This window comes from Burkholderia sp. IMCC1007 (assembly GCF_027257875.1).
In the GTDB taxonomy this organism is placed as follows: Bacteria; Pseudomonadota; Gammaproteobacteria; order Burkholderiales; family Burkholderiaceae; genus Burkholderia.
The window spans coordinates 1-56,317 of record NZ_JAPVQY010000047.1; the positions used below are offsets into that span (position 1 = coordinate 1).

The 56,317-nt window shown below is 64.4% G+C and carries 52 protein-coding genes and 1 pseudogene (1 of these 53 cut by a window edge); 27 read left to right on the plus strand and 26 right to left on the minus strand.

Annotation, left to right across the window (positions count from 1 at the left end; genetic code table 11):
- The 10 genes from O1Q03_RS29670 to O1Q03_RS29715 all read right to left on the minus strand — a co-directional run.
- On the minus strand, nt 1-743 hold a 743-nt coding region (locus O1Q03_RS29670; RefSeq protein ID WP_269507611.1), incomplete at its 3' end, for an NAD(P)/FAD-dependent oxidoreductase.
- Nucleotides 744-830: 87 nt separating this feature from the next.
- The gene (locus tag O1Q03_RS29675; RefSeq protein ID WP_269507613.1) at nt 831-2,516 is read right to left on the minus strand and encodes a cation acetate symporter; all 1,686 of its coding nucleotides are present in this window, start codon (nt 2,514-2,516) and stop codon (nt 831-833) included.
- Between the two features lie 3 nt (nt 2,517-2,519).
- A complete protein-coding gene (locus tag O1Q03_RS29680) occupies nt 2,520-2,837 on the minus strand; it encodes a DUF485 domain-containing protein (protein WP_269507615.1) in 318 nt (105 codons plus the stop codon).
- A gap of 159 nt (nt 2,838-2,996) precedes the next feature.
- Nucleotides 2,997-4,046 carry an NAD(P)H-dependent flavin oxidoreductase gene (locus O1Q03_RS29685; RefSeq protein WP_269507617.1) on the minus strand — a complete coding sequence of 350 codons (1,050 nt, stop codon included), beginning with the start codon at nt 4,044-4,046 and terminating at the stop codon, nt 2,997-2,999.
- A 35-nt stretch (nt 4,047-4,081) separates the two neighbouring features.
- The gene (locus tag O1Q03_RS29690; RefSeq protein ID WP_269507619.1) at nt 4,082-5,290 is read right to left on the minus strand and encodes a CaiB/BaiF CoA transferase family protein; all 1,209 of its coding nucleotides are present in this window, start codon (nt 5,288-5,290) and stop codon (nt 4,082-4,084) included.
- Nucleotides 5,291-5,361: 71 nt separating this feature from the next.
- Nucleotides 5,362-6,492: an acyl-CoA dehydrogenase family protein gene (locus O1Q03_RS29695; protein ID WP_269507621.1), complete on the minus strand. Its 1,131-nt coding sequence runs from the start codon at nt 6,490-6,492 to the stop codon at nt 5,362-5,364.
- A gap of 10 nt (nt 6,493-6,502) precedes the next feature.
- Entirely contained in the window at nt 6,503-7,711 is a 1,209-nt protein-coding gene (locus tag O1Q03_RS29700) for an acyl-CoA dehydrogenase family protein (protein WP_269507623.1), read from the minus strand.
- Between the two features lie 12 nt (nt 7,712-7,723).
- The gene (locus O1Q03_RS29705; protein ID WP_269507624.1) at nt 7,724-8,905 is read right to left on the minus strand and encodes an acetyl-CoA C-acyltransferase; all 1,182 of its coding nucleotides are present in this window, start codon (nt 8,903-8,905) and stop codon (nt 7,724-7,726) included.
- 14 nt (nt 8,906-8,919) lie between these two features.
- Nucleotides 8,920-9,072, minus strand: a complete 153-nt coding sequence (locus O1Q03_RS29710) for a hypothetical protein (RefSeq protein WP_269507626.1) — start codon at nt 9,070-9,072, stop codon at nt 8,920-8,922.
- Nucleotides 9,073-10,023: 951 nt separating this feature from the next.
- Complete coding sequence (locus tag O1Q03_RS29715; protein ID WP_269507628.1) at nt 10,024-10,635, minus strand: TetR/AcrR family transcriptional regulator; 612 nt, start codon at nt 10,633-10,635, stop codon at nt 10,024-10,026.
- A gap of 151 nt (nt 10,636-10,786) precedes the next feature.
- Here O1Q03_RS29715 and O1Q03_RS29720 point away from each other — a divergent pair, with 151 nt between their 5' ends.
- From O1Q03_RS29720 to O1Q03_RS29735, 4 genes are all read left to right on the plus strand, one after another.
- Entirely contained in the window at nt 10,787-11,569 is a 783-nt protein-coding gene (locus tag O1Q03_RS29720) for an SDR family oxidoreductase (protein WP_269507630.1), read from the plus strand.
- Nucleotides 11,570-11,628: 59 nt separating this feature from the next.
- Nucleotides 11,629-12,417, plus strand: coding sequence for a crotonase/enoyl-CoA hydratase family protein (locus O1Q03_RS29725; RefSeq protein WP_269507723.1), 789 nt, complete (start codon nt 11,629-11,631; stop codon nt 12,415-12,417).
- 139 nt (nt 12,418-12,556) lie between these two features.
- Nucleotides 12,557-13,537, plus strand: a complete 981-nt coding sequence (locus O1Q03_RS29730; RefSeq protein ID WP_269507631.1) for an NAD(P)H-dependent flavin oxidoreductase — start codon at nt 12,557-12,559, stop codon at nt 13,535-13,537.
- A gap of 370 nt (nt 13,538-13,907) precedes the next feature.
- On the plus strand, nt 13,908-14,684 hold the full coding sequence (locus O1Q03_RS29735) for an enoyl-CoA hydratase-related protein (RefSeq protein ID WP_269507632.1): 777 nt from the start codon (nt 13,908-13,910) through the stop codon (nt 14,682-14,684).
- Between the two features lie 140 nt (nt 14,685-14,824).
- On the opposite strand, the gene O1Q03_RS29740 is transcribed toward O1Q03_RS29735, so the two are convergent.
- The gene (locus O1Q03_RS29740; RefSeq protein ID WP_269507633.1) at nt 14,825-15,736 is read right to left on the minus strand and encodes a LysR family transcriptional regulator; all 912 of its coding nucleotides are present in this window, start codon (nt 15,734-15,736) and stop codon (nt 14,825-14,827) included.
- Nucleotides 15,737-16,261: 525 nt separating this feature from the next.
- On the opposite strand from O1Q03_RS29740, the gene O1Q03_RS29745 reads away from it, so the two are divergent.
- The 14 genes from O1Q03_RS29745 (at nt 16,262) to O1Q03_RS29810 (ending at nt 32,331) form a co-directional block, all read left to right on the plus strand.
- Complete coding sequence (locus tag O1Q03_RS29745; RefSeq protein ID WP_269507634.1) at nt 16,262-17,956, plus strand: 5-guanidino-2-oxopentanoate decarboxylase; 1,695 nt, start codon at nt 16,262-16,264, stop codon at nt 17,954-17,956.
- Nucleotides 17,953-19,425, plus strand: a complete 1,473-nt coding sequence (locus tag O1Q03_RS29750) for an aldehyde dehydrogenase family protein (protein ID WP_269507635.1) — start codon at nt 17,953-17,955, stop codon at nt 19,423-19,425. Before O1Q03_RS29745 ends, O1Q03_RS29750 begins: the two co-directional genes overlap by 4 nt.
- Before the next feature lie 149 nt (nt 19,426-19,574).
- Complete coding sequence (locus tag O1Q03_RS29755; RefSeq protein ID WP_269507636.1) at nt 19,575-20,672, plus strand: ABC transporter substrate-binding protein; 1,098 nt, start codon at nt 19,575-19,577, stop codon at nt 20,670-20,672.
- A 4-nt stretch (nt 20,673-20,676) separates the two neighbouring features.
- Nucleotides 20,677-21,603 (plus strand): ABC transporter permease, encoded by a 927-nt coding sequence (locus tag O1Q03_RS29760; RefSeq protein WP_269507638.1) that lies wholly within the window; start codon nt 20,677-20,679, stop codon nt 21,601-21,603.
- Nucleotides 21,600-22,442, plus strand: coding sequence for an ABC transporter permease (locus O1Q03_RS29765; RefSeq protein WP_269507639.1), 843 nt, complete (start codon nt 21,600-21,602; stop codon nt 22,440-22,442). The genes O1Q03_RS29760 and O1Q03_RS29765 overlap by 4 nt, the downstream gene beginning before the upstream one ends.
- Before the next feature lie 52 nt (nt 22,443-22,494).
- Nucleotides 22,495-23,559, plus strand: coding sequence for an ABC transporter ATP-binding protein (locus O1Q03_RS29770; RefSeq protein WP_269507640.1), 1,065 nt, complete (start codon nt 22,495-22,497; stop codon nt 23,557-23,559).
- 41 nt (nt 23,560-23,600) lie between these two features.
- The gene (locus tag O1Q03_RS29775) at nt 23,601-24,425 is read left to right on the plus strand and encodes a transporter substrate-binding domain-containing protein (protein WP_269507641.1); all 825 of its coding nucleotides are present in this window, start codon (nt 23,601-23,603) and stop codon (nt 24,423-24,425) included.
- Nucleotides 24,426-24,468: 43 nt separating this feature from the next.
- Nucleotides 24,469-25,233 carry an amino acid ABC transporter permease gene (locus O1Q03_RS29780; RefSeq protein WP_269507643.1) on the plus strand — a complete coding sequence of 255 codons (765 nt, stop codon included), beginning with the start codon at nt 24,469-24,471 and terminating at the stop codon, nt 25,231-25,233.
- Nucleotides 25,230-25,886 carry an amino acid ABC transporter permease gene (locus O1Q03_RS29785; RefSeq protein ID WP_269507645.1) on the plus strand — a complete coding sequence of 219 codons (657 nt, stop codon included), beginning with the start codon at nt 25,230-25,232 and terminating at the stop codon, nt 25,884-25,886. Before O1Q03_RS29780 ends, O1Q03_RS29785 begins: the two co-directional genes overlap by 4 nt.
- 40 nt (nt 25,887-25,926) lie before the next feature.
- On the plus strand, nt 25,927-26,652 hold the full coding sequence (locus tag O1Q03_RS29790; RefSeq protein ID WP_269507646.1) for an amino acid ABC transporter ATP-binding protein: 726 nt from the start codon (nt 25,927-25,929) through the stop codon (nt 26,650-26,652).
- Nucleotides 26,653-26,687: 35 nt separating this feature from the next.
- Nucleotides 26,688-27,560: a LysR substrate-binding domain-containing protein gene (locus O1Q03_RS29795; protein ID WP_269507647.1), complete on the plus strand. Its 873-nt coding sequence runs from the start codon at nt 26,688-26,690 to the stop codon at nt 27,558-27,560.
- Between the two features lie 632 nt (nt 27,561-28,192).
- Nucleotides 28,193-30,268: a putative bifunctional diguanylate cyclase/phosphodiesterase gene (locus O1Q03_RS29800; RefSeq protein ID WP_269507649.1), complete on the plus strand. Its 2,076-nt coding sequence runs from the start codon at nt 28,193-28,195 to the stop codon at nt 30,266-30,268.
- A gap of 90 nt (nt 30,269-30,358) precedes the next feature.
- Nucleotides 30,359-31,450, plus strand: a complete 1,092-nt coding sequence (locus O1Q03_RS29805; RefSeq protein ID WP_269507651.1) for an IS630 family transposase — start codon at nt 30,359-30,361, stop codon at nt 31,448-31,450.
- Nucleotides 31,451-31,986: 536 nt separating this feature from the next.
- Entirely contained in the window at nt 31,987-32,331 is a 345-nt protein-coding gene (locus O1Q03_RS29810; protein WP_269507653.1) for a TerB family tellurite resistance protein, read from the plus strand.
- Between the two features lie 25 nt (nt 32,332-32,356).
- On the opposite strand, the gene O1Q03_RS29815 is transcribed toward O1Q03_RS29810, so the two are convergent.
- Nucleotides 32,357-32,500, minus strand: a complete 144-nt coding sequence (locus tag O1Q03_RS29815) for a hypothetical protein (RefSeq protein WP_269507656.1) — start codon at nt 32,498-32,500, stop codon at nt 32,357-32,359.
- Between O1Q03_RS29815 and waaC the strand changes: the two genes are divergently transcribed.
- The 6 genes and pseudogenes from waaC to O1Q03_RS29845 all read left to right on the plus strand — a co-directional run bounded on the left by waaC (nt 32,500) and on the right by O1Q03_RS29845 (nt 40,355).
- Nucleotides 32,500-33,540: a lipopolysaccharide heptosyltransferase I gene (waaC, locus tag O1Q03_RS29820; RefSeq protein WP_269507658.1), complete on the plus strand. Its 1,041-nt coding sequence runs from the start codon at nt 32,500-32,502 to the stop codon at nt 33,538-33,540. The genes O1Q03_RS29815 and waaC overlap by 1 nt on opposite strands.
- 24 nt (nt 33,541-33,564) lie before the next feature.
- Nucleotides 33,565-33,717: pseudogene (locus O1Q03_RS29825) on the plus strand (Tn3 family transposase); the annotation flags it as partial.
- Nucleotides 33,718-34,188: 471 nt separating this feature from the next.
- Nucleotides 34,189-36,786, plus strand: a complete 2,598-nt coding sequence (locus O1Q03_RS29830) for a type VI secretion system Vgr family protein (RefSeq protein ID WP_269507663.1) — start codon at nt 34,189-34,191, stop codon at nt 36,784-36,786.
- Nucleotides 36,787-36,972: 186 nt separating this feature from the next.
- Nucleotides 36,973-38,115 carry a VRR-NUC domain-containing protein gene (locus O1Q03_RS29835; protein ID WP_269507665.1) on the plus strand — a complete coding sequence of 381 codons (1,143 nt, stop codon included), beginning with the start codon at nt 36,973-36,975 and terminating at the stop codon, nt 38,113-38,115.
- A complete protein-coding gene (locus O1Q03_RS29840) occupies nt 38,108-39,286 on the plus strand; it encodes a type VI immunity family protein (RefSeq protein WP_269507668.1) in 1,179 nt (392 codons plus the stop codon). The genes O1Q03_RS29835 and O1Q03_RS29840 overlap by 8 nt, the downstream gene beginning before the upstream one ends.
- Nucleotides 39,287-39,383: 97 nt before the next feature.
- Nucleotides 39,384-40,355: a type VI immunity family protein gene (locus O1Q03_RS29845; protein ID WP_269507671.1), complete on the plus strand. Its 972-nt coding sequence runs from the start codon at nt 39,384-39,386 to the stop codon at nt 40,353-40,355.
- 154 nt (nt 40,356-40,509) lie between these two features.
- Here the strand turns inward: O1Q03_RS29845 and O1Q03_RS29850 are convergent, their stop codons facing one another.
- From O1Q03_RS29850 to O1Q03_RS29880, 7 genes are all read right to left on the minus strand, one after another.
- On the minus strand, nt 40,510-40,791 hold the full coding sequence (locus tag O1Q03_RS29850) for a hypothetical protein (RefSeq protein WP_269507673.1): 282 nt from the start codon (nt 40,789-40,791) through the stop codon (nt 40,510-40,512).
- A gap of 1 nt (nt 40,792) precedes the next feature.
- Nucleotides 40,793-41,725: an electron transfer flavoprotein subunit alpha/FixB family protein gene (locus tag O1Q03_RS29855; protein WP_269507675.1), complete on the minus strand. Its 933-nt coding sequence runs from the start codon at nt 41,723-41,725 to the stop codon at nt 40,793-40,795.
- Nucleotides 41,726-41,741: 16 nt separating this feature from the next.
- Nucleotides 41,742-42,491: an electron transfer flavoprotein subunit beta/FixA family protein gene (locus O1Q03_RS29860; RefSeq protein ID WP_269507676.1), complete on the minus strand. Its 750-nt coding sequence runs from the start codon at nt 42,489-42,491 to the stop codon at nt 41,742-41,744.
- A 278-nt stretch (nt 42,492-42,769) separates the two neighbouring features.
- The gene (locus tag O1Q03_RS29865; RefSeq protein ID WP_269507677.1) at nt 42,770-43,606 is read right to left on the minus strand and encodes a substrate-binding periplasmic protein; all 837 of its coding nucleotides are present in this window, start codon (nt 43,604-43,606) and stop codon (nt 42,770-42,772) included.
- A gap of 80 nt (nt 43,607-43,686) precedes the next feature.
- The gene (locus O1Q03_RS29870; RefSeq protein WP_269507680.1) at nt 43,687-44,349 is read right to left on the minus strand and encodes an amino acid ABC transporter permease; all 663 of its coding nucleotides are present in this window, start codon (nt 44,347-44,349) and stop codon (nt 43,687-43,689) included.
- Nucleotides 44,346-44,987: an amino acid ABC transporter permease gene (locus O1Q03_RS29875; protein ID WP_269507683.1), complete on the minus strand. Its 642-nt coding sequence runs from the start codon at nt 44,985-44,987 to the stop codon at nt 44,346-44,348. Before O1Q03_RS29875 ends, O1Q03_RS29870 begins: the two co-directional genes overlap by 4 nt.
- A complete protein-coding gene (locus O1Q03_RS29880) occupies nt 44,988-45,803 on the minus strand; it encodes an amino acid ABC transporter ATP-binding protein (RefSeq protein ID WP_269507685.1) in 816 nt (271 codons plus the stop codon).
- 126 nt (nt 45,804-45,929) lie between these two features.
- Here O1Q03_RS29880 and O1Q03_RS29885 point away from each other — a divergent pair, with 126 nt between their 5' ends.
- Complete coding sequence (locus O1Q03_RS29885) at nt 45,930-46,076, plus strand: hypothetical protein (RefSeq protein WP_269507688.1); 147 nt, start codon at nt 45,930-45,932, stop codon at nt 46,074-46,076.
- Here the strand turns inward: O1Q03_RS29885 and O1Q03_RS29890 are convergent.
- The 4 genes from O1Q03_RS29890 to O1Q03_RS29905 all read right to left on the minus strand — a co-directional run bounded on the left by O1Q03_RS29890 (nt 46,051) and on the right by O1Q03_RS29905 (nt 51,254).
- Nucleotides 46,051-46,578, minus strand: a complete 528-nt coding sequence (locus O1Q03_RS29890) for a MarR family winged helix-turn-helix transcriptional regulator (RefSeq protein ID WP_269507691.1) — start codon at nt 46,576-46,578, stop codon at nt 46,051-46,053. The genes O1Q03_RS29885 and O1Q03_RS29890 overlap by 26 nt on opposite strands.
- Before the next feature lie 19 nt (nt 46,579-46,597).
- Nucleotides 46,598-47,608 (minus strand): ornithine cyclodeaminase family protein, encoded by a 1,011-nt coding sequence (locus O1Q03_RS29895; protein ID WP_269507694.1) that lies wholly within the window; start codon nt 47,606-47,608, stop codon nt 46,598-46,600.
- A 98-nt stretch (nt 47,609-47,706) separates the two neighbouring features.
- On the minus strand, nt 47,707-48,975 hold the full coding sequence (locus O1Q03_RS29900) for a M24 family metallopeptidase (protein WP_269507697.1): 1,269 nt from the start codon (nt 48,973-48,975) through the stop codon (nt 47,707-47,709).
- A gap of 242 nt (nt 48,976-49,217) precedes the next feature.
- Nucleotides 49,218-51,254 (minus strand): NADH:flavin oxidoreductase, encoded by a 2,037-nt coding sequence (locus O1Q03_RS29905; RefSeq protein WP_269507700.1) that lies wholly within the window; start codon nt 51,252-51,254, stop codon nt 49,218-49,220.
- A 260-nt stretch (nt 51,255-51,514) separates the two neighbouring features.
- Between O1Q03_RS29905 and O1Q03_RS29910 the strand changes: the two genes are divergently transcribed.
- Nucleotides 51,515-52,144, plus strand: coding sequence for a TetR/AcrR family transcriptional regulator (locus O1Q03_RS29910; RefSeq protein ID WP_269507702.1), 630 nt, complete (start codon nt 51,515-51,517; stop codon nt 52,142-52,144).
- Between the two features lie 581 nt (nt 52,145-52,725).
- Complete coding sequence (gene gfa / locus O1Q03_RS29915) at nt 52,726-53,301, plus strand: S-(hydroxymethyl)glutathione synthase (protein WP_269507705.1); 576 nt, start codon at nt 52,726-52,728, stop codon at nt 53,299-53,301.
- A gap of 70 nt (nt 53,302-53,371) precedes the next feature.
- On the opposite strand, the gene O1Q03_RS29920 is transcribed toward gfa, so the two are convergent.
- The 3 genes in view from O1Q03_RS29920 to O1Q03_RS29930 are tightly spaced (at most 34 nt apart) and all read right to left on the minus strand, a layout consistent with a single transcriptional unit that may run on beyond the window.
- Complete coding sequence (locus tag O1Q03_RS29920) at nt 53,372-54,859, minus strand: M81 family metallopeptidase (RefSeq protein ID WP_269507707.1); 1,488 nt, start codon at nt 54,857-54,859, stop codon at nt 53,372-53,374.
- Complete coding sequence (locus tag O1Q03_RS29925) at nt 54,856-56,136, minus strand: Zn-dependent hydrolase (RefSeq protein ID WP_269507710.1); 1,281 nt, start codon at nt 56,134-56,136, stop codon at nt 54,856-54,858. Before O1Q03_RS29925 ends, O1Q03_RS29920 begins: the two co-directional genes overlap by 4 nt.
- Nucleotides 56,137-56,170: 34 nt before the next feature.
- Nucleotides 56,171-56,317, minus strand: partial view of an ABC transporter ATP-binding protein gene (locus O1Q03_RS29930; protein WP_269507712.1) — the final stretch only. Its footprint extends 555 nt past the window's final position; the window shows 147 of its 702 coding nt (coding positions 556-702); its start codon lies off the right edge, out of view — the gene reads right to left on this strand; the stop codon is at nt 56,171-56,173.

Sequence of the window (56,317 nt, forward strand, 5' to 3'; positions counted from 1 at the left end):
GACTTCAGCGGCCAGCCGGCCGTGTGGATCACGAGGCCCGGCTTGTGCTTCGCGGGATCGATTTCCCACAGTTCCTTGATGCCGATCCCGTACGCTTGCGGATCGGCGTTCGCGTCGAGCTTGAACTTCGAGATCAGCTGGCGGCCGAGATGGCCGCGGCAGCCTTCGGCGAACAGCGTGTACTTCGCGTGCAACTCCATGCCGAGCTGGAAGTTCTCGGTCGGCTCGCCGTCCTTGCCGACGCCCATGTTGCCGGTGGCGACGCCTTTGACCGAGCCGTCGTCGTTGTACAGAATCTCCGCGGCCGGGAAGCCCGGGAAGATTTCCACGCCAAGCGCTTCGGCCTGCTGGCCGAGCCAGCGCGTGACGTTGCCCAGCGAGATCACGTAGTTGCCGTGGTTCCGGAAATTGGCCGGCAGTGCCCAGTTGGGCGTCGTGATCGCGCTCTTCTCGGACAGGAACAGGAAACGGTCTTCGGTCACCTCGACGTTCAAAGGTGCGCCCTGTTCCTTCCAGTCGGGGAACAGCTCGGTAATCGCGCGCGAGTCCATCACCGCGCCCGACAGGACGTGCGCGCCGATTTCAGAGCCCTTCTCCAGCACGCACACGCCGATTTCGACACCCTTCTCGGCGGCCAGCTGCTTGAGCCGGATCGCCGCGGACAGCCCGGCGGGGCCGCCTCCGACGATCACGACGTCGTATTCCATCGATTCGCGGGGACCAAATTGTTGATGGCGCAGCATATTACTTTCCGTGTACTTTGATTTCAGGCACCGAGTGGATTTCCCTCGGCTTTGAGCGTTGCGACAACCTAAACTTCCGCGCGTCGTTCAATGATCGACTTGCTTCACCGGCAGGAGGCCCGTCTGCCCATAGAACTCCTGCAGCGCGAAGGCATCCCGCTCTCGCTGCGCACGCGCGCTGCGATCGAGCACCGAGAAGACCCAGATACCCGCGAACGCGAGCGGCACTGAAACGAGAGCGGGATTGTCCAGGAACACCGGGGCATGCGCCTGATGCAGCACATCGACCCATACCGATTTCGACAGCACCGTCATGAGCACCGCGGAAATCAACCCGAGACTGCCGCCCGCCACCGCGCCGCAGGTGGTCATGCCGCGCCAGAAAATCGACACCACAAGCACCGGGAAATTCGCACTGGCCGCGACTGCCCCGACGAGACCGGCCATGAAGGCCACGTTGATGTGCTCGAACAGAATGCCGAGTCCGATCGCGACGACACTTAAGGTGAGTGTCGCAACGCGGGAGATGCGCATCTCGCGGGCTTCGTTTGCTTTGCCGCGGGCGAGCCAGCACGCGTAAAGATCGTGCGAAACCGTGGTTGCTCCGGACAGCGCGAGACCCGCCACCACCGCCAGGATCGTCGCAAAGGTCACGGCCGCGATGAATCCGTAGAACAGATTGCCGCGCACCGCCTGCGCCAGCTTGACCGCGACCATGTTCGAGCCGCCGAGCAAATCTCGCGTGAGATTGAAGTGCCCATCGACCGGGGACTTGAAGAACTCGGGATGCTGGGCGAGCAGTGCGATTGCGGAGAAGCCGATGATGAAGGTCAACAGGTAGAAATACCCGATGAACCCGGTGGCGATGAACGCGGACTTGCGCGCCTCTTTCGCGCTCGACACGGTAAAGAAGCGCATCAGGATATTGGGGAGCCCCGCGGTGCCGAACATCAGCGCGACGCCGAGCGACAGCGCGTTCAAAGGATCCTTCACCAGCTTGCCCGGGCCCATGATGCTGAGTGCGCCGGGGTGGACATCGACGGCGCGTCGAAACATCTCGTCGGGACTGAAGCCGAATTGCGCAAGCGCGGTGACGGCCATGAACGTCGCGCCAAACAGCAGCAGCACGGCCTTGATGATCTGCACCCAGGTGGTCGCCACCATGCCCCCGAAGAACACGTAGGTCACCATCAGCGCGCCGACGATGATTTCGGCCATCCAGTACGGCAATCCGAACAGCATCTGGATCAGCTTGCCCGCACCGACCATCTGCACGACCAGATAGAAGATCACGACGACGAGCGACGTGCTGGCCGTCATCAGGCGAATCGGCGCCTGCTGGAATCGGTAGGCGATCACATCGACGAACGTGAATTTGCCGAGATTGCGCAACGGTTCGGCGAGCAGGAACATCACGAACGGCCAGCCCACGAGAAAGCCGACCGAATAGATCAGGCCATCGAACCCGAACACGAACACCATGCCCGAAAGCCCCAGGAACGAGGCCGCGGACATATAATCCCCGGCGATCGCGAGCCCGTTCTGAAAGCCGCTGATGCCGCCACCGGCACTGTAGAAGTCCCTGGTCGTGCGGGTCTTGCGCGAAGCCCATCGCGTGATGCCTAGCGTGACAAGCACGAACAGCAAGAACATGCCGATTGCAACGGGATTCAGTTCGACATGCGCCGGCACCGGGCCTTCGATGGACGAGGCGTGAGCGAGTGCCGCCATCGGGGCAAGGATCGCGCTGCAAAGGAGGCGAAGGCGTTTCATTGTTTATTCTCCATGCCGGGCGTCGGCGAGAAACGCGCTCATCAACGGATCGAGCGTGCGGTTCGTGCGCATCACGTACCAGCCGCTCATCCCGACCGCGACCAGGATGATGCCCACGCCCGCGACGATCCCAATGCTGGTCGTGGCGCCCGCATACAGCGGACGGGCGAGCACGTGCGGTGCCAGGGCGACGAACAGGATAAATCCGTAGTAGATGACGATCATCAGCGCCGTCAGCGTGAAGCTGAAGCGCCTGCGTGACGCGATGAGCCGCCGGTACGCGGGACTCGCTCCGATTGAATCGATCTGGATCGGCTGCATGGTTTGTCTCCTCGCTGCAATCTGCTGAAGTCGCTTTGACGACGGATGATTTCGACCTTCCGTGATTCGGTATGCCGAGCGGCTGCTTAAGGCAGCTTTTGTTCTGGGCGCGCGCGGAACAGAGCCGGGCGGCGTTTGACCGGCACCAGTACCTTCATCTCAACCTCTCCTTGCATTCATGCCAGACGCCGGCACGACCCACGTAGCGTCCGCAAACCCCGATCGGTGAATCGCCAGCCGCCCCATCGCCTCGCGCATGTCGCTCTCGAAGCGCCTCACGATCTCGGCAAGCGGCTCGATCCGATCGACGAACGCGAGCGACTGCCCCGCCGCGAGCAGGCCCTTCGACCAGTCGCCCGTGACATACGCGTTGCGGCCGATCTTGCCGGCAACCATGGGCATCAGGTCCTGGATGGTCACGTTCGGGTTCTGCGCCTCGATCTCCTTCACGGCGGCCGTCGTCTCGTTGCGCAGCGTACGCACCGTATTGCGCACGGACTGCATGCACAGGTCCGTATCGGTCGGTCCCGCTTCGACCAGCCTGCGCTTGTAGTCGGCATGTGCCCAGATCTCCTCGGCCACGGCGAAGCGCGTACCGACGACCACTCCGGAGGCGCCCATCGCGAGCGCGGCGGCGAGTTGCGAGCCGCGGCCGATGCCGCCGCCGATGAGGTAAGGAATGTCCAGCTGGCTTTCGGCCCACGCGGCATTGACGAACGAGCCCACCATGTCGAGGCCCGGATGCCCGCCGCATTCGGCACCGACGATCGCGACCGCATCAACGCCGATCGCGGCCGCCTTGACGGCAAACCGTACCGCCGGCACCTTGTGGAGCACCTTCACGCCGGCCTGCTTCAGGAGCGGCATGTATGCTTCGGGATTGCGACCCGAGGTTTCAACACACTTCACGCCTTCATCGATGACGAGCTCGAACACTTCCCGCGTCTTTTCGCCGGGGACGAGCTTCGGCAACATCGACACGTTGACGCCGAACGTGCCGCCTTCGCACAGGTCGCGGCAGCGCCGGATCTGGTCGCGCAGGGCCTGCGGCTCAGGAAAGCTCGCCGCCGTGATGAAACCGATGATGCCGGCGCGCGATGCGGCGGCGACATAGTCGGCATCGGCGAGCCACATCAGGCCACCGGCGACGATGGGCAGGCGTGTGCCGAACAGTTCGGTAAAAGCGTTGGAAAAAGCGGTCTTGCTCATTGAATGGTCCTTGGCGCAACAGCGCGCATGCAGCGTCAGATGACGCCTTCAGCCTTCAGCCGCGAAAGTTGTTCCTCTGACAGCCCGAGCAGCGACTGGAGCACCTCGTTCGTGCCTTCCCCGAGTATCGGCGGGGCGCGGCGCACCGGCAGGCGCGCACCGTCGAAGCGGTAAGGCGGAGCCAGCACGTGCGTGCTGCCCGCATCCCGATGCGGTTGCGTCGTCACGAGGCCGCCCTCGATCGCGCGCTTCGAGGTGAGCGCCTCGTGCAGACCAAGGACTTCGCCACAGGGAATGCCGGCCTTTCCGAGACGCTCCAGCAGCACCTGGCGCGTGTGCTTGCCGATCTCGCGCTTAAGCTCGGGCCCGAGCACCGCGCGGTTGGCAGCGCGGTCGAGGTTGGTGCGAAAGCGCTCGTCCTCGACGAGATCGGGACGCTCGATCACGTCGCGGCAGAAACGCTCATACTGCGGATTGGTGCCGACCGTGATGACGACCGGCCCATCCTCCGCGTCGAATACGCCGTACGGCATGATCGACGGATGCGCATTGCCGTAGCGCGGCGGATCATCGCCCTGCGCCAGCGCTTCAAGCCCGTAGTACGAGGTGATCATCAGGCCGCAATCGAACAGTGCCATCTCGATGTGGCGTCCCTTGCCGGTCGTCTGGCGCTCGAAGAGCGCAGCGAGCACCGCCTGGGCGGAGTACATGCCCGTGAAGAGATCGACGGCGGCCACGCCGAACTTGAGCGGCGGCTGGTCGGCCTCGCCATTGAGCGCCATCAGCCCCGCTTCGCCCTGAACCACCAGATCGTAGCCAGGGCGGCCCGCTTCCGGTCCATTGCGGTCGTAACCGGAGATCGAGCAGTAGATGAGATCGTCGTGTCCCGCCTTCAACTGCTCATAGCCGAGGCCGAATTTTTCCGCGCCGCCGAACTTGAAGTTCTGGATCACCACGTCGCTCTGCTGCGCCAGCTCCCGGGCGATCCGCTGGCCCTCGGCGGTTTGCAGGTCGAGGCACACCGAACGCTTGTTGCGATTGACACTGTTGAAATAGGTCGTCTCGGTCACGCCGACTCTCTGGCCCCAGTCGCGCGTGTCGTCACCGCGCCCCGGATGCTCGACCTTGATGACTTCGGCGCCGAGATCGCCGAGCACCATGGCGCACCAGGGTCCGGCAAGCACGCGTGACAGATCGAGAACGCGAACGCCGGCGAGCGGCAGGAAGGAATTCAGGTTCGACATTTCAAATCCCGATGACAAGGGTGGGTGGCAGCGCGCCATCGCGATGCGCGACGATAGCTTCGCTCATGGCATCAGCCCCGGCCGAGTGCGATGTAGCGTTCGAGATGATGGTCTTCGTCACCGAGCTGATGGTCGATCATGACGAGGCGCTTCGCATAGTGAGCAAGCGGAAGTTCCCAGGTCATGCCGATGCCGCCGTGCATCTGGATGCATTCTTCGGCCACGCGGGCGCCGATGCGGCCGATGCTGTACTTCGCCGACGACAGCGCGCGTTCACGCTCGATGCGGCCTTTGCCGAGCGCAGCGGCGGCGTTGATGACCGCCGAGCGCGCCTGCTCGATCTCGAGCAGCAGATCCGCCATGCGGTGCTGGAGAGCCTGGAAGCTGCCGATGACGACGCCGAACTGCTTGCGCGTGCGCAGATACTCGAGCGTGTATTCTTTCGCGACCTCCATCGCGCCCAGTGCCTCCGCGCACAACGCCAGCACGCCGGCGCCGATGCTCTGCTCGAGCGTGCTGAAACCCGCGTCCCGTTCGCCGAGCAACGCGTCGTCACCGACACACACTTCTTTCAGAACGATCTCGGCCGCGCGTCCGCCATCGATCTTCGGGTAGTCGCGTATCGCGACGCCCGCCGTATCGGTCGGCACGACGAAGAGCGAGATGCCGTCCTCGGCATCGACCGCGCCACGCGTGCGCGCCGAGACGAGCAGGAAGTCGGCCTGTGCGCCCTGCTGCACGACCGCCTTGGCACCCGTGAGCACCCAGCCGTTCGAGCCTCGCACGGCGCGCGTCGCGACCTTCGACAATTCATAGTGCGAACCCGGTTCGTCGTGCGCGAGCGCCGCGACGGCACGCGCTGCGACGAGGTTCGCGATAAGCGCTTTCTGCGCATCGCTGCCGGCATGGGCCAGCGCGTGCCCGACGACGAGCGCGCCCAGGAACGGCTCGACCACGAGGCCGCGTCCGAGGCTCTCGAACACGACGGCGATGTCGAAGCCGTCGCCGCCGAAGCCGCCATCGGCCTCGCTGAAGAGCGCGCCCACGACACCGAGTTCGGCAAAGCGGCTCCACAACTCGTGGCTAAAACCCGCGGCGCTGCGCGCGAGCTTGTCACGCACGGCGAACCCATACCGATCGCTAATGAAGCGGTTCAGCGTATCCGCCAGCATGCGGCGGTCGTCGGTGTGCTGGAAATTCATCGCGTTTCCCCTACAGTCCCAGAATCATCTTCGAGATGATGTTCTTCTGGATTTCGTTGGAGCCGCCGAAGATCGACAGCTTGCGGTTGTTGAAGTAGATCGCGGCGGCACTGGCTGCCTCCCGCGGTCCGACGGGCGCTTCGTCGTAGCCCTCGTGCAGCGCTTCGTCGATGAACGGCTGCGCATAAGGCCCCATCGCGCGGCGCATCAGCGCCGAGAGTTCCTGACGAATCTCGGTGCCGCGGATCTTGAGCATCGAGCTTTCCGCACCCGGCACGCCGCCGCCCGCGACCGCGGCGATCATGCGCAGGTTGGTCGTCTTCATGTTTTCCAGATCGATCTCGACGCGCGCGAGGCGTGCCGCGAAGGCGGGATCTTCGGCAAGCGGCCGGCCGTTGCGCGTGACCGTCGCGGCGACCCGGCGCAGGCGCTCCAGCGCCGCGCCCGAGAAGCCGACGCCCGCGATATTCGTGCGCTCGTAGGTCAGCAGATACTTCGCGTAGGTCCAGCCCTTGTTCTCCTCGCCCACCAGATTGGCCGCCGGCACGCGCACGTCGGTGAAGAACACTTCGTTGATCTCATGCTCGCCGTCGAGCGTGATGATCGGACGCACTTCGACGCCGGGCGCCTTCATGTCGACGAGCAGAAAGCTGATGCCTTCCTGCTTGCGCACGTCGTTTGCGGTGCGCACGAGGCAGAAGATCATGTTCGCGTGCTGCCCGAGCGTGGTCCATGTCTTCTGTCCATTGACGATGTAATGCTCGCCCTGAGCGTCGATGCCGCGCACGGCGGTCGTCTTCACCGATGCGAGATCGGAGCCCGCACCCGGCTCCGAATAGCCCTGGCACCACCAGTCGGAGCCATCGAGAATGCGCGGCAGCCAGTAGCGCTTCTGTGCGTCGCTTCCGTACTTGATGAGCACCGGTCCGAGCATGCTCACGCCGAACGGCAGGATGCGCGGCGCCCCCGCGAGCGCGCACTCGTTCTCGAAGATGAACTTCTGCGCGGTGTTCCAGCCGGGGCCGCCGTACTCTTTCGGCCAGTGATTCGCGAGCCAGCCCTGTTCGTTGAGAATGGCATGCCATTCGACCATGTCGTCGCGCGTGAGGCGCACGCCGTTGCGCGCCTTCTCGGCGAGCCGTGCAGGCAGCTTTTCATCCAGAAAACGCACGACGCTCGCGCGAAACGCTTCGTCCTGGGGAGTGAACTTCAGATCCATGAATCGCTTCTCTCAATAGATTTCGAAGAGGCCTGCGGCGCCCATGCCACCGGCCATGCACATGGAGACGACCGCGTATTTGACGCCGCGCCGCCGCCCTTCGATGAGCACGTGCCCAACGAGACGCGCGCCCGTCATGCCGAACGGATGCCCGATGGAGATCGCGCCGCCGTTCACGTTGAGGCGTTCCGACGGAATCTCGAGCTTCTGCTGACAATAGATCGCCTGCGATGCGAACGCCTCGTTGAGCTCCCACAGGCCGATGTCATCGACGGTCAGGCCATGACGCGCGAGCAGCTTCGGCACGGCCAGCACCGGGCCGATGCCCATTTCACTCGGCTCGCAGCCCGCGACCGCGAGCCCGCGAAACGCGCCCAGCGGCGCGATGTTCGCGCGCTCGGCGGTCTTCGCGTCCATCAGCACGCAGGCCGATGCGCCATCGGCGTTCTGCGATGCGTTGCCCGCCGTGATGAACTTGTTCAGCCCTTTCACGGGCATGAGATGCGCGAGCGCTTCATAGGTCGTGCCGGGGCGATTGCAGTGGTCGGCGGAGACCGTCACTTCGCGATAGCTGATCACGCGCGTTTCCTTGTCGGTGACGGACATCGTCGTCGTGACCGGCACGATTTCATCGGCATAGCGGCCCGCGCGCTGCGCTTCGGCCGTGCGGCGCTGGCTCTCCACCGAGAAACGGTCCTGCGCCTCGCGGCTGATGCCGTAGCGTTGCGCGACGATATCGGCGGTATCGATCATCTCCATGTAGAGCGACGGCTTATGCTTGACGATCCACGGATCGAGCCCGCTCACGCCGTCTTCACGGGTGCGGATGCCGGAGATGCTCTCGACGCCGCCCGCGATCATCGCCGGTGCGCCCTCGACGACGATGCGCCCCGCCGCCATGGCGATCGCCTGCAGGCCGGACGCGCAGAAGCGGTTGACGGTGGTGCCCGCGATCGACAGCGGCAAACCCGCGCGGATTACGGCCTGGCGCGCGACGTTGCGGCCGGTGACGCCTTCCGGATAACCGCAGCCGAGGATCGTGTCCTCGATCATTGCCGGATCGATGCCCGAGCGTTCGACGGCCGCGCGCACCGCGAACGATGCGAGCGTCGGACCCGGCGTGATGTTGAATTCGCCGCGATGCGCCTTGGTGAGCGGCGTGCGTGCGGTGGAAACGATGACTGCTTCGCGCATGAGATTCTCCTGCGTCAGGCGGATTGATTGAGGCTCGCGAGCGTGGCGCCGCGTTCGACCCGATCGACGATAAGCGGCGACGGCGTCCGGACCAGCGGATCTTCTTTCCCGAACGTGCGGATATCGGCGAGGACGTTAGCGAGGCCGACGGTATCGGCGTATTTCATCGGGCCGCCGCGATCGTCAGCGGCGAGAACAGAGCGGGTGACTTCTTCGGCGCTCCGGCGCGCGCGGCTTCGAACTCAGGTGTTACCGGGGCCATCTGCGTTGTCTCCGTGTTTGTCTGGTGTAGGACGATTGTGGAAGGCAGCCATTGGCCAGACAAGCCAACTCGCGCTTGACGCGCTGTTAACTGAGACTTGACGCTTGATCGTCGATGGCGTGGGGAACGGCATCGTGTACCCGCGTTTTGTGCGAGCGAAATCATCTCCGGACGCCGGAGATGAGTTGGCTGCAAAGGGACTTCCAGCGGGTACAGTGCAAGCAGCGCGGCGCGCCGTTTGACCGCCCCGGGCGAGCGGCGCGCGACGTAGCAATGCGGCGGATCTCGGGCGCTCCCCAAGAACACATTTGAAAGTCAGGGGTTGCCCGTAAACGACCGATCGCTCGAACGAGGAAACGATCGCCGGGCTCATGCCGGCGCACGCAAGACACGAGTTGTCCGCACGCTACCGAATCCGCGCGATTCGACGAGATCACGCCGTTCGAAATCGGACGAATGGTCGTCGACGGCTTGGGACGAGTTGACACCACGCGTGTATCACATCGCGGTGGTTGAGAAGGTTCATGCGAAGGCCGCCGACTCGCTACGCGAAAACTCGCGTCCCGGCGCTGCCATTCGTTGACTATTTCGTTGTTTGAAAACTGGAAGGATAACCAATCATTCGCGTGCAGCACGATCGGACAAGACTGACTGTCCATTATCCGAATCGTCGATGCGCGACGGACCGACTATCTGCAGGCGCTCGCGCAGCGAATGACGCCCGTACGCGAAGCCGATTGCGTCATCTCGACAGCGCATCGGGCGAGGGGCTTGAATGGACGCGAGTCGGCGTCATGAACGTTGTCGGCTTCATGCTCGTTATGGGTGGACTCACGTTGGACGACGACGAAACGGCTCATTCGCGTTCATGCATTGCAAGCAATTGCCGTTTCGCTGCGGCGAGCACCGCGTCAGACCGCTTTTCGTCGGCCATCACCCGCGATACCACCAGGGCGCCGATCATCGCGCTGACGGCGAATATGGCCTTATCGGGGTCGTCAGAGCCCAGCGCATGGTCGATCCGATCGATGAACTGTTCGATGTGGGTCGACATCGTCTCGCGCACCGGCTCGTCCGCACGCGCCACGTCGCCCGCGAGCGCCGCAATCGCGCAACCGGTCGTGCGTGAATCCCGATGCGGGCGGCTGAGATAGCTGCGCACCGTCTTCTCGTAATCGGGCGTCCCGTTGCCCCGATTCGCCTCGAATGCGGCCTTGCCATCTTCCATCGCGCGTTCGAGCGCGTGCGCCAGCAACTCCGAGCGTGATGCGAAGTGACCATAAAAGCCGCCATGGGTCAGGTTCGCGCTGCGCATCAGTTTCCCAACGCTAACCGATTCGAGTCCGCCATTCCTGATTTGTTCGGCTGCCTGGCTCAAGATGCGTTCCCTGCTGCGCGCCTTGTCCGCCTGTGAGTGTCCCATCGAATATCCCTCATCGCTTGTCTTGACATTCTGAATTTTGCCCATCATTCTCCTGCATGACAAGCATCATCCAGATAGTCGACAGCGGCCATCCCGGGCCCGACGAACGTGATTGATCTGGAGCACGACGAGGTGCCCTTTGCCGGCATCCACTTTCCGCAGGATGCCCGCTATATCTATCGACAAGGAGACTGCAATGACTGCTGTGGCGGAACTTTTCAACCTGAAGGGCCGAACGGCCCTCATCACCGGCGGATCCAGCGGCCTGGGCCTGCAGATCGCCGAGGCGCTGGGCACGCAAGGTGCCCGTGTGGTGATCTCGGCGCGCAAGGCCGATGTGCTCGAGTCGGCACAGGCGCATCTCACCGGCCTGGGCGTGGATGCAAGCTGGATCGCGGCGGACAACGCCCGCGAGGACCATGTCGAGCGCCTTGCCAACGACGCGATGGAACGCCTGGGCCGGATCGACATTCTCGTCAACAACGCTGGCGCCACGTGGGGCGCGGCCACGGCCGACCATCCGCTGTCCGCCTGGGACAAAGTCATGAACTTGAACGTGCGGGCGATCTTCCTGCTCACGCAGCAGATCGGGAAGCTGTCGATGATCCCCAATCGCTATGGCCGCATCATCAATGTCGCATCAATCGCCGGCCTCAAAGGCAACGGCCCCGCGAGCCAGCCGACGATCGCTTACAACACGAGCAAGGGTGCGGTCGTCAATTTCACCCGTGCGCTCGCCGGCGAGTGGGGGCAGTACGGCATCACCGTCAATGCACTCGCGCCGGGCGTGTTCCCGTCGAAGATGACGAGGGGAACGATCGAGAAGGTCGGCATCGAGAAACTGGCGGAGCGCGCGCCCCTGCAGCGCATCGGTGATGACGACGATCTCAAGGGCGCGGCCCTGCTGTTCGCCAGTGACGCGGGCAAGCACATCACCGGCCAGATTCTTGCCGTGGACGGCGGCGTGACTGCCGTCTGATTTCATCCGGCTATGCCCGACCATCCGAAGTGTCAATCCTCCCAAGCGAAGGAAACGCCATGAGCAACGTAGCAACGACACCCGAAGTCCGCATGACGATCGAGGACCATGTCGCGATCATCTCGGTCGACAACGCGGCCAAGAAGAACGCGTTCACCCCGGAGATGATGCAGCAGCTCTCGCAGCGGCTGACCGAGTTCGACGACGACGACAACCTGTGGGTGGCGGTTCTCGACCCCGCCGGCGAACACACCACTGCCGGCCTCGACATGCCCAAGTTCTTCGGCCCGAACGCCACGGCGAAGCCGCTGCCGGACGACCAGATCGATCCGTTCGGACTGGGCAGACGATGCCGCAAGCCGGTGATCTCGGTGGTTCACGGGATAACCTATACGATCGGCCTCGAGCAGATGCTGGCCTCGGACATCGTGATTGCAGCCGACACCGCTCGCTTCTGCCAGATGGAATCGAAGCGCGGCATCGCGCCGCTGGGTGGCGCGCACTTCCGTTACCTGACGCGCACGGGCTGGGGCAATGCGATGTACCACCTGTTCCTGTGTGACGAGTTCTCCGCCGAGGAGGCCTACCGCTGCGGCTTCGTCCAGGAAGTGCATCCATACGGGCGGCACCGCGAGCGTGCGATGGAGATCGCGCGGGCGATTTGCAAGGTCGCGCCGATCGGCTTGCGTGCGACCAAGGCGGCGGCGCTGACCTATATCGAGCACGGCGAGGCGGCTGCGATTGCCGTCATCCCGCAGATTCGAGAGGAAGTCTTCGCATCAGAGGACTTCAAGGAAGGCATTCAGTCCTTTGTCGAGCGTCGGGAGGCCCGCTTCAAGGGGCGGTGATCCCACTGGTTCACACGTGAAATGCCCGCGGATGTCGGTCCTGCGGCAGCGCGTGGAAATGGGCGCGGCGCGATGGTATAGCCCGCCCGGTTTCTGACGGGTATCCCTGCGTACCCTATCCATTCAAGAGAGATTCGCAATGAAGACGCAAATCACGGAATTGTTCGGCATCGAACATCCCATCATCCAAGGCGGCATGCACTACGTAGGATTCGCGGAACTGGCCGCAGCGGTATCCAATGCGGGCGGCCTGGGCCTCATTACGGCGCTGACGCAGCCGAGTCCGGACGCGTTGGCGCGCGAGATCCGGCGCTGCCGCGACATGACCGACAAGCCGTTCGGCGTCAACCTCACGTTCCTTCCGGCACGCACTCCGCCGGATTACCCCGGCTACGTGCGCGCGATCATCGATGGTGGCGTGAAAATCGTCGAGACAGCCGGGAACAATCCGCAGGCGTGGCTGCCGCTGCTCAAGGAAGCCGGCATCAAGGTGATTCACAAATGCACATCGGTGCGGCATGCACTGAAGGCCGAGAGCATCGGCTGCGATGCGGTCAGCGTGGACGGTTTTGAATGCGGCGGCCATCCCGGCGAGGACGATGTGCCCAACTTCATCCTGCTGCCCCGAGCCGCTGACGAGCTGAGCATACCGTTCGTCGCGTCGGGCGGCATGGCCGACGGTCGCTCGCTGGTGGCCGCACTCGCCATGGGCGCGGGCGGTATCAACATGGGCACGCGCTTCGTGGCGACCCACGAAGCGCCCGTCCACCCGAACGTCAAGCAGGCGATCGTCGCGGCAACGGAACTGGATACACGGCTCGTGATGCGCCCGCTGCGCAATACCGAACGCGTGCTGAACAATGCCGGGGTCGAGCGTCTGCTGCAAAAGGAAAGGCGGCTCGGCGCCGACATCGCCTTCGCGGACATCGCGGACGAGGTGGGTGGCGTCTACCCGCGTGTGATGAAGGACGGCCACCTGGACGCCGGCGCCTGGTCGTGCGGCATGGTTGCCGGACTCATTCACGACATTCCGAAGGTCGGCGAGTTGGTCAAACGAATCATGCGCCAGGCCGAAGAAATCGTCGCGAAGCGGCTTCACGGCATGCTTTCTCAAGCGTGAAAATTAGTTCTACAAACCAGGAAATGACATTGCTCGCGTGATTGCGCGATCCGGTCATGGAAGGCCGCGACGCACAGTTCAATGCGCCGGCAACGGGTCCGATCATCGAGTCGTGCCGTGGAGTCGGATGCCCGGCATGGGACCTGTAGCGCTTCGCCTGAAGCGCAGGAACAGGCCTTCGCCGGCTGCGACAGCGACGACGCAACAGCCGGCGGCGCGGTCACGTTGATGTCAAGTTTCAGTTGACAGCCCGTCAACTTTTCGCAGGTGTGTTTCGCGCGCGAACAGCTCTACACTTCGCACGCGAACTTTTATCGCGGCGTTCCAGAGGGGCACCCTCTCGACGCCGCACATTTTAGGAGGCAAGCCAATGACCCCGGAAATCAAAGTTGAGCTATCGAGTAGTGGTGTACTGGCCGTCACGATTGCGCGACCGGACAAGAAGAACGCGCTCACTAACGATATGTATGGCGCACTTGCAGACGCTATTGCGAGAGCGAGTGACGACGAAGTCCGTGTATTGCTGATTCAGGCCGATGGAGACACATTCACGGCCGGCAACGACGTCTCGGAATTTGCAGCACAGTCGACCGGCAATGGGCCGAAGGAACGCAACGTCGTGCGCTTTCTGCGAGGCCTGGCGAACGCCAGCAAGCCGATCATTGCTGCAGTCCAGGGCAAGGCCGTGGGAGTCGGGACGACCATGTTGCTCCATTGCGACTATGTGCTTCTGTCGGAAGAGGCCCAACTGATCACCCCGTTCGTGAATCTGGCGCTCGTTCCCGAAGCTGCGTCGAGCTACTTGCTTCCCTTGCGGATCGGGCATGCCAAGGCATTCGAGATGTTCGCGCTCGGGAAAGCCGTTCCTGCAAGTGATGCCGTTGCATGGGGTATTGCAAACAAGGCGATCGCCAACGCGGAACTCCGTGCCGAGGCGCGCCGTGTCGCCGAGGAAATTGCCGCCAAGCCGATCGGGTCACTGACCGCGATGAAGCGACTGATGCGAGATGCGGAGAAAATGGTAGCCCAGATGGATAGCGAAAGCGCGATCTTCGTCGAGCGCCTTGCAAGCGCCGAAGCGAAGGAAGCCTTCGCGGCGTTTGCCCAGAAACGCCAGCCGGATTTCACGAGAATCGCTCGACAATAAGAAGCGTACGCACCCGGGGGCACCGTCGGTGTCCCCGGGTGCGGGTTCCGGCGGGGCGACTATGCGAGACGTGTGTCGCCTTGACAATCCAACTGGCGATTGACGAAGTCTCAACCGAGACTTGACGCTGGCACTGCACTTCAGGCCCAGGTTTGCGAAAGCGCGATGACCTCGTCCCGCAGAAACTCGATCAGCGCCTGCGTCGCCACCGAAGGATAGCGATTCGGCAGCGTCACGATATAGAGCGTGTTTTGCGGGCCAAGCACGCGGTATGTCGGCAGGATGCGCACGAGCCCCTGGCTCGCGGGCGCGTACTGGATATATGCCGGCAGCAAGCCGATGCCGAGACCTTGTGACACGGCTTCCGTGAGAAACGGATAGTCGGACGACTGCAGCACGGATTGAATCGTGATCTCGTGCTCGTCCTTTTCGTCCTGCCGATGCGTAAGCGTCATCGTCACGCGCCGGTCCGGATGCGGCGATGCCACGAACGTCTGCCCTTGAAGATCGGCGGGTGATCGAACAGGACCGTGCGCGTTCACGTAATCCGGCGACGCGTAAAGACGCCATTCGATCGGACAGATGTTGCGCGCGATGCAGTCGAGCGGCGGCGTGCGCGTGATTCTCAGCGCCACGTCGACTTCGGACGTGATCAGATCCTCGATGCGATTGTTGAACGTGACATCAAGCGTGATGCCGGGATGCGCGCGCGCGAATTCGAGCAGCTTCGATCCAATGAACATTCGGCCGAAGCCCGTTGGCACGCTGATGCGCACGCGGCCGCTCAGGGTTTGCCCGAGACTGTCGATCGACGCGCGTGCCGCGCGCAGGTCGTCCAGCATGCGCTGGCCGCACTCATAGAGCGTGGTCCCGGCTTGCGTCAGCTCGATGCTGCGCGTGGAGCGGCGCAGCAACTGCGCGCCCGTTTCGCGCTCCAGCAGCTTGAGCCGCTGACTGATGTTCGCGCGCGTCATGTCGAGCTTGCGCGCCGCGGCGCTCAGGCTGCGCGATTCGACGATCTCGACGAACAGGCGGATGAGATTCAGGTCCATGAGGCTTCGGCGCGTATCTATCTTTGTCATGTGGCGGACGACGTATCATGCAACGCCGCGCGGAATTTTTGTACTGCGGGAGACCGGTACGTCTGTCGTCGATGGACAGGCCGATGCGGCTTTCGGGCGCTGCCGTCTCGTACGGCGGCGCGATCGGATCGCGGCCCGCATGCGTGTGCACGCATCGGCTCGGTCGCTATTGCGCAAGCGCGGCAAGCCCTCGAACCGGAATTTTGCGGCGAAATCAAAGAGCTCCCCGTCCCTCGATCGAACCGCCGCCTGCACGCGCGCGGATATCGCACGCACCTGCTTCGTCCTCCCGCAAGCGACGCGCCATGATCCAGCCAATGTGCTGATGGTCCGTCTTTCGCGACAGATCGCGGATCGCCCCCGCCATGAACAGCGCTCATGCCGCGCATGAAAACTAATCGATTGTTGGCACCCCGGATCGACGCCGACAATCCACTTCATGCCCCTCGTTTGCGGTACGGGCCACTCCCCCTCCCAATCGGCACATCACGATCCATGAACCATCCAGTCCCCGTCTCCTGCATTGCCGAGGCCCGCACGGCCACGGCGGCACCGTTCCCGGCCCGCCCCCGCACCTGCGGCGAAGCACTCGTCGAGCTCCTCGAACGCCAGGGTGTCGAATGCGTATTCGGCATTCCCGGCGTGCATACCGTCGAGCTCTATCGCGGCCTCGCCGAATCGTCGATCCGTCATGTGACGCCGCGCCACGAACAGGGGGCCGGCTTCATGGCCGACGGTTATGCGCGCGTCACCGGGCGGCCGGGCGTCTGCTTCATCATCACCGGCCCGGGGATGACCAATATCGCGACCGCGATGGCGCAGGCCTACGCGGATTCGATCCCGATGCTGGTGATCTCGAGCGTCAACGCACGACGCGAGCTGGGCAGCGGCGACGGCCGCCTGCACGAGCTGCCGTCGCAGCGCGGCGTGTTCGCGGGGCTCACCGCGTTCTCGCACACGCTGCTCGACGCAGCCGACTTGCCGCAGGTTCTCGCCCGCGCATTCGCGGTCTTTGAAAGTGCGCGCCCACGGCCCGTGCATATCGAGATTCCGCTTGACGTGATCGTGATGCCGGCGCCCGCGCTGCCTGCCGTCCCGCTCGCGCTGCCCGCGCGACCGGCGCCGGATGCACACGCGCTCGCGGCGGCGGCCGACCTGCTCGCGCGCGCGCGCCGGCCGCTGATCCTCGCAGGCGGCGGCGCCATCCACGCGGCGGCGGAACTGCGCGAACTCGCCGAACGCCTGCACGCGCCCGTCGCGCTGACGATCAACGCCAAGGGCCTGCTGCCGCCCGACCATCCATTGCTGATCGGCTCGACCCAGTCACTGCCCGCGACCCGCGCGGCGATCCGCGACGCCGACGTGGTGCTCGCCGTCGGCACCGAGCTGGGCGAAACCGACTACGACGTGATGTTCGACGGCGGCTTCGCGATCGACGGCCGGCTGATCCGCATCGACATCGACGCGCAGCAGCTGATGCGCAACGCTCACGCCGAAATCGCCATCGCCGGCGATTCCCGGCTGGCGCTCGGTGCGCTGTCGACCCGCCTGCACGAAATGCCGGCGCCGACACCCGAGGCCGGCTGGGGCGCGTCGCGGGTAGCCGCCGTGCGCGCCGCGATCGCGTCCGGCCACGACGGCCCCGCGCGTGCGCAGGCACGCCTGATCGACACGATCGTCGCAGCGTTGCCCGGCGCGATCATCGCAGGCGATTCGACGAGCCCCGTCTATGTCGGCAATTTCACGCACGATGCGCCGGCGCCGCGCAGCTGGTTCAACTCGTCGACCGGCTACGGCACGCTCGGCTACGGGCTGCCCGCCGCGATCGGTGCAAAGCTCGCCGCGCCCGCGCGGCCGGTCGTATGCCTGATCGGCGACGGCGGGCTGCAGTTCACGCTGCCGGAGCTCGCGAGCGCGGTCGAGGCGCACGTGCCGGTGATCGTGATCGTCTGGAACAACCGCGGCTACGGCGAGATCCGCAAATACATGATCGCGCGCGACATCACGCCGGTCGGCGTCGATCCGTATACGCCCGATTTCCAGACACTTGCGCGCGGTTTCGGCTGCGCGGCGCAAGCGGCCGCGACGCCGGACGCGCTGTCCGAAGCGCTGCGCGACGCCGCGGCACGCACGATTCCGACCGTGATCGAAATCGACGAGGCAACCTGGTTCGATCAGGTGCCGCGATGAGCACGACGCCCGACCTCGCGTTCGATCCGCCGCTGCGCACGCGCCACTTCATCGACGGTACGTGGCGCACGAGCGTCAGCGGCGCGACGCTGCCCGTCGTCGATCCGTCGACGGAAGCGGTCCTCGCCGACGTCAGCGCAGGCGGCGACGCAGACGTCGAGCACGCGGTGCAAGCCGCATCGCGCGCGTTTGCCGGCTGGAAACGCACGACCGGTGCCGCGCGTGCGGCCGTGCTTCGCGCGATCGCACGCGGTGTCGACGCACGCCGCACGCGGCTCGCAACGCTGCAGTCGCTCAACAATGGCAAACCGTTCGCCGAAGCCGAGATCGACGTCGCGGACGTGATCGCCACCTTCGACTACTACGCAGGCCTCGCGGATCGCCTGGACACCGACGGCGAAACCGAGGTATCGCTGCCCGGCGGCGATCATCGTGCGTGGATCCGGCGTGAACCGGCCGGCGTCGCCGCGCTGATCGTGCCATGGAATTTCCCGATGGTGACGACCGCGTGGAAGCTCGCGCCCGCGCTCGCGGCCGGCTGCACCGTCGTGCTGAAGCCGTCCGAAATCACGCCGCTGCCCGAACTCGAACTCGCGGCGATCGCGGCCGAAGCGGGCCTCCCGCCCGGCGTGCTGAACGTCGTGGTGGGCACCGGTCACGATGTCGGTGCCCGGTTGTGCGCGCATCCGCTCGTCGCGAAGGTGTCGTTTACCGGCAGCACGGCGGTCGGCACACAGGTGATGAAGACGGCCGCGGACACGATCAAGGGCATCGGCCTCGAACTCGGCGGCAAGTCGTCGATCATCGTGTTCGACGACGCCGATCTCGATCACGCGGTCGAACTGATCGCGGGCGGCGGCCTCTTCAACGCCGGGCAGATGTGTTCGGCGACCTCGCGCGTGCTCGTCGCTGCCCCGCTCGCCCAGGAGCTGATCGCGCGCGTCGCGCGGCGGATCGACGCGACCGTGGTCGGCCCGCCGTTCGCCCCCGGCGTGCAGATGGGGCCGCTGACGAACCGCGCGCAATACGAACGCGTGAAGCGCCACATCGCGCAAGGCCGGGCTGACGGCGCGCGGCTCGTGACGGGTGGCGACATGCTCGACGGCCCCGGCTACTTCATCCGGCCCGCACTGTTCGCCGACGTGCCGGCCGACAGCGCCCTATGGTGTGAGGAAATCTTCGGCCCGGTGCTGTGCGTGCGCGCGTTCGACACCGAAGACGACGCGATCGCGGCCGCCAACGATACCGAGTACGGGCTCGTCGCCACCGTCGTCACGCGCGACACGGCACGCGGCAAGCGGGTCGCCGACGCGCTCGAGGCAGGCGTCGTATGGATCAACACGCCGCAGATGATCTATCCGCAAACCTCATGGGGTGGCTACAAGCGCAGCAGCATCGGGCGCGAGCTCGGTCCGTTCGGGCTGGCCGCGTTCCAGGAGGTCAAGCAGGTCATGATGCCGGCCCGCTGAAACCGAGCGGCCCATGCGTTTAAGTCATGGCGCGCATGCGGATATTTCGTTTGTTGCGGAAATTTGACCTCCCTACAGTTCATCCACACCCGTGCCGCCATTCGGCGGCCGGCATCGAACCACACGGCATCGTTCATCAGGAGACGGCCATGCAACACTTCAAGGCGGGCAGAAGGCAGGTGATCAAAACCCTCGGCACGGCACTCGCTGCATCCGCCCTTCCGATGCCGTTCATCAGTACTGCGAAGGCACAGTCGAGCAGCTTCGCCGGCAAGACGCTGCGCCTGCTCACCTGGTCCGACGATACCGGCGCGGCCGCGCTGCGCAACATCGCGGAAACCTTCAGCAAGCAAACAGGTGCGCGCGTGATCGCCGATCGCGCGGACGGCACGTCGGGCATGGTCGCGAAGGTCAAGGCCGCGGGCGAACGCCCGACCTACGATGTCATCACGCTCGCCGGCGTGGGCGCGGCGGGGCTCGCCGATGCAGGCCTGCTCACGAAGCCGGACCTGAACCGGCTGCCGAACCTGAAGGACGTCGCGCCGCAATACCGCACCGGTGCGAACGGCTTCGGCATCGGCTACCTGCTTTGGTCGGACGGGCTGATCTACAACACCGCGACCGTGAAGAGCGCGCCATCGAGCTACGAAGCACTGTGGGATCCGAAGTATGCGGGCCGCCTGTTCCTGCCGCCGCCCGAGTGGGCCGAAGCGGTCGACCTCGCGATCATCGCCGCGAAGCTGGCCGGCGGTTCGCAGCAGAACATCGAGCCGGGATTCCGGAAGCTCGCGCAGTTGAAGGAGCGCGTGATGACGCTCGGTGAAAACCCGAACCAGGTTGCCGACCTGTTCCGCACCGGCTCGCTCGACATCGGCGGCATCTATTCGCCCGCGTTCTTCCCGGACCAGATCCGCAAGCCCGACTACAAGATGGGCGTGACGTACGGGATGAAGGAAGGCTTCGCGACGCAACTGATGTTCACCGTGATCCCGAAGGCGCACCCGGGCGACCTCGACCTGATTCATGCGTTCATCAACCATTCGCTCGACGCAGGCGTGCAGGGCCGGATGGCAGCCGACGTGCTGAACGGCCCCGTGAACGGCAAGGCCGTGATTCCCGCGGAAAGCCGCGCGTTCGTGCCGTCGCCGCAGCAGATCGCGGAGAAGGCCGTGCTGCACGACGACAAGGCGCTCGCGGCCGTCCAGCCCGCGTGGATCAAGCGCTACACGGGCCTCTTCTCGGCATAGCGACATGGCCTCCCTGTCCTCCTCCCGCGATGCAGGGCCGGCCGGCGCCGCAACGGCCGGCGCCGGCCCCGACACCGCCCACGCGCTCGCCGGCGTACCGCCGTGGCTGCTGCTCGCACCGATCCTCGCGTTCCTCGCGGTGCTGGCCGCCGCGACGCTCACGGTGTTGCGAATGAGCGTCGGCGTGTCCGGCGACGAATGGCGGACCTTCACGCTGCAGAACTACGCGGATCTTGCCGATCCGTATTTCACGACGTCGCTGTGGCTTACGCTGCGCCTCGCGTTCCAGAGCATGGTGTGCGCGGTGCTGCTCGCGATTCCCGTCGCGCTCGCGATGGCACGCACCGAATCGCGGCTCGCGCGCCGGCTGCTGCTCGCCGGCGTACTGCTGCCGCTGCTCGTGAACCTGCTGCTGCAAGGGTATGGCTGGCTCGTGATGCTCGGCCCGGCCGGCTTGCTCAACCGCACGCTGCTCGCCACCGGGATGATCGGGCGGCCGCTGCAACTGTTGTACCGCGAGCACGGCGTGCTGCTCGGCCTGATCCAGACCGCGTTCCCGCTCGCCGTGCTGCCGCTGTCGAGCGCGCTGCGCGCGGTGTCCCGCGCGTACGACGAAGCCGCCGCGACGCTCGGCGCGAGCCGCTGGCAGACGCTGTGGCACGTGACGCTGCCGCTCGCGATGCCCGGCCTCGTCTCCGGTGCGCTGCTCGTGTTCGCGTACAACGCCAGCGCGTTCGCGGTGCCGCTGCTGCTCGGCGGCCGGCGTGTGCCGATGCTCGCGGTGCTCGTGCACGACGAGGTCGCACCGCTGCTGAACTGGCCCGCCGCATCGGCATCGGGCGTCGTGCTGATGGGCGCCACGCTCGTCGTGATGGCGGTTTCCCAGCGCCTCGTGCGCACCCTGCAACGCACCGACGAGGTGAACCGATGAATGCCCTGCTCCTGCGCGCGCCGATGCCCGGCCGCCTCGGACGCGCGACCGGCGCGCTCGCGACGCTCGTGCTGTTCCTCGCCGCACTGCCGATCCTGACGATGATCACGATGTCGTTCGGCGCGTCGGGCACGCTCGAATTCCCGCCGCGCGAATTCAGCCTGCACTGGTATCGCGCCGCATGGCAGACGTTCGTGTCGTCCGATGCGGGCAGCGCGCAGTCGATGGGCGCCGCGCTGACGACGAGCCTCGTCGTCGCGGTCGCGACGATGCTGATCGCGACCGCCGTGTCGGTGCCCGCGGCTTACGCACTGTCGCGCTACCGCTTCCGCGGCAAGACGCTCGTCGAGCAGCTCGTCGCGCTGCCGATCGTCTATCCGCTCGTGATGCTCGGCCTCGCGCTGCTGATCGTGTTCAACGCGCTGCCGGTCGAACTCGGCATCGTGCGGCTCGTCGTCGCGCACGTGATCCTGACGCTGCCGTTCACCGTGAAGAACTGCGCGGCCTCGGTCGCAGCGATCGGCCCCGACTTCGAGGAAGCCGCGTGCCTGATGGGCGCGAGCCCGCGCCGCGCGCTCGTCGACGTCGTGCTGCCGCTGATGCGGCCCGGCATTCTCGCCGGGATGCTGTTCGCGTTCATCGTGTCGTTCAACGAATTCACGGTGACGTTCTTCCTGTACAGCATCGACACGATGACGCTGCCGGTCTGGCTCTACAGCCGCACCGTGTCATCGCTCGACCCAACCGTGTTCTGCTTCGCCGTCTTCACGGTCGCGATCGACTTCGCGCTGATCTGGATGCTCGAAAAACTCGTCGGCGACAAGGGCGTCGCGCTCTGACGCCCGCATTCACGCCCGCACTGCCCCGCTCCCGCCCGAGTAAGGAATCCTCATGACCCAGCTCACCCTCCAGAACGTGACGAAGCGCTTCCATCAAGCGTATGCGGTCGATCACGTCGACCTGTCGGTGCCGGACGGCAAGCTCGTCTGCTTTCTCGGCCCGTCCGGCTGCGGCAAGACCACGCTGATGCGGATCATCGCCGGCCTCGAAACGCCGACCTCCGGCACGCTGACGTTCGCCGGTCGCGACCTCACGCAGGTACCCGCCAACCGGCGCGACTTCGGGATGGTGTTTCAGTCGCTCGCGCTGTTTCCGCACATGACCGTCGCGCAGAACATCGCGTATCCGCTGCGGCTGCGCAAGACCGCCAAGGCCGCGCAGGCCCGGCGCGTCGCCGAGCTGCTGGAGCTGATCCAGCTGCCGCACATGGCCGACCGGCTCGTCACGCAACTGTCGGGCGGCCAGCGCCAGCGCGTCGCGATCGCACGCGCGATCGCGTCGTCGCCGCGCCTGCTGCTGCTCGACGAACCGTTGTCGGCGCTCGACGCGAAGCTGCGCGAGGCGATGCAGGTCGAGATCCGGCTACTCCAGCAACGGCTCGGCATCACGACGATCATGGTCACGCACGATCAGCGCGAAGCGATGACGATGGCCGACGAGATCGTCGTGATGGAGAAAGGCCGGATACAGCAGGTGGGCCGGCCGCTCGACATCTATCGCGACCCGGTCAATGAATTCGTCGCCGACTTCATCGGCCTCGGCAACATCCTGCCGGTCTCGTGCGACGGCGACGACGCGATCGTGCTGCCAGGCGGGCAGCGGCTCGCGATCCGGCCTGCACCGCGCACCGCAGATACCGTACGCCTGCTGATCCGTCCCGAGGACGTGTGCGTGCGCACGGCGCCGGCACAACACGCCGAATCGAATACGCTCGCCGGCACGATCACGTTCGTGCGTGACGTCGGCGCGTCGATCGAGGCAACGATCGATTGCCGCGGTTTCACGCTGACGGCCGCGACGACGCCGCGCGAAACGCCCGATCTGCAGGTCGGCATGCCGGTGCGCGCGGAACTGCCGGCCCATGCATGCAAGCTCATCGCCGCACGCGGCGCTTGATGTCCCTTTCCTTTCTCCAGCGCAACAACGAGGATCTCGCCATGAACGCAACGACCCAAGCCATTCGCCACGTGCAGCGCCTGCTCGCCCGCTCCGCCCTTCTCTGCGCCTGTGCCGGCGCCGCGAGCCTCGCCGCCTTCGCGCCGCTCGCGCATGCCGACGCGCTCGACACGATCGCGAAATCGGGCGTCGTGCGCATCGGCGTGTTCGAGGACTATCCGCCGTTCGGTTCGATCGGGCCCGACATGAAGCCGCAAGGCTACGACATCGACATGGCCAACCTGATCGGCAAGGCGCTGAATGCGAAAGTCGAACTCGTGCAGGTCACCGGCGACAACCGGATGGCGTATCTCGCCGACCACAAGACCGACATGCTGCTGTCGGTCGGGCAGACGCCGGAGCGCGCGAAGGTGATCGACTTCTCGAACGCGTACGCGCCGTACTATCTCGCGGTGTTCGGCCCGAAGTCGCTCGCCGTGAAGGGCACCGCCGATCTCGCCGGCAAATCGGTTGCCGTCGCGCGCGGCACGCTCGAGGACCTGAGCGTCAGCAAGGTCGCGCCGCCGAGCGCGACGATCAAGCGCTTCGACGACCCGAACGGCGCGATCGCGGCGTTCCTGTCGGGACAGGCGCAACTGCTGGTGGTCGGCAACGACGTCGGCGCAACCATCATCGCGCGTCATCCGTCGATCGATCCGGAACAGAAGTTCTCGCTGTTCAGCTCGCCCGATCACGTCGGCCTGAACAAGAACGAAGCGCGCCTGATGCAGAAGGTCAACGACGCGATCGCCGGCGCAAAGAAGAGCGGCACGCTGAACACGCTGTCGCAGAAGTGGCTGCACGCGACACTGCCGGCCGACCTGTGATGCGCGCCGCCCCCGCCCCGTATTCACGACGAAAGGCATCGCGATGAGCTACGTGTTCGACTTCAGCGATTTCGGCCTCTACGCCGGCATGCTTGCGCGCAGCATCGGCGTGACGCTCGGCCTCACCGCGGCCGCCACCGCGCTCGGCGGCCTGATCGGCACCGCCGGCGCATGGACCGCGCTCGGCGGCCCGCGCTGGGCGCGCGCACTCGTCGCGGCCTACGTCGAGCTGATTCGCAATACGCCGTTTCTGGTCCAGTTGTTCTTCATCTTCTTCGGACTACCGGCGATCGGCGTACACATCGACGAAGCCCAGGCGGCCGTGCTGGCCATGACGGTCAACCTGGGCGCGTATGCGGTCGAGATCCTGCGCGCCGGCATCGAATCGGTGCCGCACGGGCAAGTGCAGGCCGCGCGGGCGCTCGGGCTGCACGGCCGGCAGGTGTTCGGTCACGTCGTGCTGCCGCAGGCGCTTGCGAACGTGTACCCGGCGCTGCTCGGCCAGGTGCTGATCGTGATGCTCGGCTCGGCGGTCGTCTCGCAGATCTCGGTGCCCGACCTGACCTACGCGGCGAACTTCATCCAGTCGCGCAATTTCCGTGCGTTCGAGATCTACATCGTCGTGACGGTAATCTACCTGCTGCTGTCGATCGCGCTGCGCATGCTGCTCAATCGCGTCGGCCGGCGGTTGTTCTCGGGCCGCACGCCGCACGGCGCGGTCGCCGCACCGCGGCGAACCTGTATCGCCCGCCTGACGTGGCGCGCCCGCACCCCTGAAACCAGCCTGTCGACGGAACGTGCACGATGATCGAATTCACTCTCCAGGATATTGCATGGAACCTGCTGCTCGCCGCGCGCTGGACCGTGCTGCTGTCGCTGATCACGTTCGTCGGCGGCGGCATCGCCGGCTTCGCGCTGCTCGCGATGCGCATCTCGCCGGCGCCGGCGCTGCGCCGCTTCGTGATCCTGTACGTCGAGCTGTTCCAGGGCACGCCGTTGCTGATGCAACTGTTCCTCGGCTTCTTCGGCTTGCCGCTCGTCGGTGTCGACGTGACGCCGTGGGTCGCCGCGTCCGTCGTGCTGACGCTGAACGCCAGCGCCTATCTGGCCGACATCTGGCGCGGCTGCGTCGACGCGGTACCGCGCGGCCAGTGGAGTGCGGCGGCAAGCCTCGGCATGACGTGGATTCAGCAATTGCGCTACGTGGTGTGGCCGCAGGCGTGGAAAATCGCGCTGCCGCCGACCGTCGGTTTCCTCGTGCAGGCGGTGAAGAGCACCGCGCTCACGTCGATCATCGGGCTGACCGAACTGACCAAGACCGGCAACATCATCACGAACGCGGTATTCAAGCCGTTTCCGATCTACGCGATGGTCGCGCTGCTCTACTTCGCGATGTGCTTCCCGCTGACGTGGTACGCCCGCGCGCTCGAACGTCGCTATCGCGTCGCGAAGGCGCGTTGAACCGGCGCCGCGCGCGCCTCATTACGATGCAGGTACTTCCATGATTTCCATCAGCAACGTTTCGAAATGGTACGGCCAGTTTCAGGTCCTTACCGAATGCACGACCGAGGTCAACAAAGGCGAGGTGGTCGTCGTGTGCGGTCCGTCGGGCTCGGGCAAGTCGACGCTGATCAAGACCGTCAACGGCCTCGAGCCGTTCCAGCAAGGCGAGATCCGCGTGAACGGCCAGTCGGTCGGCGACAAGAAGACGAACCTGTCGAAGCTGCGCTCGAAGGTCGGGATGGTGTTCCAGCATTTCGAGTTGTTTCCGCACCTGTCGATCACCGAGAACCTGACGCTCGCGCAGGTCAAGGTGCTCGGCCGCGGCAAGGACGAGGCGAACGAGAAGGGCGTGAAGCTGCTCGATCGCGTCGGCCTGAAGGCGCATGCGCACAAGTATCCGGGCCAGTTGTCGGGCGGTCAGCAGCAGCGTGTCGCGATCGCACGCGCACTGTCGATGGACCCGATCGCGATGCTGTTCGACGAACCGACGTCCGCGCTCGATCCCGAGATGATCAACGAAGTGCTCGACGTGATGGTCGAACTCGCGCAGGAAGGGATGACGATGATGGTCGTCACGCACGAGATGGGCTTCGCGAAGAAGGTCGCGCATCGCGTGATCTTCATGGACAAGGGCGCGATCGTCGAGGACGACCGCAAGGACGATTTCTTCTCGAATCCGAAGTCGGATCGCGCGAAGGACTTCCTCGCGAAGATCCTGCACTGAACCATGCTGCCGCCCTTTCCACATCCGCGCTTCCGATGAAACGACTTCCTTCCCTCAACGCGCTGCAGATCTTCGACATCGTCGCCCGCCACGGCAGCTTTACACGTGCCGCCGAGCAGCTGTGCCTGACGCAGGGTGCCGTGAGCCGGCAGATCCTCGCGCTCGAGGGCTTCTACCAGTTCCCGCTGTTCAAGCGCACGCCGAAAGGCCTGACGCTGACGGCGGAAGGCGAACTGCTGCTGCCGACGGTGCGCGAAAGCTTCGCGCGCATCGAAGAGGTATCGGTGCGCCTGTCGCGCCGGCGCACCGAGCTCGCGCTGAAGGTGCCGACCTGCATGATGCAATGGATGCTGCCGCGGATCATGCGGTTCCAGGCCGAGCACCCCGAACTGCAGGTGCAGATCACGACGACGTGGGGCCATCACGTCGATTTCCGCATGGAGCCGTTCGATGCCGCGGTGATCTACGCGCCCGGCGCCGGCCCCGACATGCATGCGATCCCGCTGTTCGAAGAGCAACTCACGCCCGTATGCGCGCCCGGCTTGCTCGAGCGGCAGCCACTGTCCGATCCCGACGATCTGACCGGCCATACGCTGCTGCATCCGACCCGCGATCACCGGGACTGGAAACGGTGGCTCGACCATGCAGACGTGCCGCACGTCGATTCGACGCGCGGGTTGAGCTTCGAAACGCTGGATCTCGCGACGCAAGCGGCAATCGACGGTTACGGCATCGCAATCGGCGACCGGACGCTGGTGGGCGAAAGCGTGGCGGCGCACCGGCTCGTGATGCCGTTCGACATCTCGCTGTCAACGGGAATGGGTTACTACTTCGTGTACCCGGGCGGGAGCGAACAGCCGCAGAAGAGCCAGTTGTTCGGCGACTGGATTGCGGACGCACGCGCGTGACGTCCGTTCCAGCAGACAGGTCGGCAACGCGGCATTCTCGACATCTTGAATGAACCGGCGCATGCAGTTCGGGTCGGGCCGCCATGAACGGCGGCCGAGGTCAGTGATGAAAGGAACCGTTCGGCTGCGACGAAGGCGAGATAGCGGCCGGCGGCCCTTACAAACACCCAATGCGCAGCCGTTGGATAGCCGGATGATCTCCAGCGACGACTTCCGGCATGACCGTATCTAAAAGCCGTATCCCGCGCGCCAAGCGCGAACATGCAACGACATCCTTGGTTCCGTCGTCCGCAACGATGAATGCTCGGAATCCGGCGCTATTGCCCCCATCCAAGAATTAATCCTGAACGGCTTCGAAACGCAAGCCGACTCAATTCGACGAGCGCATCCGCCCTCGCTTCGCCTGATACTTGCACCGCCTGCGCGGCAATCTGATCTCTGACAAACGGAGCCCGTGCTCGAGGCGGCCGGCGCTTCCCGATAAGTCAGACGAAATCCCGCCCCTCGCCCCATCGAACGAAGCAAATCTCGCTCGGATAACATCAATCACGCCCCGTATAATGCACGCCAAAACAAAACCCAGGCTCGACTGCCACGCACGTTATCGGTAGCGAAAAACAGGAAAATTCATTGTGCACGGTACCTATAACCCTTGGCTTGCCGCGTTATCCCTGGTGGTCGCGACGCTCGCGGCCTACACCGCACTTGACCTCTCCAGCCGGATTGCCCTGCTGAGCCATGAGCGGCACCGTCAGGGGTGGATTGCCGGCGGTGGCATCGCGATGGGTATCGGCATCTGGTCGATGCACTTCATCGGCGTATTGTCATTTTCGCTGCCCATTCCGGTCGGCTACGACTTCGCGATTACGGGCGCGTCGCTCGCTATCGCTGTCGCTGTGTCGTGGTTTGCGTTGTACATCGTGTCGCGCGCGTCTCTGTCGCCTGGACGTCTCGTCGCCAGCGCGATCCTGATGGGACTCGGCATTGCCGGCATGCATTACACCGGCGACGCCGCGATGAAAATGCAGCCGGCCATCACCTACGACGGCGTGCTGGTTGCCGCGTCGATCGGTATCGCGATCGTTGCATCCGGCGCCGCACTCTGGATCACGCAATCCCTCAGCGCCGCAAATCAACGCCAGTTGAATGCCAAGCGAGTCGCAGGCGCATGCGTGATGGGCGTCGCGATAACGGGCATGCACTACACGGCGAATGCCGCCGCGACATTCCTGCCCGGTTCGATCTGCGGCGCGACCAACCAGATCGCCACGCCGTTGCTCGCCACGGCGGTGACGCTGTCCACGCTGGCAATCCTGATCGTGACGCTCATACTCAGCCGCTTCGGCGCACGGACCTCGTTTCTTGCGGGTGTCGTATCGCGGCTTAACGGCGAGATTGTCCGCATGGCGCAGTACGATGAACTGACTGACCTCCCGAACCGCCGCACGCTCACGGAACGCATCGAGTATGCGATCCACACATACCGTCATTACGAGGCCAAGTTCGCGGTGCTGTTCATGGACCTGGACGGTTTCAAGACCATCAACGATTCGCTTGGACACACCGCGGGCGATGAGGTGCTGAAGGCGTTTGCGCTTCGGTTGCAGCAATGCGTGCGCGCCAGCGACACCGTGGCGCGCCTCGGCGGCGACGAATTTGTCGTTCTGCTGGAGAATATTTCGTCCATCGACGATGTCGAGCGTGTGGCGCAAGACGTGCTGAACCGCATGCGCGAGGGCCTCTGGAACGACGCGCAGCCGCTGCAAGTCACGCCGAGTATCGGCATCGCGCTATACCCGCGCGACGGGGAGACCGTGGAACTCCTGCTCAAGCATGCCGACGTGGCGATGTATGAGGCCAAGCGCGCGGGCCGCAGTACGTACCGATTCTTCCAGGACGACATGAACGTGGCGGCCAATCGCACGTTGAAGGTTCAGCGCGCGGTGCACGAAGCCTTGGTCACCGGCTACTTCGAACTCCGTTTTCAGCCAAAATTTCACGGTAGCAGCGGCGCGCTGACAGGCGCCGAAGCACTCTTGCGGCTGAACCACCCGGAACTCGGTACATTGATGCCGGCGGAGTTCATCCCCATCGCGGAACGCACCGGGCAGATCGTGCCAATCGGCAACTGGGTCGTACGGGAAGCGTGCCGCCACTTGAAACGCTGGCGAGCAGACGGATTGCCTGCTCTCCAGGTCGCCATCAATCTGTCGCCTCGACAGATCGCCGAGTCGGATCTGGTGTCGAACTTCCTCGGGATCCTGAATGACGAGGGCGTGAAGCCCGCTCAGCTCATGTTCGAGATTACCGAAACCGTGGCAATGCAGGACGCCGCACACACGGCCGCGATGATCGACGAGTTCCAGGCAAATGGCTTTGAAGTTGCGATCGACGACTTTGGCACGGGTTATTCGAGCCTGAGCTACCTGCAACGGTTTCGTGCGAAGCAGTTGAAGATCGACCGCTTTTTCACCCATGAGCTCGACAAGCACAACCCTGAAGGTAGCGCGATCGTTCGGGCAATCATTGCATTGGCGCACACGCTCAAAATGGATGTGGTCGCGGAGGGTGTTGAAACCGCATCGCAGCTGGAACAACTCAAAATATTGATGTGCGACGAGGTACAGGGATTCTTGCTTGGTCATCCGCGTGAGGCGGACGCATTCGGCAGGCTGCTGCAAAACGGCTCGCACGTCGAAAGCGCTTGATGAACCCGGCAGCGGCTAGTGTCCTGTTCCGTTGTTAACTGAACTATGTTCGCGTAGCATGTTGACGTCGACGGAATGGGAGACGTCAGCATGGCCATGGGACGACCGAAGGTGGAACTGGTGCTGAGCAAAGACGAGCGCTCGGAACTGATGTCGATAGCACGCTCTCGCTCGATTTCTGCAGCGTTGGTCTCGCGGGCGCGCATCGTGCTGGCAGCGGCCGACGGCGAGCCCAATAGCGTGATCGCGCAGCGGCTTCAAGTCACGCGCTCCACGGTGGGCAAATGGCGTCTGCGATTCCTGGAGCATCGTCTCAATGGGCTCTATGACGAGGTACGCCCCGGCAAGCCGCGTACGATCGACGACGAGCGACTGGCTCAACTGATTCATAAGACTCTGCACACCAAACCCACGGATGGCTCCACGCACTGGAGCGTGCGTACAATCGCGGCCGAGACCGCCATCTCGCCGACAAGTGTGCATCGCTACTTCAAGCTGCTGGGCCTGCAACCGCATCGCAGCGAAAGCTTCAAGCTCTCGACCGACCCGTTCTTCATCGAGAAACTGCGCGATGTGGTCGGCCTGTACCTGAGCCCGCCGGAGAACGCCCTCGTGTTGTGCGTAGACGAGAAGAGTCAGTGTCAAGCGCTCGAGCGCACGCAACCCATGTTGCCGATGGGCTTCGGCTACGTCGAAGGCGTTACGCACGATTACGTTCGTCACGGTACCACCACACTGTTTGCCGCTCTGAACGTGCTCAACGGCGCTGTGCTCGCCACTTGCAAGCCGCGTCACCGGCATCAGGAATTTCTGTCGTTCCTGCGTGAAATCGACAAGGCTGTCCCGGCCGAACTCGACGTACATTGCATCGTCGACAACTACAGCAGTCACAAGCATCCGAAGGTCAAGGCGTGGTTGGCCACACGTCCCCGCTGGCACATGCATTTCATTCCCACCTACAGTTCGTGGCTTAATCAGGTCGAACGATTCTTTGCGTTGATCACCGACAAGGCGATCCGTAGAGGCTCGTTCGGCTCGGTCAAACAACTGATCAAGCGTATCGATCAATTCGTTTCCCACTACAACGAAAACTGCAAACCGTTCGTCTGGACCGCGTCAGCCGACTCCATCCTCGAAAAGCTACATCGACTTTGTTCGCGAATCAGCGGAACAGGACACTAGCGGGTTCTCGACACCGCCGTATTCACCGTGACGTACCTACCGTTCCGTACGTAGTCAGGCAGGCGTCGATTCCGAAGAATGCCTTCTATCCGTGCGCGGACGGAAACCGTGCAACGTCCGCGATGTATCGGTCGAGGGGAGCAGCGGGCTTGCGCACGCGACGCGCATGACCGCGCCCCAGGTCGAAGTCGCGCCGTGCCGTATTTCCCGACCAGCAATAATCTGCGGAAGGTCAATGCAGCGCTATCGGTGCTGCACACGCCCTCCGACAGCCGACGCGACTCTCCCGATTTGCTGCGAGTCCGCCGTGCACCAACATCGTGCCTGGCGCCTTCCGATGTCGTCACGACTGCCCGCCCAGCTTCCGAGCTACGCTTGCCATCAAGGTCTGCGCCCCACCTGATCCCGAAGCCGCCCTCCTCACTTCGGTTTTCCCGAAGTCTTATTATTTAATTAACTGGTTTTTCCGATCATCCAAACCATCGAAACTGTTGCCTCTTCAACAACGCGGAATGATCCCGCAAAGGAACAGCAGCATGAGAACCTATCCCCGCAACAGCGCCCAGGCAGCCGCACGCATCGTCGCGCTGGTGCTCATCGCGGACGGCCACGTCGATCCCAGCGAGGAACGGTTCATCGAGAAGCTCGAGACCAGGCACAGGTTCGGAATCGAATCGACCGAGTTTGCGCAGATCGTCCAGACGGTATGTGAGGACCACGCGATCAGCCATGTTTCGTCCAGCACCATTTCCGGCCATCTCGATCACGCAACGCTCGAGACGCTGCTCGCGGACGGTGAAATCAGTGTGCTCGGGACCATTCTCACCGCTTGGACGCCACGAAAGCCGAACTTCGCGTCGGAAGAACGCAGCTGCGCGTGAGCACCAGGCGCAGCCTGCCGCGGATTCAAACAGTCACCGCCGAGGTCAGGAACGTTTCGCGCTCACCTGAACCGCCGAGTTGCAACCGTAGTGACAGCGGTCCGACCTCGCGGATATCCGGTTCAATATATTTGGCGTGTTGTTCAGCAAGCAAAATCAATGATTGCAATGAAGCGCATTTTGATCGTGAAGGTGACGTCGCTAGGCGATGTCGTCCAGACGCTGCCGGTCGTCGCGGATCTCCATCGCGCCTTTCCGGGCGTGACGGTCGATTGGGCCGTGGACGAGTCGTGTGCCGAGGTCGTTCGCTGGCACCCGGGCGTGAGCAATGTGCTCGGCGCGCCGCTGCGGCGGTTCAAGAAAGGCCGAAATATCGGCGATCTGAAGGCGATTTGCGCGTCGATCGGCGCGTTGCGCGCGCACCGCTACGATGCCGTCATCGATCTGCACGGCGTTTACAAGAGCGCGATCATTTCGGCGCTCGCGCGCGCTGCGCGCCGCGTCGGCTATCAGACCCAGGATCTCGGCGAGACCGGCGCGCGTTTCGCGTATTCGCATCGCTTCGGCCCGCGCCCCGACTGCGACGCGTGGCACGGCATGCGGGTGAGCGCCGGCGAGGCGCTGGGCTATGTCCCCGAAGGCATCGCTGAATACGGGATCGTTGCGCCGCCGGACGTGAGCCTGCCGGCCGCGGTGACCGACGGCGCGCCGTTCATGCTGCTGTTTCATGCGACCTCCAATCCGGACAAGAAATGGCCGCAGGATCACTGGGCCGCACTGGCGATGCGGATGATGGCGCGCGGCATGCGCGTGATGTTGCCGTGGGGCTCGGCCGCCGAACATGACGATGCGCAGGACATCGCGGCGCGCGCGCCGGGCGCGGTCGTGCTGCCCGCGATGTCGGTGCGCGAACTGGGCGCGGCGATCGGCCGGGCCGCGCTCGTGGTGGGGGTCGATACCGGATTCGTGCATATGGCGCACGCGCTGCAGCGGCCGACCGTGATGATTTTCGTCGCGACGTCGCGTCACCACTGCGGGATCGGCGGCGCACCGAACGCACTGTCGATCGGTGAACCGGGCGCGATGCCGTCGGTGGACCAGGTGATGGTCGCGCTTGGCAAAGTCGAACGAGCGGACAAGGAATGCGCGCCCCGGGATTCGTGGAAACGTGTCGCCGACCCCTCGCTTCGGACGCCGCGCGTTACGTGAATGGTGTGGCGCTGTTCGATGGCGGCCCGCGCCGTGTTCTTCTATCGCTTGGGGAAATTCGCGACCGCAGTTTCGAGGCGCGGCGCTACCGCGCTAGCGACCTGAATCTGATCACCGCCGCGATCGTGGAATACGGTCTCCGTTGAGCGGGCTGTTCAGACCATGCACAAGCGTGGCGTACCTGGCGCCACCGCGCTCGCGGATTCTTTAGTTTACCGAATTACTTCTCGATACTCAAAACGCCTGCCATTTCCAGATTTACCCAAAGCCCCAGTAAACCTCGATACCCATCTTAAAACAAACCGTGTGACTAACTCCTTGATTGTTAACGGCCCTTCATGCGAAAGCCCTGTAGAAGGGTAATTTCGCAGCGATATTTCGAACTTGTCCAATAGACATTCGGCGCTCCTGCGGCGATTCTCCGGCGTTGGCGTGCCCCGGAGCGTCATGGGCGCTTCCGTCACAAGATCACGTCGTTCGTCGTGGTGTGCGGTTGTTCCAGCAGGTTCTGGAGACGCACGTCGTGTCACACCAGCGCTCGCAGCCCTTGATGTAAGCCATGTGCCGGCTCACGAAGGGTGGAGAGATTTGACGTCAGCCCACAAACGGGTCCCTTGCCCAACCCACAACGACTGGAGGCCAGCAACGATGAACCATCAATCTCAAATGCGCTTCACCTTCTCCGTGGTGGGCGGTGAGGATTTTGAGGTCATCGAGTTCCACCTGACGGAAGCGCTCTCCGAAACCTTCCTCCTCGAACTCGATCTTGCCAGTCACAACCCCGCAATCGGCTTCGACCAGGTCGTGGACAATGCGGCCCGCTTCATCATCTGGAATGGCGAGCAACCGGTGCGTTACGTACACGGCCGCATCAGTTCGTTCTTTCAAGGGGAAACAGGCTTTCGCAGGACGCGCTACCGCGCCCTGGTTGAACCGGCACTGGCCCGCCTCGATCTATGCTCGGACTGGCGCATCTTCCAGCGGCAATCCGTTCCGGAAATTCTGCAAGCGCTGCTCAAGGAACACGGCATATCCCGCTACGAGCAGTGGCTGACCGAAGAACATCTACAGCGCGAATATTGCGTACAGGCCGGCGAGACGGACTTGGACTTCACGCTGCGTCTGGCTGCCGAGGAAGGCCTCTTTCACCGCTTCGCGCATGGTGAAGAAGGTTGCGCACTCATCCACGGCGATCGCCTCTATATCCACGGTGAAGTTCAAGGCGGTCCGGTGCGCTACAACCCTACGCCAGGCGGCGACCAGCCCGAGCCGGGCCTGCGCCGCTTCACCTATGGTGAACACGTACGCACGGCCCGCCAGACCCAGCGCGACTACACCTTCAAGCACCCGCGCTATCAACAGGAGCATTCCCAGCTCGGCGAAGGCATCCGGCATCAAAACCTGGACTACGAGCGTTACGACTATCCTGGACGCTACAAGGAGGACGCCGCCGGCCACCCCTTCACTCGCGACCGTCTGCGTGGCCTGCGTCGCGACGCCCAGTTGGCTGTGGTGGAAGGCGATGATCCGCGGCTGGTACCCGGTGTGGCCTTCAATCTCATTGACCACCCGCGCGACGAGTGGAACCACGGCTGGCGCCCGGTATGGATGAAGCATCACGGTAAGCAGCACACCAGTCAGGCTGAAGAAAGCGCCGACGCCCAATTTGGCACCCACTACAGCTACACGGCGCATATCGTCCCCGACCGCATCGAATGGCGCCCGGAGCCGCGACCTCGTCCGACTATCCCCGGCCCCCAGGAGGCTACCGTGGTCGGCCCCGAGGGTGAGGAGTTCCACGTTGACGAACACGGCCGGGTCAAGGTGCAGTTCCCGTGGGACCGGGAAGGCCAGAACAATGACCGCAGCTCTTGCTGGCTGCGGCCCACCAGCAGTCTGGCGGGCTTGCGGTGGGGTCACATCACCCTGCCGCGTGTCGGCCAGGAGGTTATCGTCGATTTCCTGAATGGCGATATGGACCAGCCATTCATCGCCTCTCGGATGTATCGCGTTACCAACCCGCCTCCTTACGAGCTGCCCAAGTTCCAGACGCTCAGCACACTCAAGACCAAGGAGCACAAAGGGCATCGCGCCAGCGAATTGCGTCTGGACGACACCATGGAAGAAATCAGCGCGGCACTGATGAACGACCACGGCGCCAGCCACCTGCATCTGGGTTTCCTCACTCACCCACGTCCGGGCGGCGGTGCCCCGCGCGGCGAAGGCTTTGAGCTGCGTACCGACTTGCATGGCGCGCTCCGCGCAGCGCAAGGCCTGCTGCTGACCACCGAGGCTCAAGCTGACGCCCAGGGCGGCCAGCTCGACCGCGCCGAAATCGTCGCCGTTCTGGAGGCCGCACTGCACCTGGCGCGCAGTCTGGGCAACTACGCCGAAGAACATCAGGGCATCCCCCATGACCACGAACCACGCCAAGACCTGACCGAATCGGTACGTGACCTGGGCCATGGCGCCAATGACCAGGCCAGCGGCATCGGTGAAGGTGCAGAGCCGGTCATGGCGCTCTCCGCGCCAGCCGGAATCGCCGCCGGCACGCCCCGCTCCATCGCCTTCGGCGCAGGTGAGCATCTGGACGCTGCCGCCCAAAGAAATCTGCAACTGACGGCAGGCGAGCGTGTGGTGGTCAACGCCGGGAATGGCCTCGGTACGTTCGCTCAACGTGGCGACATACGACATATCGCCCATACCGGCCAGCTCCTTCTGCAGGCCCAGCACAACACTATTCAAATCGAAGCGGACAAGAGCGTGGAGGTTCGCGCCAACAACAACCATGTCACGGTGTCCGCGGAGGACCACATCACGCTGCTGTGTGGCGGCGCCTACATCAAGATGGCCGGCGGCAATATCGAGATGGGGATGCCCGGCACCTTCACCGTCAAGGCCGCAAATCACAACTTCAAGGGGCCTGGAACGATGGTGCCCACATTGGGCCAATTCTCCGGCCTGCCTGGCCCCTTCCAGGAGTACTTCGTGTTGCGCGATGCAGGCACGAACGCCGTCCTGCCGAACCATGCCTACGAGATTGTCCGCGCAAGTGGCGACATTCTGCGTGGGCGTACCGACGAACAGGGCCGTACACAAGTCGTCACCAGTGACGAAAGGGAACCCCTCGACGTTTCCGCAATACCGAACCCGGATGACCTCCTGCATCTGAATGCCAGCTATTGGGACAGCGCTGGCGACTATCCGCTGGATTTCCTTCGCAACCCCACCAAGGAGGCAGGCTGAACCATGGCACCCCAAACGTCACGTACCGGAAAAAAGAACCCGGGAGGAGGCACCCGAGGCTCTACCAAATCGGATGCATCAGGCCAAGTGCTACCCGTGACCAACCCCCTTGACCTTTGGTACCTATGCGAAAAGGCGCGCTATGCCAGAGCGAATCCGTACCGGCGCGCTGGCGATGAGGCTCCGATGTATCAACGCACGGTCGCACTGATGATTCGGGTAGATAACGAACTCTTTGAGTATCGATGGCCTTATTGCGCCGAGGTCGGCTACGACATGACAAAGACACCGCCGGCTCCCATCATGAGCAAGAAACAGCCACATAGACCGAGCTCCTTTCCGCTTTCCCAATACAAGCGGATCAGTAGCCGCCAGTTTCCTGAGTACAGCAGTCTTGAGGTTGTGGTGGACATATTAGGTCTGGATGAACTTGAGAACATGATTGAAATGCCATTGCCTTCAAATGTCGAGGACGGGATTTGGCAGGACGTTCAGACGGGGCAGACGGGGCAATTACGGATTCCTGATGTGGTGAGGGTTATAAACCATACGGTCGGAGGCAAACCCCAATACAGTCAGCCCAATCTGGCCAGCGTGATTGAAATGAAGTTTGGCGGGGATTCGCTTTCTGATGAGCAAAAAGCAGCTTATGAAGAGATCGCTGGTAGCAGCGAGAAATTTCGATTGCTGCATACCGACCGATGCGACAAGGCGGACAGGCGCCAGCGCCGGGAATGGATGACTGCCGCTCAGAAAGAACCGGTCTACAAACCCGTGTCGCAAGTACTGTCACTCCCCTTGCGCGCTTCGGCCGATCCGCACGGTCTGGTGGTCGGTCTGGTTGATGCCGAGCATCAGGCCGCCCGGCGAGTTCTGGAAGTCCACCCCTCCCCGTCCGGAACCCCCACGATGAGCGCAAGCCCCGATATGCGAGAGGCCAATGCCCAGGCGGCACGGGCGCGCGCCCAGATTGAGCTCTCCCTGATTGCTCCGTTCGTCGCCGTGGGCGGTGCCGCACTGGGAGCCGGGATAGCCACCGCTGGCGGCGGCGCCACCTCGGGGGCAATGCTGAGCGCCCGGGCAGGCCCCCAGGTTGTCCGCTACAGCCGCCTTATCGACTGGGCGCGCTTGGCTGGCGGGGCCGGTGCGGCGGGGGCCTCGTGGCCTATGCCACGGCGGAGGATGGCAGTTCGGCTCCTGTGCTGTCTCCGGAGCAACAACGCCAGTGGGAGGCCTATCACGAGTGGGAGACCAGCCAACGTTATCAACCACGCATGGAACAACTCTATCTGTTCTGGCAGGATACGCCGGAGACCAAGCAATGACTGATTTTTTTACTGAGTTCGATGCCGAACGCTGGTACTTCACTTTCATGGATGAGGACGACAATACGCTCCCCGTGCAGCAGGTCGGGATCGTCGCCATCTTTCATATGGTTGATGCCTATTTGCCAGTTCGCCGAAAAGGCATTGCGGAGGCGTTCTCGCTTTACCACGAGTTGTATGGCGACAAGCTGAAGGGCGGATATCGTGGAGATAAGCGCATGATCGTTCGCCCCTTCTCCAAAATGGACTTTGAAGCCTATCGCGACTACATCGTGGATACCAGCCCGATGAATGTCGTCGAGTTCAAATGTATGTCTAGGCTGAGCTTTCGGCACGTAAGTGACTATGGATTCAGCGTCTTCTCGCCCGCTGGTTGGTATGAGAAAGTCCATAAGAGATATACCACTGTACGGATCTATTTACCCGTAGAGGAACTTCTGGAGGAAGGGAGAGATCGACTCGAGAGATTCTTATTGAAATGTTGTGAATTGCTTCGCCCTCTTCATGGAGCGGCCGGCTTAGGGATTCAGGAATGCCACGATTGGGAGGATTACCAGACCCTTGAATACGAGACGGCCTGGGCGTACAGAGGGGTCGATCTATGCCCGCCAACGGGAAACAAGCGATGGCGCGACGGCTATTTAAATCTCAACTGGTACACCTTCCTGGCCCATCACTGGATTGCCACGCTGGGCATGCCCGAAGAACTGCAAGCCAAGTTGAACGATGATCGTATTGCCCTGCTTCCCTACGAGTGGGGTACCGCCATCCGGGCTGGCGATTGGCCGGCGCTCGGCAAAGCCCAGACAGACCCGCGTCCCGAACTGTACGTGAAGGTCAACAACGCTATCCGTTCGCTGCGCGTGCAGGACATCGGTTCGCTGCACTACGGCTCCATCGCGGGCGAGGTCCGCTTCAATCCGCTGACAAGCAACCTGTGGTTGCGTCGTTTCGATACGCCTGAGGAAATCAGGGCAGTTATCGATGCCTCTGGCAAGGTCAAAGCCAGCGAGCGCGTTTTCATGCGCATGACTTCGGGCACGCCTTGCCCCTGGCCAGGTATCTGGATATGCGAGGAGGAACCCTCGCAGGGACGGCAGAACTTCATGCACAACGTTCCCTTGCCCGAAGTGAACGGGCAAATCGTTACTTGGCGTCTGGTTAAGCCGTTATAGGGAGGCACGCGGCCCCATGCTGGGAGACCAGCCAACGTTATCAATCACGCACGGAACAACTCTATCTGTTCTGGCCGGATGCGCCGGAGACCAAGCAATGACTGATTTTTTTACTGAGTTCGATGCCGAACGCTGGTACTTCACTTTCATGGACGAGGACGACAATACGCTCCCCGTGCAGCAGGTGGGGATCGTCGCCATCTTTCACCTAGTCGATGCCTATCTGCCGATACGCCGCAAAGGCATTGCGGAGGCGTTCTCTCTATACCATGAGCTCTATGGCGATAAGCTGAAAGGGGGGTATAGAGAAGATAAGCGCATGATCGTTCGCCCCTTCTCGAAGATGGGTTTCGATGCTTACCGCGACTACATTGTCGCCACCAGTCCAATGGATGTCGTCGAGTTCAAATGTATGTCTAGGCTGAGCTTGGGGCACGTAAGTGACTATGCATTCAGCGTCTTCTCGCCTGCTGGTTGGTTTGAGAGAGTTCACAAGACATTCACTACTGTCCGCTTTTATCTACCTGTAGAAGAGATTCGAGGGGAAGGAAAAGCTCGGTTCGAGAGCTTCTTGCTTAAGTGTTGCGCGCTACTACGTCCACTTCATGGCGCGGCAGGTTTAGGGATTCAGGAATGCCATGATTGGGAGGATTACCAGACCATCGAATACGAGACCGCCTGGGCGTACAGAGGGGTTGATCTATGCCCGCCAACGGGAAATGAAGAATGGCGCGAAGGCTACTCCAATCTCAACTGGTACACCTTCCTGGCGCATCACTGGATTGCCACACTGGGCACGCCCGAAGAACTGCAAGCCAAGTTGAACGATGATCGTATTGCCCTGCTTCCCTACGAGTGGGGCACCGCCATCCGCGCTGGCGATTGGCCCGCGCTGGGCAAAGCCCAGACAGACCCGCGTCCCGAACTGTACGTGAAAGTCAACAATGCCATCCGTTCGCTGCGCGTGCAGGACATCGGCTCGTTGCACTACGGCTCCATCGCGGACGAAGTCCGCTTCAATCCGCTGACAAGCAACCTGTGGCTGCGTCGTTTCGATACGCCTGAGTAAGTCAGGGCAGTTATCGATGCCTCTGGCAAGGTCGGCGCCGGACCAATTCCGGCAATTGCATCAACCCAAAACCGCCGAAATCGCTAATTTACGAATGGTGTACTCGATGGGGTAAGGTAACCGGCACGGTGCGACGGGTTTCGCTATTGGCGTATCACCCGGCCGCGACGTGCCCCTCCCTTCTCTCCACCGCCTCCTTGGCGGCGCGAATCGCGCTGTCGAAGCTCGGCTCGGTTGCGACGTGCCGGTTGTCGACGCTGACGAACCATCGGTCTGTCGCGTGACACCAACGAACCCGGCGATCGTCCATCAACGAAGAAAACCAGCGCCAGACGGCAGCGTCGTCGGAATTGGCCACGATTGCTGCCTGGCTGCGCACGTCCCGCAAATCGCCCGAAGCGCTCGCGAGTCGGGGAGACCGGTAGCGGGCAGCCATGCTACAGCGCGGCCACGATTCCGGGCAGTTCGACGAACAGATCGCCGACGAGGCCGTAATCAGCCACGCTGAAGATCGGTGCTTCCGGATCCTTGTTGATCGCGACGATCACCTTCGAATCCTTCATGCCGGCCAAGTGCTGAATTGCGCCCGAGATGCCGACTGCGATGTACAGCTGCGGTGCGACGATCTTGCCGGTCTGGCCAACCTGATAGTCGTTCGGGACGTAGCCTGCATCGACTGCCGCGCGTGAAGCACCGAGTGATGCCTGAAGCTTGTCCGCCAGCGGTTCCAGCACCTTCGTGTAGTTTTCGCCGCTGCCGAGACCCCGTCCGCCCGACACGATGATCTTTGCGCTGGTGAGCTCGGGACGGTCCAGCTTCGTCACCTCGCGGCTTACGAACTGCGACTTGCCTGCGTCTGCAGCGGCTTCAATCTTCTCGACCGACGCGCTGCCGCCTTCCGCTGCAACCGGATCAAAGCCCGTTGCGCGCACCGTGATCACCTTGATCGGGTCGCTCGACTGGACCGTCGCGATCGCGTTGCCCGCGTAGATCGGACGCTCGAACGTATCAGCCGAATCCACGGCCGTGATGTCCGAGATCTGCGCAACGTCCAGCTTCGCGGCGATACGCGGCGCGATGTTCTTGCCGTACGCGGTTGCCGGCACGCAGATGTGCGAGTAGTCCTTCGCGATGTTCAGCGCGGTCGCTTCGATGTTCTCTGCAAGACCGCTCGCGAGCTGCGGTGCATCGGCCAGCAGGACCTTGCCGACACCTGAAATCTTCGCTGCCGCATCGGCCGCGGCTTGCGCGTTGTGGCCTGCGACCAGCACATGGATGTCACCGCCGATCTTCGCCGCCGCTGCCACCGTGTTCAGCGTCGCGGCCTTGATCGACGCGTTGTCGTGTTCTGCAATCACCAGAATCGTCATTTCTTTGCGCTCCCTCTCACAGCACCTTGGCTTCGGTCTTCAGCTTCTCAACCAGCGTCTTCACGTCCGGCACCTTCACGCCGGCTGCGCGCTTCGGCGGCTCGACCACCTTCAGCGTCTTCAGACGCGGCGCGACGTCCACGCCCAGGTCTTCCGGCTTCACCGTTTCCAGCGGCTTCTTCTTCGCCTTCATGATGTTCGGCAGCGTCACGTAGCGCGGCTCGTTCAGGCGCAGGTCGGTGGTCACGACTGCGGGCAGCGTCAGCGACAGCGTTTCCGCGCCACCATCGACTTCCCGTGCAACCGTCACGCGGCCATCGACGACCGTCACCTTCGACGCGAACGTCGCTTGCGGGAGACCTGCCAGCGCAGCCAGCATCTGGCCCGTCTGGTTCGAATCGTCGTCGATTGCCTGCTTGCCGAGGATCACCAGCTGCGGCTGTTCCTTGTCGACCAGCGCCTTCAGGATCTTCGCGACGGCCAGCGGCTCGACGCTGTCGTTCGACTCGACGAGGATCGCGCGATCCGCACCGATCGCCAGCGCCGTGCGCAGCGTTTCCTGCGCTTGCGCGACGCCCACCGACACGGCGATCACATCAGTCGCAACGCCCGCTTCCTTCAACCGCACCGCTTCTTCAACTGCGATTTCATCGAACGGGTTCATCGACATCTTCACGTTCGCGATGTCGACGCCCGTGTTGTCCGACTTCACGCGGACCTTCACGTTGTAATCGACCACTCTCTTGACTGGAACCAGAATCCTCATCGCATATCCGCCGGAAATGAAGGGGCTGGCACTCGCCGCCTGCCCCATAAGGTTTAAAACAGGTGATACATCCCGATCCGCAATGCGATCGGATGATCGTTGCTCGGCGCATCACCGACCCCACCATCGAAGATCGCAGCCTGCATGCCACACCGCCTGCCGCCGTGGATCCGGCCGCCACCGACCGTAGCTAGACGCAGCCACCAATCCTAGCCGCAGCAGACAGCGCTACGAGCCCGATCAGCAGACCCGCATGCGGCCGGCTCAGCCGACTATCGTCACTGAATGATCCGCGGCGCACCGACATCCGCGGCCGATGCCGACAGCCCGTAGGTCTTGAGAATCCTTGCGATCTCCCCCGACTGGCGCATCGCGTCGATATTGGCGCCGAGCGCCGTGCCGAGCGCGGCATTCGTCTTCGTGAACAGCAGCGCCGTCTGCCCCGGTTCGAGCGACGCGGGCACGCGTGGATCGGGCTTCACGAGCATGATCTTCATCGACGCATAGCCGCCCTTCGCCTGGTTGTATTTCGACACCGCATAGCTGTCGGTGCCGACGTCGATCCGGCCCGCGGCCAGATCCTGCGCCATCGCGACCGGGTTCGGATAGACGACCAGCGAACTGCCGAGCAGCTTCTGCAGATCGCCGGTCCACAGATAGCCCTGCACGGTGCCGACGCGCTTGCCGACGATGCTCGCGACGGTGTCGACGCCCTGCTTCGAGATCACCGCCATCTGGTCGAGATACATCGGATCGCTCAGGCCGAGCACCTTCGCGCGATCGGCCGTGCGATACCAGTCGCCGAGGCCGATGTCGGCGCGACGCGACACGACGGACTGCACGACAGCGGCCGGATCGATGACGGACACCGAAATCTTCAGGCATTCGCGCGCGGCGATCTGCTTGACGATCTCGCCGTCGACGCCCTTGATGTCGCTTGTGCCGGCCGGAATCGAATACGGCGGGAAATCCCACACGGCGACCGACAGCGTGCCGGGGCGGATCGTCTCGAACTGGTGCGCGGGCTTGCACGATTGCGCGTGGACGGCAGCGCCGAAGCCCGTGAGACACAGGCCGGCGAGCGCGAACGAAAGGCGACGCTTGGTTGATGTCATGAGAATGTCCCCGAAAGAGCGTGGCAGTTGAAAAACGGAAACCGGCAAACGAACGGAACGGCTCGGACTACATCGTCGACTCAGCGTGCCGCATGCCGCCCCAGACGGCGCTCGAGCGCGGAGACGGCGAACGTCGCCGGCACGCAGATCAGCGCGAACATCAGGCCGGCGAGCAGCAGCACGGGCATGTATTCGAACGTCGACGAGCCGATGCTCGAGGCGCGGCTGACGAGTTCGGGCAGCGCGATCGTGAAGCACAGCGACGTGGCCTGCAGCATCATGATCGAGAAGCCGAGCAACGCCGGCAGCGCGACGCGCAGGCCCTGCGGCACGATCACGAAGCGCAGCGCGTCGACCGCATTGAGCCCGATCACCGCGGCCGCCTCCTTCTGCCCGTGCGGCACCGCATCGAAGCCGGCACGAATGATCTCGCTCGTATAGGCGCCGGTGCAGCACGCGAGCGCCACCACGGCGGACAGGAACGACGACAGCGTGAGCCCCGCGTTCGGCAACCCGAAGTAGAAGAACTGCAGCAGGATCAGCGCCGGCGCGCCGCGTCCGATCTCGACGAACACGATGGCGGCGACGCGGATCGCCTTCGGCTTCATCGACACGCACAGCGCAAGCACGAGGCCGAGTGGAATGCCGATCGCGAGGCTCAGCGCGGTGACTTCGAGCGACAGACGGTAGCCGCCGAGCAGGTCGGGCAGCCAGGATTGCCAGAGATCGATCATGGAGCTCATCGCGACACCCGCGAACGAAGGTGAAGATCGGCCCAGCGCGACAGCCATGCGACCGGGATGCTGAGGGCGATATACAGCAGCGCGGCGGCCGCGTAGACGCCCAGCCCGCGAAACGTCTGCTGCGACACGTGGTACGCCTGGAACGCCAGTTCGTTCACGCCGATCGTCGACGCGACCGCGGAGTCCTTCAACAGGCCGATCAGGTAAGTCGCCGCGGTGGGCAGCGCGATGCGCACCATCTGCGGGAAAATCACGTCGCGAAACTGCTGCGCGCGCGTGAGATTCAGCACTTTCGCCGCTTCGTACTGCCCGGGGTGAATCGCCGTCAGTGCACCGCGATAGACCTCGGACAGATTGGCCGCGGTCACGAGGCCGAGGCCGAGCGCGGCCGCGGTGAACGGGTTGAGCGGCAGCAGGTCGTTGCCGATCCCGAAGAACACGAAGAACAGCCACACGATCGGCGGCACCGACCGGCAACCGACGACGAACGCCGTCGCGAGCGCGCGCACGACCGGGTTCCGGGCGCTGCGCAGCGCGCAAAGCGGCATGCCCAGCACCGCGCCGATCGCAAAGACCGTCAGCGTCAGCGCGATCGTCCACGGCACGCCGGCGAGAATGGCGGAAAGATGGTCGATCATTCAGCGATCCCTCACGGCGTTCAGGAATTTCGCCGCGCGCTCGGTGCTCGGGTGGCGCATCACGGCCTCGCTCGGCCCCGCTTCGAGAATCCGGCCGTCGGCCATGATGATCACGCGGTCCGACACGCTCTCCGCGAAATGCATCTCGTGCGTGACGACGATCATCGTCATCCCGGATTGCGCGAGCTCGTTCATCACCGCAAGCACTTCGAGGCCGAGCTCCGGATCGAGCGCGGACGTCGGCTCGTCGAACAGCATGATCTCCGGTTCGAGCGCGAGCGCCCGCGCAATCGCGATGCGCTGCTGCTGGCCGCCGGAACAGCGCACCGGATACTGGTCGGCCTTGTTCGCGAGACCGACCCGTTCGAGCAGTTCCATCGAGCGCCGATCGGCGTCCGCGCGGTTGCGGCCCATCGTGCGCTCCTGCGCGAGGCTGACGTTGCGCAGCACGCTCAGGTGCGGGAACAGATTGAACGACTGGAACACCATGCCGATCCGGCGCCGCAGCGTCACGAGCTCGCGGCGCGGCGGCGTGTGGTTCGCGTCGATCGTCACGTCGCCGATCGTCACGCGGCCTTCGGTCGGCGGTTCCAGCTGGTTGATGCATCGAAGCAGCGTGCTCTTGCCGGATCCGCTCGGACCGATGATCGCGATCACCTCGCCCGCGTTCATCGAGAAGCTGACGTCCTGCAGCACGCGATGCGCGCCGAAGGTCTTCCCGACGCCTTCGACGCACAGGATCGGCTGCATGCCGGGACGGCCGGCCTGCGTCGCGCCGGGTTCGGCTTGCAGGGGAGGTGCGACAATGCTGTTCATGGAAGCTTCTCCGTCTATGGCTTTCAACGCGGCTCTCCGGATCGATCGACCATCGTCGCGCCGGAACCCGGCACGCTTTCGATTCGGGGTACGCCCTTAATTTATTCAGTACAACGACATGAAACGATGAACGATATTGAATGCGTCCAATATTCGCGCCTCAAGCGATCGTTTTTCATCATGTCTTGCGCGACACGCATCAACTCGATCGCCAGCCCGCGTGCGGGCTACGGCGGCGTGATCGCGCTCACCATCCGCGACGCGCGCTCATGAGCTTGTTCAGGATCCGATCGAGCATCGCGCGATCGGCCGCGTCGAGTGCGCTCAGCATCAGCGTCTGCCGGTCGAGCGCGACGGGTAGCACGCGTTCGTACAGCCGGCGGCCGCTTTCGTTCAGCGCGAGGCGAATCTCGCGCCGGTCGTCCGCGTTCGTCTTGCGGCGAATCATCCGGCGCTCCGCGAGCCGGTTCACCGCGCGGCTGATGCTGTTCTTCGGGCGCCCCGTCACTTCGCAGATCTGCTTCGCCGTCATCGCGCTGACGGTCGACAGGCAGGCCAGCACGTTGAATTCGTCGCGGCTGACGTCGAACGTCTGGATCATCTCGGCGAACACCGGTTCGGTGTAGCAGTTCGACCATAGCGTGAGCCGCCATGCATCGTTCAGCGGCCCGTTCGTGACGATCGCGTCGAACACCGCGTCGCTGCCCGCCGTGTCGTCGTACGCTTCGTGATCGTCGTGGTCGCGAGGTTCGGGCTCGAGATCGGATTCTTTCATCGCAGACAACTCCATCGGGTCATTGATCGGACGGCATGCGTCCGTCATCCGGCGTCGCGCACCGGCGGCTCAGCCAGTCGGCGAACATCAGGTCGAGATGACCACCGCCGCCGTTCTTGAACAGCGTGATGTCCGCATCGTGCCGGCGCCCCGCCGCGCGGCCGCCGCACAGGTCGAACAGGTCACCCTCGATGTCGGTCGCATCGATTACGCCCGCATCGAGCGGCTGGCGAATGTCGCCGCAGTGCTCGGTCACGAGCGCGCGATGATCGACGTGGATGCGCGAGCGCAGCAGCGCCGCGTCGTTCGCTTCGCGCATCGACGGCATGTAGCCGCCGACCAGATCCACGTGGCAGCCGTCGCGCAGCCATGCGCCGTCGAGCACCGGCGACGTCGACGACGTCACGCACACGACGAGGTCGGCCTCGCGGACGCTGCGCTCGAGATGCTCGACGGCACGCACGTCCGCGCCGGGCGCGTCGCCGGCCGCGTGGTCGGCCAGCCGCGCCGCACGCTCGTACGTGCGGTTCCATACGTCGATCCGGCGCAGCGTCGGAAATTCGGCCGCCATCACGCGCAGGTGCGTTTGCGCCTGCGCGCCCGCGCCGATGATCGTCAGCGTCTGCGGCGCGCGCCGCGCGAGCAGACGTGCGCCGAGTGCGGAGTCGGCCGCCGTCTTGTAACGGCTGAACGCGTTGCCGACGATGATCGAACGGAACCGGCCGTCCTCGGGATCGCTCAGCAGCACGGCCGCATGCCACGTATCGGCCGAATCGTTCGTGCGCCGTCCGTTGTCGGGCGAGATCGACACGACCTTCGTGCCGGTCGCGCCGTCGGGCGCGCCGCCGAGCCAGATCAGCATCTCGCCGTTCTCGCGCGCATCGCGCGGCACGCTCGCATGCAGGCGCGCAAGCGGCGCATACGCCTGCCGGTGCGCGGCCTCCAGCGCATCGACCATCTGCGTGGGCGGCATGCGGCTCAATACGGCATCGGCGGAAATCAGTTGCGGCAACGGACTGGATGCGGTCATCGGAAACGGGTTTGCCCTGTCAAAACGTGTGACGTCGAAACCGGCCGCGGACGACGCAGGCCGGGCGCATGGCCGGAACCTGGCCGGCCTCGTTTTGCTCACGCATCGCGGTCCGCGATCAGCGGTACGGCCGACAGCGGAATCGCACCGGTCGACGTGATCAGCACCTGTTCCTCGAGCTTCACGCCTTCGGCGCCGCCCTGCACGCCGATGTAGCTCTCGACCGACACGACCATGTTTTCCTCGAACGTACCGTCGTACCCCCACGCGTCGAAATCGACCGCATACGCGACGCTCGGGTATTCGTCGACCAGGCCGACGCCGTGCAGCATCATCATGTAGCGGTTATGAACGTAGCGCTCCGGCACGGGCCAGCAGCGCTCGGCGAACTCGCGGAACGTGACGCCCGCACGCAGCAGCCCGACGTTGTGCAGGATCTGGTCTTCCGCATAGCCGAGCAGATCGCGCTGGTGCGCGGACACACCGCGGCCCGGACACACGAAACTGCGCGAGATGTCGGACAGGTAGCCGCCGGGGCCGACCATGTCGGTGTCGAAGCACACCATGTCGCCCGGCTCGATCACGCGGTTCGACGCATCGCGGAACCACGGATTGGTGCGCGGCCCCGACGACAGCAGCCGGCTTTCCGCCCATTCGCCGCCGTGCGCGATGTTCGTCTCGTGAAAGACGCTCCACAACTGGTTCTCGGTGATGCCCGGACGCAGCGCCTCGCGCATGCGCGCGACGCCGAGATCGCACACGCCCATCGACACGCGATGCTGCGCGATTTCCTCCGGGCCTTTCACGACGCGCGCCTGCTCGGTCAGCGGTTGCGCGTCGAACAGCGCGACGCCGAGCCGCGTCAGCCGTTCGGCACCCCACGGGTCGCAGCGATCGACGGCGAGCCGCAGGTTGCCGCCGCCGTGCGCATGCAGCAGATCGGCGATCTCGTGCGCCCACGCATCGGCCTTCTCCTCGACGCGCGGCCCGGCCAGGAAATAGATCCACGGCGTGGCGGGCCGGATCTCGTCGATCGATTCGATATGTTCGCTGTTGTGCTGGCTGCTCGCGAAATCGAACAGCACGAGCGGGCCGTCGGTCGCGATGAACACGTAGCGGCTCGGCGAATGCATGACCCACAGGCCGAGATTGTTCGTGTCCGTCGCATAGCGGATGTTCAGCGGGTCGGCGAGCAGCATCCCCGCGTAATCGTGCTTGCGCAATTGTTCCCGCAGCCGTTCGACACGGTACGCGCGCAGCGCGCGGCGATCGATCGCGTCGAACGCGTCGAGCAGCGCGCGATCGACCGGCGCGACACGGTGGCCCTGCACCAGCACGTCATCGCGGTACGCGGGAGCGTCACGCATACCTGGCATCGGCGAAACGGCGCGGGGAAATTGCGGGGCAGTATTCACGATCACGACGGCTCCTTTCTGACTGCAGTGTGAGCGCCCGGAATCGAGCGCGGATCCGACGCATTGCCTGTGTCGACGCAGATTAGTCCCGCGTGGAACCAACTGTCAATGCGCTAAAAATGTGTTTACCCTTGCTTCGCGAAAGGCCCATGAAAGGGCCGCCCGGGGCCGGCGACGCGCGCCGGCCCGTCGCTTCACAGGTCCTTGACGAGCCGCAGCGCGTCGTAGATCGCCGCATGCGTGTTGCGCGCGGACACCGCGTCGCCGATCCGGAACAGCTGGAAGCGTCCTGCCGGGTTGCGGTTCTCGACCTGCGGCTTGCCGTCGATCAGGTCGTCGTAGTTGACCGCGCCGAGGTTCGTCGACTGCGGTTTCAGCGCGAAGTACAGCTCGTCCATCGGGATCGTGCCGTGATTGACGACGATCTGGTCGTAGCGGCGCTCGTGGTGGATCCCGCCGTAATCGCTGCCGACGATCGCGACCAGTTCGTCGCCTTCGCGCCGCACGGCCTCGAGCCGGTACGTGACCGTAAACTTCGTGTCGAGCTGCTGCAGCGAGCGCATGTACGGCACGAGATTCATGCTCATCACTTCAGGCGAGAACGCGCGGTCGGGCGTCATGATCTCGACCGCACCGCCCGCGTGCGCGATGGTTTCCGCCGCCTGCAGCGCCGGATGATCGCCCGCGTCGTCGTAGATCAGCACGTTGCGGCCCGGCTTCACGTCGCCGGAAATGATGTCCCATGCGGACACCACGTGCTCGCCGCCCGAGCTCAGCACGTCGACGTCCGGCATGCCGCCCGTCGCGACGATCACGACGTCGGGCCGCTCGTCGAGCACGGTCGACGCGTCCGCCCACGTGTTGAACGCGAAGCGCACGCCGAGCCGCTCGCATTGGGCCATCCGCCAGTCGATGATGCCGAGCATTTCCTTGCGACGCGGCGTTTGCGCCGTCAGGCGCACTTGCCCGCCCGGATGGCCGGTCGCCTCGAATACGACCACGTCGTGCCCGCGCTCGCCGGCCACGCGCGCCGCTTCGAGCCCGGCCGGACCGGCGCCGACGATGACGACCTTGCGCTTCGCCGGCGCGGGCGGGATCACGTGCGGCATCGTCGTCTCGCGGCCGGTGGCCGCGTTGTGGATGCAGAACGCGGCGCCGCCCTGGTAGATCCGGTCGAGGCAGTAATTCGCGCCGACGCACGGACGAATGTCGTCCTCGCGGCGCTCGATGATCTTGCGCACGATGTGCGGATCGGTCATGTGCGCGCGCGTCATGCCGATCATGTCGACCTTGCCCGAGGCGATCGCGTGGCGCGCGGTCGGCACGTCCTGGATCCGCGCCGCGTGGAAGGTCGGAAACTCAGTGATGCCGCGCATCTCGCCCGCGAAATCGAGGTGCGGCGCGCTCTTCATGCCCATGATCGGGATAATGTCCGTCAGCCCCGCGTCGGTCTCGAGATGCCCGCGAATCACGTTCAGGAAGTCGATCAGGCCGCTCGATTTCATCGCGAGCGACAACTGGATCCCCTCTTCCTTCGTCAGCCCGCCCGCGATCATTTCGTCGGCGGTATAGCGGACCCCGACGACGAACTCGTCGCCGACGCGCTTGCGGATCGCCCGCAGCACGTCGAACGTGAAGCGCATCCGGTTCTCGAGCGGGCCGCCGTACGGCGCGTCGAGCGTATTCGTCAGCGGCGACCAGAACTGGTCCATCAGGTGTCCGTAAGCTTCCAGCTCGATCCCGTCGAGACCGGCCGCCTTCATCCGCTCCGCCGCGTCCGCATAGTCGCGCACGATGCGCTCGATATCCCAGTCCTCCATCTTCTTCGGAAACGCGCGGTGCGCCGGCTCACGCGCGTGCGACGGCGACACCGCCGGCAGCCAGTCGCCTTTGTCCCAGCGCGTGCGGCGGCCGAGATGCGTGAGCTGGATCATCACCTTCGCGCCGTGCTCGTGACACGCGTCGACGAGATCCTTCATCCACGGCACCACTTCGTCGCGGTACGCGAGGATGTTGTTGAACACCGGCGGGCTGTCCTTCGAGATCGCCGCGGAGCCGGCCGTCATCGTCAGCGCGATGCCCGCCTTCGCGCGCTCGACGTGGTACGCGCGGTAGCGCGCCTTCGGCATCCCGTCCTCCGCATAAGCCGGCTCGTGCGACGTCGTCATGATGCGATTGCGAAACGTCAGATGTTTGAGGGTGTACGGCTGCAGCAGCGGATCGTTCGACATGGAGTGCCTCGTGGAAGGAACGGGAGCGTGGTTCGTGACTGCCTGACATGAACATCGATTGCGACTCAGGTTAGAATCGCTGTACACATGTGTCAAGTTTACAAAACATAGATGCACAGTGAGTTCGGGAAACTCCTTACGACGGGGTGTTGCAGGGGTTTTGAACGGACGGGTGCGTCGCCGCGGCGGTGCGCTGCGGCACAATGCGGGTCGCGATGTGCGCACCCGATCGACGACTGGAACGAAAGGACGTTTGCCCGATGGAAGAACCGATTGCAGCCGAGAACATTCGCGGATCGGCAGACGCGTGGCTGGACGCCGCGACGGAAAGCCTGCTCGAAAGCGGCGTCGAGTCGGTGCGGATCCTGCCGCTCGCGAAGAAGCTGAATCTGTCGCGCACGAGCTTCTACTGGTTCTTCAAGGACCGCGAGGAGCTGCTCGCCGCCCTGTTCGCACGCTGGAAGGAGAAAAACACCGCCAACTGGGTCGCGCGCACGCAAGCGTATGCGGACTCGATCTCCGAGGCGGTGCTGAACGTTTTCGATTGCTGGTTCGACGACACGATCTTCGACAACCGCTACGAGGCCGCGATCCGCAGTTGGGGGCAGCAGGCGCCCGAGATCGCGGCCGAGCTGGCCGACGCCGACACGACGCGGATCGCCGCACTGACCGCGATGTTCGAGCGCTTCGACTACGCGCCGGTCGCCGCGCAGGTGCGTGCGCGCACGATGTATCTGACCCAGCTCGGCTACGTGTCGATGAAGATGACGGAGCCGATGCACGAGCGCATGGCGCGCATCGCCACCTACGCGGAAGTCTTCACCGGCAAGCAGCCGACCGACCGCGAGATGCGGCGGTTCTTCGCACGCCGCACGCCGGCGGCCGTCTAGCGAAACGGGCAGCGCCGCGCTGGCCCGACTTCCCGGCGGCGCATTCGCCTCCGTCTTCGCTGCAATCCGGCCTGACCGGCCGGGCTCGCGACCTTCTTCAGCGGAATTGAAACCTGCGCGACGCGCTACGGCCGGTCGCCGGCCGCGGTCGACCTGTGCGGGCTTCGCTCGCGCCGAACACATTCATGTCGGTCTGCCGCGACCCGACCATCGTCGGCATCCGGGAATCGCCGGGTATACTCCCCTCCAGTATCCACATATACTCCCCCCCAGTTTATGAAGACGTGCGAGATCCGGCATGCCCCCCCCGGAGAAGATCACCGCGCTTTGGCGCGCGCAGGTCGATAATCGAAGCGCGACGCGTGCGCTTCGGTTCTCCCTCTCCGACGCCGATTCGGTACGACATTTGATGACGTCGAAAGCGGCCCGCCGCCGCGGGATGGCGCAGGCAGGAACCCGCCTCAACCGTCCGTGAAATACGAAGCCGCTCTCCCGCTTCATCGAAACATGCGATCCGCTGCACGAAGGGAATCCGATCCGAACCGTCGTTCACTACTGAAGCACAGAAAAGGAGCATGACCATGTCCGTCGCCATCCATCCCACTGTCGATCGCGGTATTCAGAAAGGGGCCGATTCGTTCGCGGGCGGTACGCTGCGCTGCCTGTGCGCGCAGGATCCGGTCGAGGTTCGCGTCGACGCCCAGGTCGCGTTCAATCACGCGTGCGGCTGCACGAAGTGCTGGAAGCCGGCCGGTGCGCTGTTCTCCGTCGTCGGCGTGGTGCCGCGCGACAAGGTCACCGTGACCGCGCACGAAGAAAAACTGCGCGTCGTCGACGACCAGGCGCTGATCCAGCGCCACGCATGCTCCGCATGCGGCGCCCATCTGTTCGGGCGGATCGAGAATTCCGCGCATGCGTTTTACGGGCTGGATTTCATCCATACCGAGCTGTCGCCGGATGCCGGCTGGGACGGCCCCGGTTTCGCCGCCTTCGTGTCGTCGATCATCGAGAGCGGCACGCCGCCGTCATTGATGGCGGACGTGCGCGCTACGCTGCGCGGCAAGGGCCTCGAGCCCTACGATTGCCTGAACCCGCCGTTGATGGATGCGCTGGCCACGCAGACGGCGAAGGCCAAAGGCACGTACCGGGAAGCCTGAGTTCATCGACTCCGTCGATGCGCGGCGGTATCCCGCCGCGCACGGCATCACCTCCCCCTTCACCGCCCGTTCACCGCGCCTGCCACTGCACACCGGCATCGAGCGGAAACACCGGTCTCGCGAGGCGCGCATAGTCGAACTGCCCGAAATCGGAGCCCGTCACGCCGCGGCTGTCGCATTCGACCAGTGCGGCCGCGATCGGCACGAACACCGGCCGGCAATACATCCTCGACTTCAGCAACAGGAACCGCGCGCGGCGCGGATCGACGCCGACGCTCTCGAACACGCCGAGATCCCACGGCTCCTGCGTGCGCTCGGTGACGACCAGCGTCGCCACCCCGATATCGAGCACGGCCGCACGCCCCATGTACGCGCGCTGGCCGGTATAGGTGGGCCCGGTGATCACGTATTCGCCGTCGGTGATCGCACGCACGATGCCCGTCGCGCGAAACGGCTCGCGACGAACGCCGCCGTGCGACGGCATCCGGTTGCCGACCGGCACCGTGACGGTCGCGCCCACGCCCGCGTCGATCAGCGCCGCGACCGCTTCCGGGTCGCACAACGGCCCACTGACAATACCGTCGAGCCCCTGCGCAAGCGCGGCCTCGAGCAGATCCATCGTGTCGCACGGGCCGCCCGACATGCAGTTGTCGCCGTGATCGAGCATCAGCACCGGACGATCGGCGCCACGCGCGAGCGCCGCGGCCTCGGCAACCGATTCCGCTAGTGGCGCGCTGCGATACACGAATTCGTCGCGTGCGTCCCAGATCTGCCGGGCGATGCGTTCGGCGACCGCGTCGGCCGCCACGCGATCGCCGTTGGCGACCACGACGACGCTGATGCAGGGCGCCGGAATATCCGCGAGCGAGAAGCCGGGCAGCACCGACACCGCGAGCATCCCGTCGGCCTCGGCCGCGCGCGCGGCCTCCACCGCGCGCCGCATCGCGCCTTCGGCGCTCGCGCTGCGCAGCGTCGACGTCATCAGCGGCGGCTGCCGCCACGCGAGCACGGGCCGCGCGCGGCCGTGCAGCCGGTCGAGCAGCACGCGCGCCGCATGCTCGCCCGTCTCGTACATATCGACGTGCGGATAGGTCTTGAAGCTGACGATCACGTCCGCGTTGTCGATCATCTTCTGCGTGACGTTCGCGTGCAGATCGAGCGCGACCGCGATCGGCGCATCCGGCAGCGCGGCGCGCACCCGCGCGAGCAAGTCGCCCTCGCCGTCCGCGCTCTGCTCGGCGACCATCGCGCCGTGCAGGTCGAGCATCACCGCATCGCAACCGGGCGCGGCCGCGACGATCGCATCGCAGATTGCCGCATACGCGTCGGCCTCGACGGGCCCGCTCGGGTTCGCCGCCGCCGATACGGGCGTCACGACGTCGGCGCCCTCGCGCGCGGCCGCATCGAGGAACGCGGCCATCGCGGTGCGCATGCCGTGGTTCGCGCGATACGCGTCGTCGCCCCAGTCGGGGCCGTTGCGGCCGAACGCGGCGAGCGGCGTCGGCACCGGCGAGAACGTGTTGGTCTCGTGGTTCATCCGGGCGATCAGGATCTTCATCGCGCGCTCCCTTCCGCGATGCCGGCCGCACCGAGCATCGCCTGCAGCAGCACGTTGCAGCCGGCTTCCAGATGCACCGGATCGGCATCCTCGATCTCGTTGTGGCTGATCCCGTCCTTGCACGGCACGAAGATCATCGCGGTCGGCGCCACGCGCGCGAGATACACGGCATCGTGGCCCGCGCCGCTGATCACGTTCATCGACGACAGCCCGAGCGCGCTCGCGCCGGCCCGCACCTGCTCGACCAGCGTCGTGTCGAACGGCTGCGGCGGAAAGTACACGACCTGCTCGACATCGATCCGCATGTCGGCCGACGCGCCCAGGTCGCCACACACCGCGCGCAGTTCCGCATCCATCGCGGTGAGCGTCGCATCGTCGGCCGCGCGCAGGTCGACGGTCAGCGTCACGCGGCCCGGAATCACGTTGCGCGAATTCGGATGCACGTCGACCCAGCCAACCGTGCCGCGACCATGCGGCGGATGCGCACGCGCGATGCCGTTCACCGCACGCACCAGATCGGCCGCGACCAGCAGCGCGTCACGCCGCAGTTCCATCGGCGTCGGGCCCGCGTGCGCCTCCATCCCGTGGACGGTCACGTCGTACCAGCGCTGCCCGAGCGCGCCTTCGACCACGCCGATGGTCGTGTCGTGCGCCTCCAGCACCGGCCCCTGCTCGATATGCGCTTCGAAATACGCGCCGACCGGATGCGCGTCGCGTCCGTCGCCCGCATAGCCGATCGCGGCCAGCGCATCGCGCACCGACACGCCGTCGCGGTCGCATTGCGCGAGCGCATGTTCGAGCGTGAACGCGCCAGCGAACACGCCCGAGCCCATCATCACCGGCACGAAACGCGAGCCTTCCTCGTTGGTCCAGACGGCGACCTCGAGCGGTGCGCGCGTGCGTACGCCCGCATCGTCGAGCGTGCGCAGCACTTCGAGGCCGGCGAGCACGCCGTAGTTGCCGTCGAATTTGCCGCCGGTCGGCTGCGTGTCGATATGACTGCCCGTCGTGACCGGCGGCAGGTCGTCGCGCTCGCCGGCACGCCGCGCGAAGATGTTGCCGATCGCGTCGATCCGCACCGTGCAGCCGATGTCCTTCGCCCATGCGACGAACAGGTCGCGCGCGTCGCGATCGAGTTCGGTGAGCGCGAGGCGGCACACGCCGCCCTTGTCAGTCGCGCCGATGCGCGCGAGACGCATCAGGCTGCCCCACAGCCGCGCGCCGTCGACGCGCAAGCCGGACGCCGCGACGCCCGGTGTCGAATCCTGAACTTGCATCGATGGAAATCCTCGCAATGAAAGGGCCACGCGCTCACGCAACGCCGACGCCCAGATAACGGTCCTTCACCTCGTGATCGGCCACGAACGCCGCGTTGCTGCCTTCGTAGACGATCACGCCCTGTTCGATCACGAAGTGGCGATCCGCGAGCTGCATGCACACTTCGAGGTTCTGCTCGAC

What these genes read in the sequence shown, in the direction of transcription:
- O1Q03_RS29675 (WP_269507613.1), bottom strand. Translation starts at nt 2,516, where the DNA reads ATGAAACGCCTTCGCCTCCTTTGCAGCGCGATCCTTGCCCCGATGGCG.
- O1Q03_RS29845 (WP_269507671.1), top strand. Translation starts at nt 39,384, where the DNA reads ATGACTGATTTTTTTACTGAGTTCGATGCCGAACGCTGGTACTTCACT.
- O1Q03_RS29680 (WP_269507615.1), bottom strand. Translation starts at nt 2,837, where the DNA reads ATGCAGCCGATCCAGATCGATTCAATCGGAGCGAGTCCCGCGTACCGG.
- O1Q03_RS29785 (WP_269507645.1), top strand. Translation starts at nt 25,230, where the DNA reads ATGATCGAATTCACTCTCCAGGATATTGCATGGAACCTGCTGCTCGCC.
- O1Q03_RS29760 (WP_269507638.1), top strand. Translation starts at nt 20,677, where the DNA reads ATGGCCTCCCTGTCCTCCTCCCGCGATGCAGGGCCGGCCGGCGCCGCA.
- O1Q03_RS29705 (WP_269507624.1), bottom strand. Translation starts at nt 8,905, where the DNA reads ATGCGCGAAGCAGTCATCGTTTCCACCGCACGCACGCCGCTCACCAAG.
- O1Q03_RS29850 (WP_269507673.1), bottom strand. Translation starts at nt 40,791, where the DNA reads ATGGCTGCCCGCTACCGGTCTCCCCGACTCGCGAGCGCTTCGGGCGAT.
- O1Q03_RS29775 (WP_269507641.1), top strand. Translation starts at nt 23,601, where the DNA reads ATGAACGCAACGACCCAAGCCATTCGCCACGTGCAGCGCCTGCTCGCC.
- O1Q03_RS29870 (WP_269507680.1), bottom strand. Translation starts at nt 44,349, where the DNA reads ATGAGCTCCATGATCGATCTCTGGCAATCCTGGCTGCCCGACCTGCTC.
- O1Q03_RS29725 (WP_269507723.1), top strand. Translation starts at nt 11,629, where the DNA reads ATGAGCAACGTAGCAACGACACCCGAAGTCCGCATGACGATCGAGGAC.
- O1Q03_RS29745 (WP_269507634.1), top strand. Translation starts at nt 16,262, where the DNA reads ATGAACCATCCAGTCCCCGTCTCCTGCATTGCCGAGGCCCGCACGGCC.
- O1Q03_RS29715 (WP_269507628.1), bottom strand. Translation starts at nt 10,635, where the DNA reads ATGGGCAAAATTCAGAATGTCAAGACAAGCGATGAGGGATATTCGATG.
- O1Q03_RS29880 (WP_269507685.1), bottom strand. Translation starts at nt 45,803, where the DNA reads ATGAACAGCATTGTCGCACCTCCCCTGCAAGCCGAACCCGGCGCGACG.
- O1Q03_RS29795 (WP_269507647.1), top strand. Translation starts at nt 26,688, where the DNA reads ATGAAACGACTTCCTTCCCTCAACGCGCTGCAGATCTTCGACATCGTC.
- O1Q03_RS29805 (WP_269507651.1), top strand. Translation starts at nt 30,359, where the DNA reads ATGGCCATGGGACGACCGAAGGTGGAACTGGTGCTGAGCAAAGACGAG.
- O1Q03_RS29740 (WP_269507633.1), bottom strand. Translation starts at nt 15,736, where the DNA reads ATGGACCTGAATCTCATCCGCCTGTTCGTCGAGATCGTCGAATCGCGC.
- O1Q03_RS29860 (WP_269507676.1), bottom strand. Translation starts at nt 42,491, where the DNA reads ATGAGGATTCTGGTTCCAGTCAAGAGAGTGGTCGATTACAACGTGAAG.
- waaC (WP_269507658.1), top strand. Translation starts at nt 32,500, where the DNA reads ATGAAGCGCATTTTGATCGTGAAGGTGACGTCGCTAGGCGATGTCGTC.
- O1Q03_RS29780 (WP_269507643.1), top strand. Translation starts at nt 24,469, where the DNA reads ATGAGCTACGTGTTCGACTTCAGCGATTTCGGCCTCTACGCCGGCATG.
- O1Q03_RS29810 (WP_269507653.1), top strand. Translation starts at nt 31,987, where the DNA reads ATGAGAACCTATCCCCGCAACAGCGCCCAGGCAGCCGCACGCATCGTC.
- O1Q03_RS29865 (WP_269507677.1), bottom strand. Translation starts at nt 43,606, where the DNA reads ATGACATCAACCAAGCGTCGCCTTTCGTTCGCGCTCGCCGGCCTGTGT.
- gfa (WP_269507705.1), top strand. Translation starts at nt 52,726, where the DNA reads ATGTCCGTCGCCATCCATCCCACTGTCGATCGCGGTATTCAGAAAGGG.
- O1Q03_RS29900 (WP_269507697.1), bottom strand. Translation starts at nt 48,975, where the DNA reads ATGCGTGACGCTCCCGCGTACCGCGATGACGTGCTGGTGCAGGGCCAC.
- O1Q03_RS29755 (WP_269507636.1), top strand. Translation starts at nt 19,575, where the DNA reads ATGCAACACTTCAAGGCGGGCAGAAGGCAGGTGATCAAAACCCTCGGC.
- O1Q03_RS29895 (WP_269507694.1), bottom strand. Translation starts at nt 47,608, where the DNA reads ATGACCGCATCCAGTCCGTTGCCGCAACTGATTTCCGCCGATGCCGTA.
- O1Q03_RS29730 (WP_269507631.1), top strand. Translation starts at nt 12,557, where the DNA reads ATGAAGACGCAAATCACGGAATTGTTCGGCATCGAACATCCCATCATC.
- O1Q03_RS29750 (WP_269507635.1), top strand. Translation starts at nt 17,953, where the DNA reads ATGAGCACGACGCCCGACCTCGCGTTCGATCCGCCGCTGCGCACGCGC.
- O1Q03_RS29890 (WP_269507691.1), bottom strand. Translation starts at nt 46,578, where the DNA reads ATGAAAGAATCCGATCTCGAGCCCGAACCTCGCGACCACGACGATCAC.
- O1Q03_RS29735 (WP_269507632.1), top strand. Translation starts at nt 13,908, where the DNA reads ATGACCCCGGAAATCAAAGTTGAGCTATCGAGTAGTGGTGTACTGGCC.
- O1Q03_RS29910 (WP_269507702.1), top strand. Translation starts at nt 51,515, where the DNA reads ATGGAAGAACCGATTGCAGCCGAGAACATTCGCGGATCGGCAGACGCG.
- O1Q03_RS29690 (WP_269507619.1), bottom strand. Translation starts at nt 5,290, where the DNA reads ATGTCGAACCTGAATTCCTTCCTGCCGCTCGCCGGCGTTCGCGTTCTC.
- O1Q03_RS29700 (WP_269507623.1), bottom strand. Translation starts at nt 7,711, where the DNA reads ATGGATCTGAAGTTCACTCCCCAGGACGAAGCGTTTCGCGCGAGCGTC.
- O1Q03_RS29720 (WP_269507630.1), top strand. Translation starts at nt 10,787, where the DNA reads ATGACTGCTGTGGCGGAACTTTTCAACCTGAAGGGCCGAACGGCCCTC.
- O1Q03_RS29765 (WP_269507639.1), top strand. Translation starts at nt 21,600, where the DNA reads ATGAATGCCCTGCTCCTGCGCGCGCCGATGCCCGGCCGCCTCGGACGC.
- O1Q03_RS29790 (WP_269507646.1), top strand. Translation starts at nt 25,927, where the DNA reads ATGATTTCCATCAGCAACGTTTCGAAATGGTACGGCCAGTTTCAGGTC.
- O1Q03_RS29710 (WP_269507626.1), bottom strand. Translation starts at nt 9,072, where the DNA reads ATGAAATACGCCGATACCGTCGGCCTCGCTAACGTCCTCGCCGATATC.
- O1Q03_RS29905 (WP_269507700.1), bottom strand. Translation starts at nt 51,254, where the DNA reads ATGTCGAACGATCCGCTGCTGCAGCCGTACACCCTCAAACATCTGACG.
- O1Q03_RS29830 (WP_269507663.1), top strand. Translation starts at nt 34,189, where the DNA reads ATGAACCATCAATCTCAAATGCGCTTCACCTTCTCCGTGGTGGGCGGT.
- O1Q03_RS29855 (WP_269507675.1), bottom strand. Translation starts at nt 41,725, where the DNA reads ATGACGATTCTGGTGATTGCAGAACACGACAACGCGTCGATCAAGGCC.
- O1Q03_RS29840 (WP_269507668.1), top strand. Translation starts at nt 38,108, where the DNA reads ATGACTGATTTTTTTACTGAGTTCGATGCCGAACGCTGGTACTTCACT.
- O1Q03_RS29885 (WP_269507688.1), top strand. Translation starts at nt 45,930, where the DNA reads ATGAACGATATTGAATGCGTCCAATATTCGCGCCTCAAGCGATCGTTT.
- O1Q03_RS29875 (WP_269507683.1), bottom strand. Translation starts at nt 44,987, where the DNA reads ATGATCGACCATCTTTCCGCCATTCTCGCCGGCGTGCCGTGGACGATC.
- O1Q03_RS29835 (WP_269507665.1), top strand. Translation starts at nt 36,973, where the DNA reads ATGTATCAACGCACGGTCGCACTGATGATTCGGGTAGATAACGAACTC.
- O1Q03_RS29920 (WP_269507707.1), bottom strand. Translation starts at nt 54,859, where the DNA reads ATGAAGATCCTGATCGCCCGGATGAACCACGAGACCAACACGTTCTCG.
- O1Q03_RS29925 (WP_269507710.1), bottom strand. Translation starts at nt 56,136, where the DNA reads ATGCAAGTTCAGGATTCGACACCGGGCGTCGCGGCGTCCGGCTTGCGC.
- O1Q03_RS29695 (WP_269507621.1), bottom strand. Translation starts at nt 6,492, where the DNA reads ATGAATTTCCAGCACACCGACGACCGCCGCATGCTGGCGGATACGCTG.
- O1Q03_RS29685 (WP_269507617.1), bottom strand. Translation starts at nt 4,046, where the DNA reads ATGAGCAAGACCGCTTTTTCCAACGCTTTTACCGAACTGTTCGGCACA.
- O1Q03_RS29770 (WP_269507640.1), top strand. Translation starts at nt 22,495, where the DNA reads ATGACCCAGCTCACCCTCCAGAACGTGACGAAGCGCTTCCATCAAGCG.